Origin of the sequence: Streptomyces sp. NPDC048718 (genome assembly GCF_043198875.1) — a bacterium.
Lineage (GTDB): Bacteria > Actinomycetota > Actinomycetes > Streptomycetales > Streptomycetaceae > Streptomyces.
In genome coordinates this window covers 172445-228324 of sequence record NZ_JBICVG010000011.1, presented here as the reverse complement: position 1 = coordinate 228324, position 55880 = coordinate 172445, and the positions used below count along the sequence as shown (strand labels likewise).

General features: G+C 73.2%; 52 protein-coding genes and 1 tRNA gene (2 of these 53 running past the window's edge). 29 read left to right on the top strand and 24 right to left on the bottom strand.

Translation table 11 applies throughout. The features are described from left to right. Together ACGFRB_RS22190 and ACGFRB_RS22185 are read right to left on the bottom strand one after the other, a co-directional pair. Window positions 1–663, bottom strand: partial view of a hypothetical protein gene (locus tag ACGFRB_RS22190; RefSeq protein WP_393245202.1) — the 5' portion only. It extends 345 nt beyond the left edge of the window; only the first 663 of its 1008 coding nucleotides appear in the window; the start codon lies at window positions 661–663; its stop codon lies beyond the left edge, outside the window. 262 nt (window positions 664–925) lie between these two features. Then, window positions 926–1735, bottom strand: a complete 810-nt coding sequence (locus ACGFRB_RS22185) for a LuxR C-terminal-related transcriptional regulator (protein WP_393245200.1) — start codon at window positions 1733–1735, stop codon at window positions 926–928. A gap of 121 nt (window positions 1736–1856) precedes the next feature. Between ACGFRB_RS22185 and ACGFRB_RS22180 the strand changes: the two genes are divergently transcribed. Further along, on the top strand, window positions 1857–3560 hold the full coding sequence (locus tag ACGFRB_RS22180; protein WP_393245198.1) for an AMP-binding protein: 1704 nt from the start codon (window positions 1857–1859) through the stop codon (window positions 3558–3560). After that, entirely contained in the window at window positions 3557–5182 is a 1626-nt protein-coding gene (locus ACGFRB_RS22175; protein ID WP_393245196.1) for an AMP-binding protein, read from the top strand. The genes ACGFRB_RS22180 and ACGFRB_RS22175 overlap by 4 nt, the downstream gene beginning before the upstream one ends. On the opposite strand, the gene ACGFRB_RS22170 is transcribed toward ACGFRB_RS22175, so the two are convergent. The 4 genes from ACGFRB_RS22170 to ACGFRB_RS22155 form a co-directional block, all read right to left on the bottom strand. After that, complete coding sequence (locus tag ACGFRB_RS22170; protein WP_393245194.1) at window positions 5130–5804, bottom strand: GNAT family N-acetyltransferase; 675 nt, start codon at window positions 5802–5804, stop codon at window positions 5130–5132. The two genes, ACGFRB_RS22175 and ACGFRB_RS22170, sit on opposite strands and share 53 nt — an antisense overlap. Before the next feature lie 31 nt (window positions 5805–5835). Continuing rightward, on the bottom strand, window positions 5836–6636 hold the full coding sequence (locus ACGFRB_RS22165; RefSeq protein ID WP_393245294.1) for a TIGR04222 domain-containing membrane protein: 801 nt from the start codon (window positions 6634–6636) through the stop codon (window positions 5836–5838). Between the two features lie 187 nt (window positions 6637–6823). Next, window positions 6824–7885, bottom strand: coding sequence for a hypothetical protein (locus ACGFRB_RS22160; RefSeq protein WP_393245192.1), 1062 nt, complete (start codon window positions 7883–7885; stop codon window positions 6824–6826). A gap of 362 nt (window positions 7886–8247) precedes the next feature. Next, window positions 8248–9228 (bottom strand): ArsR family transcriptional regulator, encoded by a 981-nt coding sequence (locus tag ACGFRB_RS22155; RefSeq protein ID WP_393245190.1) that lies wholly within the window; start codon window positions 9226–9228, stop codon window positions 8248–8250. 94 nt (window positions 9229–9322) lie between these two features. Between ACGFRB_RS22155 and ACGFRB_RS22150 the strand changes: the two genes are divergently transcribed. From ACGFRB_RS22150 to ACGFRB_RS22115, 8 genes are all read left to right on the top strand, one after another. Continuing rightward, on the top strand, window positions 9323–10528 hold the full coding sequence (locus ACGFRB_RS22150; protein WP_393245188.1) for an MFS transporter: 1206 nt from the start codon (window positions 9323–9325) through the stop codon (window positions 10526–10528). A gap of 318 nt (window positions 10529–10846) precedes the next feature. Further along, complete coding sequence (locus tag ACGFRB_RS22145) at window positions 10847–11143, top strand: thiamine-binding protein (RefSeq protein ID WP_393245292.1); 297 nt, start codon at window positions 10847–10849, stop codon at window positions 11141–11143. Continuing rightward, entirely contained in the window at window positions 11140–11526 is a 387-nt protein-coding gene (locus ACGFRB_RS22140) for a helix-turn-helix domain-containing protein (protein ID WP_361232711.1), read from the top strand. The genes ACGFRB_RS22145 and ACGFRB_RS22140 overlap by 4 nt, the downstream gene beginning before the upstream one ends. 167 nt (window positions 11527–11693) lie before the next feature. Beyond that, window positions 11694–12302, top strand: a complete 609-nt coding sequence (gene uraD / locus ACGFRB_RS22135; protein ID WP_393245186.1) for a 2-oxo-4-hydroxy-4-carboxy-5-ureidoimidazoline decarboxylase — start codon at window positions 11694–11696, stop codon at window positions 12300–12302. Further along, a complete protein-coding gene (gene uraH, locus ACGFRB_RS22130; RefSeq protein ID WP_393245185.1) occupies window positions 12299–12733 on the top strand; it encodes a hydroxyisourate hydrolase in 435 nt (144 codons plus the stop codon). The genes uraD and uraH overlap by 4 nt, the downstream gene beginning before the upstream one ends. Before the next feature lie 6 nt (window positions 12734–12739). Continuing rightward, window positions 12740–13678 carry a factor-independent urate hydroxylase gene (gene pucL, locus ACGFRB_RS22125; protein ID WP_393245183.1) on the top strand — a complete coding sequence of 313 codons (939 nt, stop codon included), beginning with the start codon at window positions 12740–12742 and terminating at the stop codon, window positions 13676–13678. A 214-nt stretch (window positions 13679–13892) separates the two neighbouring features. Beyond that, complete coding sequence (locus ACGFRB_RS22120; protein WP_393245181.1) at window positions 13893–15284, top strand: 8-oxoguanine deaminase; 1392 nt, start codon at window positions 13893–13895, stop codon at window positions 15282–15284. A 364-nt stretch (window positions 15285–15648) separates the two neighbouring features. Then, the gene (locus tag ACGFRB_RS22115) at window positions 15649–17112 is read left to right on the top strand and encodes a nucleobase:cation symporter-2 family protein (protein WP_393245179.1); all 1464 of its coding nucleotides are present in this window, start codon (window positions 15649–15651) and stop codon (window positions 17110–17112) included. 305 nt (window positions 17113–17417) lie between these two features. On the opposite strand, the gene ACGFRB_RS22110 is transcribed toward ACGFRB_RS22115, so the two are convergent. After that, window positions 17418–18047: a hypothetical protein gene (locus ACGFRB_RS22110; protein ID WP_393245177.1), complete on the bottom strand. Its 630-nt coding sequence runs from the start codon at window positions 18045–18047 to the stop codon at window positions 17418–17420. A gap of 222 nt (window positions 18048–18269) precedes the next feature. On the opposite strand from ACGFRB_RS22110, the gene ACGFRB_RS22105 reads away from it, so the two are divergent. Then, window positions 18270–19397 carry a hypothetical protein gene (locus tag ACGFRB_RS22105; RefSeq protein ID WP_393245175.1) on the top strand — a complete coding sequence of 376 codons (1128 nt, stop codon included), beginning with the start codon at window positions 18270–18272 and terminating at the stop codon, window positions 19395–19397. A gap of 114 nt (window positions 19398–19511) precedes the next feature. Continuing rightward, a complete protein-coding gene (locus ACGFRB_RS22100; RefSeq protein WP_393245173.1) occupies window positions 19512–21440 on the top strand; it encodes a hypothetical protein in 1929 nt (642 codons plus the stop codon). 83 nt (window positions 21441–21523) lie between these two features. On the opposite strand, the gene ACGFRB_RS22095 is transcribed toward ACGFRB_RS22100, so the two are convergent. Continuing rightward, window positions 21524–22216: a nitroreductase family protein gene (locus tag ACGFRB_RS22095; protein WP_393245171.1), complete on the bottom strand. Its 693-nt coding sequence runs from the start codon at window positions 22214–22216 to the stop codon at window positions 21524–21526. Window positions 22217–22350: 134 nt separating this feature from the next. After that, window positions 22351–23349: a sigma-70 family RNA polymerase sigma factor gene (locus ACGFRB_RS22090; protein ID WP_393245169.1), complete on the bottom strand. Its 999-nt coding sequence runs from the start codon at window positions 23347–23349 to the stop codon at window positions 22351–22353. Between the two features lie 110 nt (window positions 23350–23459). Here ACGFRB_RS22090 and ACGFRB_RS22085 point away from each other — a divergent pair, with 110 nt between their 5' ends. Beyond that, complete coding sequence (locus ACGFRB_RS22085; RefSeq protein ID WP_363005957.1) at window positions 23460–23837, top strand: hypothetical protein; 378 nt, start codon at window positions 23460–23462, stop codon at window positions 23835–23837. A 148-nt stretch (window positions 23838–23985) separates the two neighbouring features. Here the strand turns inward: ACGFRB_RS22085 and aceB are convergent, their stop codons facing one another. Both aceB and ACGFRB_RS22075 read right to left on the bottom strand, forming a co-directional pair. Continuing rightward, a complete protein-coding gene (aceB, locus tag ACGFRB_RS22080) occupies window positions 23986–25617 on the bottom strand; it encodes a malate synthase A (protein WP_393245167.1) in 1632 nt (543 codons plus the stop codon). 235 nt (window positions 25618–25852) lie between these two features. Continuing rightward, window positions 25853–26482 carry an NTP transferase domain-containing protein gene (locus ACGFRB_RS22075; protein WP_393245165.1) on the bottom strand — a complete coding sequence of 210 codons (630 nt, stop codon included), beginning with the start codon at window positions 26480–26482 and terminating at the stop codon, window positions 25853–25855. Between the two features lie 193 nt (window positions 26483–26675). Here ACGFRB_RS22075 and ACGFRB_RS22070 point away from each other — a divergent pair, with 193 nt between their 5' ends. Further along, window positions 26676–27032 (top strand): DUF5955 family protein, encoded by a 357-nt coding sequence (locus ACGFRB_RS22070; RefSeq protein WP_363005963.1) that lies wholly within the window; start codon window positions 26676–26678, stop codon window positions 27030–27032. A gap of 105 nt (window positions 27033–27137) precedes the next feature. Here ACGFRB_RS22070 and ACGFRB_RS22065 read toward each other — a convergent pair whose 3' ends face one another. Both ACGFRB_RS22065 and ACGFRB_RS22060 read right to left on the bottom strand, forming a co-directional pair. Then, window positions 27138–27764: a response regulator transcription factor gene (locus ACGFRB_RS22065; RefSeq protein WP_361232748.1), complete on the bottom strand. Its 627-nt coding sequence runs from the start codon at window positions 27762–27764 to the stop codon at window positions 27138–27140. A 3-nt stretch (window positions 27765–27767) separates the two neighbouring features. After that, complete coding sequence (locus ACGFRB_RS22060; protein WP_393245163.1) at window positions 27768–29153, bottom strand: sensor histidine kinase; 1386 nt, start codon at window positions 29151–29153, stop codon at window positions 27768–27770. 124 nt (window positions 29154–29277) lie between these two features. On the opposite strand from ACGFRB_RS22060, the gene ACGFRB_RS22055 reads away from it, so the two are divergent. Together ACGFRB_RS22055 and ACGFRB_RS22050 are read left to right on the top strand one after the other, a co-directional pair. Further along, the gene (locus ACGFRB_RS22055) at window positions 29278–30402 is read left to right on the top strand and encodes an ABC transporter permease (protein ID WP_393245161.1); all 1125 of its coding nucleotides are present in this window, start codon (window positions 29278–29280) and stop codon (window positions 30400–30402) included. Then, a complete protein-coding gene (locus ACGFRB_RS22050; RefSeq protein ID WP_363005971.1) occupies window positions 30399–31151 on the top strand; it encodes an ABC transporter ATP-binding protein in 753 nt (250 codons plus the stop codon). The genes ACGFRB_RS22055 and ACGFRB_RS22050 overlap by 4 nt, the downstream gene beginning before the upstream one ends. A gap of 119 nt (window positions 31152–31270) precedes the next feature. On the opposite strand, the gene ACGFRB_RS22045 is transcribed toward ACGFRB_RS22050, so the two are convergent. Further along, window positions 31271–32107 carry an IclR family transcriptional regulator gene (locus ACGFRB_RS22045; protein ID WP_393245159.1) on the bottom strand — a complete coding sequence of 279 codons (837 nt, stop codon included), beginning with the start codon at window positions 32105–32107 and terminating at the stop codon, window positions 31271–31273. A 380-nt stretch (window positions 32108–32487) separates the two neighbouring features. Here ACGFRB_RS22045 and allB point away from each other — a divergent pair, with 380 nt between their 5' ends. Continuing rightward, window positions 32488–33843 carry an allantoinase AllB gene (gene allB, locus ACGFRB_RS22040; protein ID WP_393245157.1) on the top strand — a complete coding sequence of 452 codons (1356 nt, stop codon included), beginning with the start codon at window positions 32488–32490 and terminating at the stop codon, window positions 33841–33843. A gap of 184 nt (window positions 33844–34027) precedes the next feature. On the opposite strand, the gene ACGFRB_RS22035 is transcribed toward allB, so the two are convergent. Next, window positions 34028–34768 (bottom strand): SDR family NAD(P)-dependent oxidoreductase, encoded by a 741-nt coding sequence (locus ACGFRB_RS22035; RefSeq protein WP_393245155.1) that lies wholly within the window; start codon window positions 34766–34768, stop codon window positions 34028–34030. Window positions 34769–34951: 183 nt separating this feature from the next. Between ACGFRB_RS22035 and ACGFRB_RS22030 the strand changes: the two genes are divergently transcribed. From ACGFRB_RS22030 to ACGFRB_RS22020, 3 genes are all read left to right on the top strand, one after another. After that, on the top strand, window positions 34952–35563 hold the full coding sequence (locus ACGFRB_RS22030; RefSeq protein WP_393245153.1) for a dihydrofolate reductase family protein: 612 nt from the start codon (window positions 34952–34954) through the stop codon (window positions 35561–35563). A gap of 122 nt (window positions 35564–35685) precedes the next feature. Further along, the gene (locus ACGFRB_RS22025; RefSeq protein WP_393245151.1) at window positions 35686–36633 is read left to right on the top strand and encodes a DMT family transporter; all 948 of its coding nucleotides are present in this window, start codon (window positions 35686–35688) and stop codon (window positions 36631–36633) included. Window positions 36634–37015: 382 nt separating this feature from the next. Continuing rightward, the gene (locus ACGFRB_RS22020) at window positions 37016–38230 is read left to right on the top strand and encodes a hypothetical protein (RefSeq protein ID WP_363005981.1); all 1215 of its coding nucleotides are present in this window, start codon (window positions 37016–37018) and stop codon (window positions 38228–38230) included. Window positions 38231–38378: 148 nt separating this feature from the next. Here ACGFRB_RS22020 and ACGFRB_RS22015 read toward each other — a convergent pair whose 3' ends face one another. Together ACGFRB_RS22015 and ACGFRB_RS22010 are read right to left on the bottom strand one after the other, a co-directional pair. After that, window positions 38379–39356, bottom strand: coding sequence for a helix-turn-helix transcriptional regulator (locus ACGFRB_RS22015; RefSeq protein ID WP_363005983.1), 978 nt, complete (start codon window positions 39354–39356; stop codon window positions 38379–38381). Between the two features lie 214 nt (window positions 39357–39570). Continuing rightward, complete coding sequence (locus tag ACGFRB_RS22010) at window positions 39571–39789, bottom strand: hypothetical protein (protein WP_393245149.1); 219 nt, start codon at window positions 39787–39789, stop codon at window positions 39571–39573. A gap of 157 nt (window positions 39790–39946) precedes the next feature. Between ACGFRB_RS22010 and ACGFRB_RS22005 the strand changes: the two genes are divergently transcribed. Both ACGFRB_RS22005 and ACGFRB_RS22000 read left to right on the top strand, forming a co-directional pair. Next, complete coding sequence (locus ACGFRB_RS22005; protein WP_393245147.1) at window positions 39947–41185, top strand: sensor histidine kinase; 1239 nt, start codon at window positions 39947–39949, stop codon at window positions 41183–41185. Continuing rightward, window positions 41182–41898, top strand: a complete 717-nt coding sequence (locus tag ACGFRB_RS22000) for a response regulator (protein ID WP_393245145.1) — start codon at window positions 41182–41184, stop codon at window positions 41896–41898. Before ACGFRB_RS22005 ends, ACGFRB_RS22000 begins: the two co-directional genes overlap by 4 nt. An 88-nt stretch (window positions 41899–41986) precedes the next feature. Here ACGFRB_RS22000 and ACGFRB_RS21995 read toward each other — a convergent pair. Next, window positions 41987–42061 (bottom strand) — tRNA-Trp (locus ACGFRB_RS21995). Between the two features lie 441 nt (window positions 42062–42502). Between ACGFRB_RS21995 and ACGFRB_RS21990 the strand changes: the two genes are divergently transcribed. The 3 genes from ACGFRB_RS21990 to ACGFRB_RS21980 all read left to right on the top strand — a co-directional run bounded on the left by ACGFRB_RS21990 (window position 42503) and on the right by ACGFRB_RS21980 (window position 44825). Beyond that, complete coding sequence (locus tag ACGFRB_RS21990; RefSeq protein WP_363005991.1) at window positions 42503–42811, top strand: hypothetical protein; 309 nt, start codon at window positions 42503–42505, stop codon at window positions 42809–42811. Window positions 42812–42867: 56 nt separating this feature from the next. Continuing rightward, entirely contained in the window at window positions 42868–44130 is a 1263-nt protein-coding gene (locus ACGFRB_RS21985; RefSeq protein ID WP_393245143.1) for a nucleotide sugar dehydrogenase, read from the top strand. A 164-nt stretch (window positions 44131–44294) separates the two neighbouring features. Next, a complete protein-coding gene (locus tag ACGFRB_RS21980) occupies window positions 44295–44825 on the top strand; it encodes an EF-hand domain-containing protein (RefSeq protein ID WP_363005995.1) in 531 nt (176 codons plus the stop codon). Window positions 44826–44952: 127 nt separating this feature from the next. Here ACGFRB_RS21980 and ACGFRB_RS21975 read toward each other — a convergent pair whose 3' ends face one another. From ACGFRB_RS21975 to ACGFRB_RS21950, 6 genes are all read right to left on the bottom strand, one after another. Then, window positions 44953–45378, bottom strand: coding sequence for a DUF6917 domain-containing protein (locus ACGFRB_RS21975; protein ID WP_393245141.1), 426 nt, complete (start codon window positions 45376–45378; stop codon window positions 44953–44955). Continuing rightward, the gene (locus ACGFRB_RS21970) at window positions 45375–46319 is read right to left on the bottom strand and encodes a Gfo/Idh/MocA family oxidoreductase (RefSeq protein WP_363005999.1); all 945 of its coding nucleotides are present in this window, start codon (window positions 46317–46319) and stop codon (window positions 45375–45377) included. Before ACGFRB_RS21970 ends, ACGFRB_RS21975 begins: the two co-directional genes overlap by 4 nt. Then, the gene (locus ACGFRB_RS21965) at window positions 46316–47443 is read right to left on the bottom strand and encodes an Ldh family oxidoreductase (RefSeq protein ID WP_393245139.1); all 1128 of its coding nucleotides are present in this window, start codon (window positions 47441–47443) and stop codon (window positions 46316–46318) included. The genes ACGFRB_RS21970 and ACGFRB_RS21965 overlap by 4 nt, the downstream gene beginning before the upstream one ends. Window positions 47444–47507: 64 nt before the next feature. Beyond that, window positions 47508–48794 (bottom strand): M20/M25/M40 family metallo-hydrolase, encoded by a 1287-nt coding sequence (locus ACGFRB_RS21960; RefSeq protein ID WP_393245137.1) that lies wholly within the window; start codon window positions 48792–48794, stop codon window positions 47508–47510. After that, complete coding sequence (locus ACGFRB_RS21955) at window positions 48791–49714, bottom strand: sugar phosphate isomerase/epimerase family protein (protein WP_393245135.1); 924 nt, start codon at window positions 49712–49714, stop codon at window positions 48791–48793. The genes ACGFRB_RS21960 and ACGFRB_RS21955 overlap by 4 nt, the downstream gene beginning before the upstream one ends. 1 nt (window position 49715) lies before the next feature. Beyond that, window positions 49716–50786: a Gfo/Idh/MocA family oxidoreductase gene (locus ACGFRB_RS21950; RefSeq protein WP_393245133.1), complete on the bottom strand. Its 1071-nt coding sequence runs from the start codon at window positions 50784–50786 to the stop codon at window positions 49716–49718. 421 nt (window positions 50787–51207) lie between these two features. On the opposite strand from ACGFRB_RS21950, the gene ACGFRB_RS21945 reads away from it, so the two are divergent. The 4 genes from ACGFRB_RS21945 to ACGFRB_RS21930 all read left to right on the top strand — a co-directional run. After that, window positions 51208–52329 carry a DegT/DnrJ/EryC1/StrS family aminotransferase gene (locus ACGFRB_RS21945; protein WP_393245131.1) on the top strand — a complete coding sequence of 374 codons (1122 nt, stop codon included), beginning with the start codon at window positions 51208–51210 and terminating at the stop codon, window positions 52327–52329. After that, window positions 52326–53570 carry a DegT/DnrJ/EryC1/StrS family aminotransferase gene (locus tag ACGFRB_RS21940; protein ID WP_393245129.1) on the top strand — a complete coding sequence of 415 codons (1245 nt, stop codon included), beginning with the start codon at window positions 52326–52328 and terminating at the stop codon, window positions 53568–53570. Before ACGFRB_RS21945 ends, ACGFRB_RS21940 begins: the two co-directional genes overlap by 4 nt. A gap of 122 nt (window positions 53571–53692) precedes the next feature. Continuing rightward, on the top strand, window positions 53693–54697 hold the full coding sequence (locus ACGFRB_RS21935; protein ID WP_393245127.1) for a UbiA family prenyltransferase: 1005 nt from the start codon (window positions 53693–53695) through the stop codon (window positions 54695–54697). Beyond that, a protein-coding gene (locus tag ACGFRB_RS21930; RefSeq protein WP_393245125.1) for a protoporphyrinogen/coproporphyrinogen oxidase crosses the window boundary here: on the top strand, window positions 54694–55880 show its 5' portion. It continues 229 nt past the right edge of the window; 1187 of the gene's 1416 nt are visible here — the first part of the coding sequence; its start codon is at window positions 54694–54696; its stop codon lies beyond the right edge, outside the window. Before ACGFRB_RS21935 ends, ACGFRB_RS21930 begins: the two co-directional genes overlap by 4 nt.

The following is a 55880-nucleotide window of genomic DNA, read 5'->3' as shown; positions in this document are numbered from 1 at the left end:
TAACGCGACGAGATCGGCCCCGAGCCGGCGCATCCGGTGCAGCACGGGGTCGTGCCAGACGGCCGGGGCGACCTCGGTGCCGCCCCAGTGCTCGCCCAGGTCGTTCTGGCCGAAGGCGCAGGTCGTGGCCGCGCGCAGCGGGAAGTAGGTGTCGAGGTCCACAAGGACGCGGCCGTCGGCGCGGTCGACGGCCTCGGTGAGCTGCGAGGAGAAGTACGCGCTCCAGTGGTAGGCCACCCGGTTGCGCAGCCCGGCGGACATGCCGCGCGTCATCCGGGGCCACAGATCCGCGAACGCCCTTACGGTGGGCGCCGGATGACGTTCCCCGTCGGGGAGGCCGTGCACGATGTCGATGAGCGCGCCGCAGACGGCCGCGACGCGGCGTGGGTCGCGGCCCAGCTCTCCGTCGAGCTGGTCGTCGAAGGGGAGGAAGTACCAGCCCATCATCTGCGCGGCGGTCGCGGCGTCGTCGGCGTCGGCGTGCGGGTAGAAGAAGCCCGCCACCTCCGCGAGCCGCCATGCGACGAAGTCGTCGACCGCGTCCTCGCCCTGGAGCAGTCCGAAGTCCCGCATCCAGTCGATCGCGCGCTCTCGCGCTTGTTCCAGGTGCGGATTGCTCCGCAGCGGCCACGGGGTGGTGAAGACCACGCCCTCGTACGTCACGGCCCGAGCCCTTCATCCGGAGAACACTGCACCGTGAAGACTCTTCAGTCGGAGAGCCCTACCGCAACGCCACGCCGACGAGTCCACCCGATCGGGCGAGATTGAGTGCGTATACATGACGCCGGTCTGCTTTTCGGGTGAACATGCAGGTCGGATATAAAGCGGAACCGGAATCCCCGGATCACGGGCCGGACGCCGCCGTCCAAGGTGACGCGAGGCTCCCGCACCGGGCCGGACCCGGAAGGGCCCGAAAAGTCACAGCTTAGGGCAGCAGACCCGCGCGACGTGCCGAGACCACCGCCTCCAGCCGGGTGCGGGCGCCCAGCTTGCGCATCGCCGAGCGCAGATACCCCTTCACCGTCTCCGGGCTGAGGCCGAGCCGCCCGGCCGCGACCGCGTTCGTCGCCCCCGCGGCGACCATCGCGAGAACATCCGTCTCGCGCGGGGTCAGGGCCACCGCCGGGGCCTCGCCCTCGGGCTCCGGCCGGGTGCCGGAGGCCGATTCGAGCCGGCCGCACACCGCCCACAGCCGCGCCCGCAGCTCCGGATCACTCACCCTGGGTGCCAGCTCGCGCAGTTCGCCGTAGGCCAGCCGCATCTCCTCGCGCTCCGCCACCCGCCGTCGCGCCTCGTCCCGTACCGCCAGCGCCTGCTCCACGTCCCGGGCCGCCGCCACCGCCGCGTCGAAGACCCGCTCGCCGATCGGCAGGGCGTCGCGCAGCGCGCCGTACAGGACCCCGCGCACCTCACGGCGGACGACGAGGGGCACCGCCATCACCGACCGCAGGCCCTCCGCCAGGACCGGACGGTCGTACTCGTGGGTGATGTGCCGGGCGGAGGCGTAGTCCGTGACCGCGCACGGCCGCGACAGCGCCAGACACCTCCCGCCGAGACCGGAACCGGTGGACACGGCCAGACCGCGCAGCGCGGGCGTCACCGCGCCGCTCAGTTCCGCGATCCGGATCACGCGCCCGTCCTGCGACAGCCCTCCGAACACCACCTGGAGGCCCGTGGAACGGCGCAGCCGCAGCAGTGCGGCGCGCACCTCCGCCGATTCGACCTGCTCGGGCACCGTGCGCTCCTTCTCCCCGGCCGGCCGGGGCCGGCCGCCGGACCACCCCCGAACGGGGGTGGTGAGACCTGGGTCACTGATTACACGATGTCCGGGATCGGTCCCGCAACGAGGAGGACACATGACGGCAACGAGCGCGGCGGAGCCCACGGAGGCGACGGAGAGGTTCCGGGCCGCCCGTGACTTCCTGCTGGAGCACCGCGAGGACTACGCGACGGCGTACGCGGGCTTCACCTGGCCCCGCCCCGACCGGTTCAACTGGGCGCTCGAATGGTTCGACGTCATCGCCGCGGGCAACGACCGCACCGCCCTGCACATCGTCGAGGAGGACGGCACCGAGACCAAGGTGTCGTTCGCCGCGATGTCCGAGCGCTCGAACCGGGTCGCGAACTGGCTGCGGGCTCAGGGTGTCCGGGCCGGCGACCGGATGATCGTCATGCTCGGCAACCAGGCCGAACTGTGGGAGACCATGCTCGCCGCGATGAAGCTGCGCGCCGTCGTCATCCCCGCCACACCACTGCTCGGCCCCGTCGATCTGCGCGACCGGGTGGACCGCGGACAGGCCCGGCACGTCCTGGTCCGCGCCGAGGACACCGCCAAGTTCGACGACGTGCCCGGCGGTTACACCCGGATCGCCGTGGGCCTGAAGGACCCGGAGGTGGACTGGCTGCGCTACGAGGAGGCGTACGGCGCGGCCGCGGAGTTCACGCCGGACGGTGTCACCCGCGCGGACGACACGCTGATGCTCTACTTCACCTCCGGCACCACCGCCCGCCCCAAGCTGGTCGAGCACACCCACACCTCGTACCCCGTCGGCCACCTCGCCACCATGTACTGGATCGGCCTGAAGCCCGGCGACGTCCACCTCAACATCTCCTCGCCCGGCTGGGCCAAGCACGCCTGGTCGAACCTCTTCGCCCCCTGGAACGCCGAGGCGACCGTCTTCATCCACAACTACACGCGCTTCGACCCGGCCCGGCTGATGGCCGAGATGTCCCGGCACGGCGTCACCAGCTTCTGCGCCCCGCCGACCGTCTGGCGCATGCTGATCCAGGCCAACCTCGCCCAGCTCGCCACCCCGCCGCGCGAGGTCGTCGCGGCCGGTGAGCCGCTCAACCCCGAGGTCATCGAGACGGTACGGCGCGCCTGGGGCCGCACCATCCGCGACGGCTTCGGCCAGACCGAGACCGCCGTCCAGGTCTCCAACAGCCCCGGCCAGCCGCTCAAGGAGGGCTCGATGGGCCGGCCCAGCCCCGGCTACCGGGTCACCCTGGTCGACCCGGTCAGCGGCCGGGCCGACGTCGGCGAGGGCGAGATCTGCCTCGACCTGTCGGCCGGTCCGGTGGGCCTGATGACCGGCTACCACGGCGACCCGGAGCGTACGGCCGAGGCCATGGCCGGCGGCTACTACCGCACCGGCGACATCGGTGCCCGGGACGCCGACGGCTACATCACGTACATCGGCCGGGCGGACGACGTCTTCAAGGCGAGCGACTACAAGATCAGCCCCTTCGAGCTGGAGAGCGCCCTGCTGGAGCACGAGGCCGTCGTCGAGGCCGCGGTCGTGCCCGCGCCCGACCCGCTGCGGCTCGCCGTACCCAAGGCGTACGTCGTCCTCGCGGCCGGCTGGGAGCCGGGCCCCGAGACGGCGAAGGCGCTCTTCGCGCACTCGCGCGAGGTCCTCGCCCCGTACAAGCGGATCCGCCGGATCGAGTTCGCCGATCTGCCCAAGACGGTCTCCGGCAAGATCCGCCGGGTCGAGCTGCGCAAGCTCACCGCGGACGGGACCACCGGCACCGAGTACGCCGAGGGAGATGTCGCGTGAGCGCCGCGGGAGCGCGGGAAGCCGGGCCGGCGGACCTCTCGTACGCGCACGGGGTGTCCACCACCCCCCTGCTCGGTGACACCATCGGCGCCAACCTCGACCGCGCCGTCGCCGCCTGGCCCGAGCGCGAGGCCCTGGTCGAGGTGGCCTCGGGGCGCCGCTGGACGTACGCGGCCTTCGGCGCCGACGTCGACCGGCTGGCCGGCGCGCTGCTCGGCAGCGGCGTACGGAAGGGCGACCGGGTCGGCATCTGGGCCGTCAACTGCGCCGAGTGGGTCCTGGTGCAGTACGCCACGGCCCGGATCGGCGCCGTGATGGTCACCGTCAACCCCGCCTACCGCGCCCACGAGCTGGAGTTCGTCCTGCGGCAGGCCGGGATCTCGCTGCTGTTCGCCTCACTCACCCACAAGACCAGCGACTACCGGGCGATGGTCGGTGAAGTCGGCCCGGCCTGCCCGGAGTTGCGCGAGACGGTCTACTTCGGCGACCCGACCTGGGACGCGTTCCTCACCCGCCGGGCCCCGGACGGCGTGGAGCCGGAGGGACTTTCCTGCGACGAACCGGTCAACATTCAGTACACCTCGGGGACGACCGGCTTCCCGAAGGGCGCCACCCTCTCCCACCACAACATCCTCAACAACGGTTATTTCGTGGGCGAGATGATCGCCTACACCGAGCAGGACCGGGTCTGTCTCCCGGTGCCCTTCTACCACTGTTTCGGCATGGTGATGGGCAATCTCGCCGTCACCTCGCACGGCGCCTGCATGGTGATCCCCGCCCCGTCCTTCGACCCGGCCGCGACCCTGCGCGCGGTCCAGGACGAGCGCTGCACCTCGCTCTATGGGGTGCCGACGATGTTCATCGCCGAGCTGAACCTGCCCGACTTCGCCTCCTACGACCTGTCCACGCTGCGCACCGGCATCATGGCGGGCTCCCCGTGCCCCGAGGAGGTGATGAAGCGGGTCGTCGCCGAGATGAACATGGCCGAGGTGTCGATCTGTTACGGCATGACGGAGACCTCGCCGGTCTCCACCCAGACCCGCCGGGACGACGACCTGGAACGGCGCACCGGCACCGTCGGCCGGGTCATGCCGCACGTCGAGGTGAAGGTCGTCGACCCGGCCACCGGCCTGACCGTCCCCCGCGGCGCGGCGGGGGAACTGCGCACCCGCGGCTACAGCGTGATGCTCGGCTACTGGGACGAACCGGCGAAGACCGCCGAGGTCGTCGACGAGGGCCGCTGGATGCACACCGGGGACCTCGCGGTGATGCGCGAGGACGGCTATGTGCGGATCGTCGGCCGGATCAAGGACATGATCATCCGGGGCGGCGAGAACGTGTACCCGCGCGAGATCGAGGAGTTCCTCTACGGGCACGCCAAGATCGCCGACGTGCAGGTCGTCGGGGTCGCCGACGACCGGTACGGCGAGGAGATCCTGGCCTGCGTGATCCCGCGCGACCCGGCCGATCCGCCCACGCTCGACGAGATCACGGACTTCTGCCAAGGCCGCCTCGCCCACTACAAGATCCCCAGGCGTCTGGAGGTCCTGCCGGAGTTCCCGATGACGGTCAGCGGGAAGGTGCGGAAGGTGGAACTGCGGGAGCGGTACGCGGCGGGGTGACCCGGGCGGTGACGGCACTGGGGCTTGTGACGGCGCCGGGGCCGGCCGGATTCCCGGTGGCGGTGGCGGTGGTGGAGGCGGTCCCGGGTGCGGTCTTTGTGCGCGGCGCCGTGATCTCGCGGCGCATGCAGACCCGGGGCCAGACGGCCAGCCCGTGCGCGGCCTCGGCCTGGCTGATCGCCCGCAGACCGTCGGTGAGCGCGGGATCGCCCTCGCCGACCCGGCGGAAGCCGAGCCGGGCGTAGTACGGGGCGTTCCACGGGACCTCGGTGAAGGTCGTCAGCGTCAGGGCCGTCAGGCCCTGCTCCCGGGCGGCGCCCGCGAGATGGTCGATCAGCGCTCGGCCGACGCCCCGCCGGGCGGCGTCCGGGTGCACCGACACCTGCTCGATGTGGGCGGCGCCGTCCACGGTGTCCGTGAGCAGATACCCGACGGGCCAGTCGGCTCCGTCCACCGCCACCCAGGCCCGGCCCTCGTCGCGATAGCCCGCGAGGACGTCCAGCGGCAGGGGGTCGTCATCGGCGATGGCGGCCATGCCGAGCGGGCGGAAAGCCTCGCCGGCGGCGCGTTCGATGTCCTGGAGGACGGTCAGTTCGGCCGCTTCGGCCGCTCGGATGCGCATACGTCAGTATGGCGCGCCGCGCGGGCCGCCCTCAGTCCGGCGTGCCGCCCGTACAGGAGGGCCCGTTCTCCGGGTTCCAGCCGAGTCCGCCGGCGTATCCGTCCTCGCCCCCGACCCGGCGCCCCAGGAGCCCGCCGTCGCGGGAGAAATGCGGCAGGAACAGGGTCAGCGCCGGGTCCCCGTACAGCGCCACGTACAGCAGTACGTCCCGGGCGTCCGGCACCTCGCGGCGGTGCTCGGGCAGCGGGTAGCGGTCCCGAAGGCCGCTCAGCAGCCGGCGGGCGGCCCGGGTCGTGGGCGGTACGCAGAGCAGGGCGGCGGCCAGGGCCACCAGCAGGGCGCCGAGCGCGAGCGCCGGCCCCGCCGCGCGGTTCGGCGGCAACGTGACGAGGATGCCCGCTCCCACCGTGACCGGCACGCAGGACAGCAGCACACGGGCCGCGCGCAGCCGTCCCGGCGAGCGCAGCAGACCCGTTCTGCCGAGCTCGGTGCTCAGCGCGTCGAGTGCCTGCCGGGCCTTGGGGCGGGTGGCCAGAACCCGTAGGGCCAGAGCGCGGTGCAGCGAGCGGTGAACCCCGAGCTGAAGCGGGTCGCGGGTGCGGCCGGCCCCGCCGTTGGCGCGAATCGTCCCCCGACGGCCGGCCGCCACCGCGCCCCGCTGGTGCAGGGCGACCAGGGCCACGGTCACGGCCGCGCGTGGTCCGCCGCGCAGCATCGCCAGTGCCTCCGGCGGCAGCTCCGGCCGCTCCGTGCTGCGGGTACGCAAAAGCAGGGCCGCCAGGACCAGTTGAACCAGAGCCGCGCCAAGGAACCACCACATCCCCGTTGTCATGGTGTTCACCCCCCGATGGTGTTGTGCCCGGGGGAGGGCCGGTCGTCACCCGTGAATGGCCGAAATCCTCAGGGAGGTACGGGGGTTCGGGGCGGGTCCGGTGGGGCGGCGGATCAGTCGGGGAACCGGCCGAGGAGCCGGCCGGGGGAGCGGTCGGGGGGACGGTCGGGGCAGGTCATGGGGCAGGTCACGGGGCTCCGGTGGAGACGAGTTCCCCGGCGTGTGTGGTGACGGGCTGCGGGGTGCCCGTGAGGTCGAGGACGAACAGCGGGACGCCGAGGCTCTCGGCGCGTTCGTGTGCCTCGGGGGTGTAGCCGGCCAGCGAGAAGCAGACGCTCACGGCCGAGTTGCTGAGCCCGTTGAGCCACAGGCACTCCACCGCGCGCAGCCCGGTCGGGCGGGTGCTCGGGTCCACCTGCGCGACGAGCCCCGGGCCGCGCAGGTCCACGGCCGTGGTCGCGCGCTCCTCCGGCTGGACGACCTCGCAAAAGCCGAGCCAGCGCAGATATCCGGCGGAGGCGGCGACCGCGTCCCGCGCGGTCCGGATCGTCACCGGCCGGAACGCCGCGCGCGGACCGGCGGCGCCGTCGTCCTCCGCGGCGAAGCCGTCGAGCTCCGGCGCGTCCGGGCCGGCCGCCCCGGAGCCGCCGGCGCCCGGACCGGTCGCCGACGCGCGCTCGGCGTCGGCGTGGGCATCGGTTTCGGCCGCGGACTCGGGGGCCTGGTCCTCTGCGCCGGTCGCCTGCCCGGAGGGCCCGCTCTCGCGCGCGTCGGGTCCGTACGCGCAGGACCCGGACATCCCCGGCGCGAATGCCTCCGGGAAGGCCCGGGGCCGCGCCGCTCCCGGCGCGTACCCGTCCGGCGCGTACCCGTCCGGTTCGTATCCGTCGGGCGGGTACGCGCCCGGGGTGCAGGTGTCCGGCGGGTGCGTCTCGGCCGGATACGCGCCGGGGGCACGGAGGCCCGGCGCGTCCGCGCCCGGTCCGTACGCCCCGGGATCCGGCGGTCCGCCCTCGCGCGCGCCCGGCTCCGCTACTCCCCGGACCGGCACCCGCAGGACCGCCCCGCACGGGCAGCCCACTTCCGGGTGCGGCCAGTCGGAGGCACGTGAGCAGAGCGCGCAGCGCACGGTGACCCATTCGTCCGACCAGGTGCGGTGGGTGATCACCGGGGCCGTGACGCCTCCGATCAGCGCGGGCGCGACCGGCGCGCCGCACGCGCAGGGGAAGGCGACAGCCGTGTACACCACCGTGCGAAGGCATTCCGGACAGTGCACCTGGACCGATTCACCCACACCAAACCCCCTTCGCGACGTGCGTTCCCATCGTCCACCAATCCGGGCCCGCGAGGGGGCGAGTTCGGCCATCACGCGGCACCGGGTGCGGCCCGGACGGGGCCGGGGGCGCCGGGTGTAGGGGGCTTCGCGGGTTCACCCGCCCGCCGAGGCCGTCTCTTGACGCCTTTTCGGCGCTCCGCCGCCGGTGCTTCCGTATCACGGAATGAAGCTTCCTCATGGCGGATTCGCTGGATCGGCGACATACCGAGCCCCGGCCGCATGACCACCGCGATCCGGCCGCTCCGGGCCGCCCGTACCCGGGTGCGGGCGGGGTGTCAGAAGTCGCCCGACGCGGCCCGGACGAGCACGGTGCCCGCCTCGGTCCGGTCGTACAGGACCGAGCGGCCCGCCCGGCGCCGCCGTACCAGACCGGCGTCGAGCAGCACCTTCAGATGCCGTCCCACCGACCCGAGCCCCTGCCCGGTCAGGGCCACCAGCTGACTGGTGGAGGCCGGGGATTCCAGCCGTACGAGCACCCCGGCCCGCGCCCGGCCGAGCAGCGTCGCCAGTGCCTCGGGCGCCCCCGCCGAGGACACGTCCGCGAGAGCACCCGCGCACGGGTACACCACCGCGAACCGCTCGGTGCCCTCCCAGGACACCCAGCCCGTGGCGAACGTCACCGGGACGAAGAGAAGCCGGCCGTCGGCCACCGAACGCGGTGGAAGATCGCGGGAGTTGACCTGGAGCCGGCCGTCGCCGAGCCAGCGCGTGCGGCCGGGGCTCAGCTCGTCGAGCGCCGCCGCCCAGCCGCCCCGGCCGAGCAGCGCGGTCCGCGCCGTGATGTCGGCCTCCAGTACGCGGCGCCGGCGTGCCCAGTCGGGCTGTACGGTCTCCTGCCACACCCACTCCAGGACCGTCGCCATCCGGTGCGGAAGGTCGGGCACCGTGCGCAGCGGCCCGGGTACGGGACCGCCGACCGCGACCTCCAACTGAGGCACGGCGTCGGCTGGTTCGGCGCTCCGGACGGCCACGACCTCCTCCTCGAAGGGCTGCTCACGCTCGCCCAGCGGGGGCGGGGTCAGGAAGTCCGCGTTCCAGGTGGGGCCGATCGCCGCCCGCACCAGAGCCGCGTCCAGCGGCTCGCCGGTCATCCGCCGCCGGTACGCGGGCAGATGGGCGCCCAGCCAGGACCGCTCGCCCGGATGGGAACCGGCCCCCGCGTGCAGGGTCTTCAGAGCCGCGACGGTCTCCGCGAGCGGCGAGATCACGAAACGGCTCCCCGCCAGGGAATCCGTACCGATCCGCCACCAGCCCATGACCGCATCGCCTCCCGCCCGTCCGGGGCTATGACCTTTCGCCGACGCGCGAAACAGTACCGACCGAACCGGCCGCTCACCCAGACTCCGGCGCATGCCCCGCTACCGTGATCTCTTCCGGGTCCCCGAATTCACCCCGCTCTTCCTCGGCGGAACCGCGCACGTCGCCGCCCAGACCGTCAGCGGACTCGGCCTCGCCACCCTCGTCTACCGCGCCACGGACTCGGCCCTGCTGTCGGCCCTCGCGATGTTCGGCCCGGCCCTCGCCCAACTCGTCGGCGCCACCACGCTCCTCTCGGCCGCAGACCGGCTGCCGCCGCGCGCCGTGCTCACCGGCGTTTCCCTGGTCTTCGCCGCCGGGACCGCGGCCCAGGCCATTTCCGGACTGCCCGTCGCCGCCGCCTTCGTGATCCTCTTCCTCCAAGGGCTCGTCGGCTCGGTCGGCGGGGGAGCACGGTACGGGCTGCTGGGCGAGATCCTGCCGCGCGAGCGCTACCTCATCGGCCGGTCCGCCCTCAACATGGCCACCGGTGTCAGCCAGATCGCCGGCTTCGCGGCCGGCGGCGGTCTGATCGCCCTGCTCTCGCCGCGCGGCACCCTGCTCACCGGCGCGGCGCTCTACCTCCTTGGCGCGCTGATCAGCCGGGGCGGCCTGTCGGCGCGCCCGCCGCGCGCCGCCGGGCGGCCCTCGGTCGCCGAGACGTGGCGGACCAACGCCCGGCTGTGGTCCGCCAGGCCGCGCCGGCTCGCCTATCTCGCCCTGTGGGTGCCCAACGGCCTGATCGTCGGCTGCGAATCGCTCTTCGTCCCGTACGCCGCCGACCGCGCCGGGCTGCTCTTCGCCTGCGCCGCGTGCGGCATGCTGGCGGGCGACATCGCCGTCGGACGCCTTCTCCCGGCCGGCCTGCGAGCCCGGCTCGCCGCACCTCTCCAGGCCCTGCTCGCCGCCCCGTTCCTGCTCTTCGCGTTCCGCCCCGGGCTGCCGCTCGCCCTCGTGGCGGTCACCGTGTCCGCCGTCGGCTACAGCGCCGGCCTGCTCTACCAGGAACGGCTCATCGCTCTCGTCCCTGACGACCTCGGCGGCCAGGCGCTCGGTCTGCACACCTCCGGCATGCTCACACTCCAGGGGCTGAGCGCGGCGCTCGCGGGCGGCATCGCCCAACTCGCCTCGCCCGCCACGGCGATGACCGTGATGGCAGCGGCCTCTCTGTTGGTCACGCTGGCGCTCGGGTACGCGGGCCGCCCGGGACGGCCGGCGGGCGCCGAAGAACGGGACCCGGTCCCGGCGAAGGCTCCGTGATCCGGGAGGAGACGCGCCGGTACGGCGAGAAATGCGGGAGCGCGGAACCGTATCCCAGGATCCGTGCTTCTCGCTGTGGTGAAGCCGGCCGTCGTGGCGGCCGCCGGGCGCTCCAGGGGGGAGTTCGGTGAAGGAGACCGAGAGGTTCGCAGCGAAGTGCCGGTCCGCGAGTCCCACGAGGGTCGGCGCTCATTTCGCCTGGCGGACAGGTATGTCCGGCTTACGGAGCGATCTCGGCGGGCTGTCGCGCTTGTCGAGAGATTCCCGCAGGTCGGGGGCTCCCGCCGGGCCGGGGGAGGGCCGTAGCGTGGGGGCATGGTGCGTTTGAGAGTGGAGTTCACGACCGAGCCGTTCGACCTCGACGAGGCGCCGGCGCACGCGGTCGTGGCTCGAGAGGTCATCCAGTCCGCGACGCTGGACGCGGTGGATGTGGGCCCCTTCGGCAACACGGTGGAAGGCGGCGCCGACGCGGTGCTGACGGCGGTCGACGCGCTGCTGCGCAAATCCCTGGAGGCCGGGGCCACCCGGGTCTCGCTCCAGGTCAATGTGATCGGCGAGCGCGCCGGTCAGGACCCGGCCGCCGCCGGTGCGCTCCCCGACGGGGGCGGGAGATGACCGAGCATCCGCTGATCGCGGCGGTGAAGCCGCTGGTCGACGCCGTCGGCGCCGAACTCCTCGGTCCCGAGCAGGCCGAGGGTGACGACGTCGTCCTCGCTTGGGAGGGCGAGGACGTGCTCGCCATACGGCTGCCGCGGCTGTCCGAGTCCCTGGACCACATCCTCGCGGCGATGGAGCGCGGGCACGGGATGCCGCTGGCCGCCCTCGATCGCAGGGCGAAGCAGGAAGTCGTGCGGACGCTGGAGGCGCGCGGCGCGTTCTCCATGCGTCATGGAGTGGAGACGGTGGCCGGTGCCCTCGGCGTCTCCCGCTTCACCATCTACAACTACCTCAATCGCGAGACCGCCCTGACCAGGGAAAACGCTGCCAAGGAGGTCTAGTTGGGGCCCTTCTCGGCTCTCGACGACCATAAGCCGTCGCCCGTGTTCCGGGGTGGCGGCTTTCCTGTCACCGGGTTTTCAACAAACTGTTGACGTGATGTTGCGGAGGGCGTTAGCTGTCCGCAGCCCTTCCGACGCACAGTGAAAAACGGCCACGGAGGCATCCCGTGACTCCAGGTACGACACCGGGCCTCACCCGGTTCAACACCTCGGCGGAGGGTGACGCCATCGCCGCGCTCCACGAGGTGTGCGCCGGCTCGGCGTGGGGGCGCGCGATCCTCGCCCGGCGCCCGTACGCCTCCGTCGAAGCCCTGCTCCTCGCCAGTGACGTCGCCACGGCCGGACTGACCGCCGAGGACCTGGCCGAGGCGATGGCGGGCCACCCGCCGATCGGGCGTCCCAAGGAAGGGGATCCGGCCTCCTCGCGCGAGCAGCGCGGGATGGCCGGTGCCTCCCCGGAGCTGAGAGCCGAGATGCTCGAACTCAACCTGGCCTACCAGGACCGCTTCGGCCATGTCTTCCTCATCTGCGCCACCGGAAGAACCGGCGAACAGATGCGCGACGCGCTCCGGGAACGGATCGGCAACGCGCCCGAGCGGGAGCGGGAGATCGCCCGCGCCGAACTGGGCAGGATCAATCGCATCCGGCTGAGCCGTCTCGTGGGAGCCACGGATCCCGGGGAGACCACGGAATCCGTGGAATCCGTGGAATCCGTTGAATCCGTGGAAACCGAGAAGGTCGTGGAATCCGTGGAGACAGAGGAGACGCACCGATGAGTTCCGGCACCACCGCCTCCGTGTCCACCCACGTCCTGGACACCAGCCTCGGCCGCCCGGCCGGGGGCGTCGCGGTCGCGCTCGCCGCCCGTGCCGGTTCCGGCGGGGACTGGACCGATCTGGGCGGCTCCGCCACCGACGCCGACGGGCGCTGCAAGGACCTCCCGGCCCTGCCGGCGGGCACGACCCATGTACGCCTCGACTTCGGGACCGAGGCGTATTTCCTGAGCGACTTGAGCAACCTGAGCGACCAGAGCAGGCAGAACAGGCAAGCCGAGGTGCGGCAGGACGCCCCCGCGAATCGGGACAGCGGTACGGCCGGTGTCTTCTTCCCGGAAGTGGCGATCACCTTCGCCGTCGTCCCGGGCGAGCACTACCACGTACCGCTGCTGCTCAATCCGTTCGGCTACTCCGTTTACCGAGGGAGCTAGCAGACCATGACAGCCCCATCCGACCCGGTGGTCCTCGGCCAGAACCAGTACGGCAAGGCGGAGAACCGCGTCGTCAGGATCACCCGCGACGGCGCCACCCATCACATCAAGGACCTGAACGTCTCCGTCGCCCTCTCCGGCGACCTGTCCGACGTCCACCTCACCGGCTCCAACGCCCACTGCCTCCCCACCGACACGACGAAGAACACCGTCTTCGCGTTCGCCAAGCAGTACGGCATCGAATCCGCCGAGCAGTTCGGTATCCACCTCGCCCGCCACTTCGTCTCCAGCCAGGAGCCGATCCACCGGGCCCGGATCCGGATCGAGGAGTACGCCTGGGAGCGCATAGCGGGCTCCGACGCCGACTCCCGTCCCACCGGCGCGAACCGGGCCGACCACTCCTTCGTCCGCAAGGGCCAGGAGACCCGCGTCACCCAGATCACCTACGACGGCGAGCGGTGGGAGGTGATCTCCGGCCTCAAGGACCTCGTCGTCATGAACTCCACCGATTCGGAGTTCTGGGGCTACATCAAGGACCGGTACACCACCCTCCAGGAGGCGTACGACCGCATCCTCGCCACCACGGTCTCCGGCCGCTGGCGGTTCAACTGGACCGACGACGAGCAGCGGATGCCGGACTGGGAGCGGTCCTACGAGCAGACGAGGAAGCACCTGCTCGAAGCCTTCGCCGAGACGTACTCGTACTCGCTCCAGCAGACCCTCTACCAGATGGCCTCGCGGATCATCACCCACCGCGCGGAGATCGACGAGGTCCGCTTCTCGCTCCCCAACAAGCACCACTTCCTGGTCGACCTCGAACCCTTCGGCCTCAAGAACGACAACGAGGTCTACTACGCCGCCGACCGCATGTACGGCCTTATCGAGGCCACGGTCCTGAGGGACGGCGCCACGGCGCGCATCCCGGTCGACATGACCAACCTCTAGGGCCCCGGCCCACCCCCACCCGTCCCGGGGGCCGGGCGGGGGTCCGCCGGGCCGGAGGGAACAGCCCGTGGCACGGCCCGCACCAAGGCCGGCAACCGCCGAAGGCCCGCGTTCCCGATCTCGGTGCGACCGGCGTGACCGGCGTGACCGGCGGGGCGCGCCGCAGGGTCCCCTCGTGCCCGACCGTCCCTCCCGCAGCGAAGGAAGAACAGTGATGGCAGCACCTTCGGTACCACCCCGGCGGATCGTCATCGAGAACGCGGCGATCGCGACCATCGACGCGGACGACACCGAGTACGCCACCGGGCATCTCGTGATCGCGGGCGAGCGGATCGAGTCCCTGGGCGCCGGCCCGGCCCCCGGGGGACTGGCGGACGTGGACCGGCGGATCGACGCCACCGGCCATCTGCTGACGCCGGGCCTGGTCAACACCCACCACCACTTCTACCAGTGGCTCACCCGGGGCCTCGCCACCGACCACAACCTCTTCGACTGGCTGGTCGCGCTCTATCCGACCTGGGCGCGGATCGACGAGCCCATGGTCAGGACGGCCGCCGAGGCATCCCTGGCCATGATGGCCCGAGGCGGTGTCACCACCGCCATGGACCACCACTACATCCACCCACGCGGCACCGGCGATCTGTCCGGCGCCATCATCGCGGCCGCCCGCGACCTGGGCGTCCGCTTCACTCTCGCGCGCGGTTCGATGGACCGCGGCGAGCGGGACGGCGGGCTGCCGCCGGACTTCGCCGTCGAGACCACCGAGGGCGCGCTCGCCGCGACCGAGGAGACCGTCCGGCGCCACCACGACGCCTCCTTCGGCGCGATGACCCAGGTCGCCGTCGCTCCCTGCTCGCCCTTCTCCATCTCCACCGAACTGCTGCGCGAGGGCGCGGCGCTCGGCCGCCGGCTCGGCGTACGGATGCACACCCACGGCTCGGAGACGGTGGAGGAGGAGAAGTTCTGCCACGAGCTGTTCGGCATGGGCCCGACCGACTACTTCGAGTCCACCGGATTCCTCGGCGCGGACGTGTGGATGGCGCACTGCGTGCATATGAACGACACCGACCTCGCGGTCTTCGCCCGCACCGGCACCGGCGTCGCCCACTGCCCTTCGTCCAACGCGCGCCTCGCCGCCGGAATCGCCCGCGTCCCCGACATGCTCGAGGCGGGTGTACCGGTCGGCCTCGGCGTCGACGGCACCGCCTCCAACGAGTCGGGCGAACTGCACACCGAACTGCGCAACGCGCTGCTCGTGGGCCGGCTCGGCCCGCGCCGCGAGGCCGCGCTCACCGTCCGGCAGGCGCTGCGCCTCGGCACCCACGGCGGGGCCCGGGTCCTCGGCCGCGCCGACGCCCTCGGCTCCCTGGAACCCGGCAAGCTCGCCGATCTGGTGCTCTGGAAGCTCGACGGCCTCGGTCACTCCTCGATCGCGGACCCGGTGGCCGCCCTGGTACTCGGCCCGCCGGCCCCGGTCACCGCGTCCTTCGTCCATGGCCGGCAGATCGTCGAGAACGGCCGGTTGCTCACCGCCGACGAGGACCGCATCGCGCGCGACGCCCGTACAGAGGCCCGGCGCCTGGCCCGTATCGCCGGCCGGGACTGAGTCTTCGGGCCTTCGGGTCTTCGGGCAGTGTCCGGCCGGGAGGGACGGCTCCCGGCCGGCCGGGAGCCGCGCATCCGGGAGAGCCTCCCCGGCGGTGCGGCCGGGAACCGCCGTACGCCACGGGCGGACGGCACCCCGGCCACCCCAACCCCGGCACGGCCGCATGTGTGCCCGCACCGCCAGCAGGCACCCGGCCGGTCCACCGGGCGCGCCACCACGTCCTTCCCGCGCCACCCCCGTACCGTCCGCGCGACGAGCCGCACCTCCCGCACCTCCCGCACCTCCCGCACCTCCCGTACCTTCCACACCGCGCACCGCATCGCACCACCTCCCCGACCCCCGCGTCACCGACCGGAGGACCGCCGTGGCCGCCGCCCCCCAGACCCCCCTCACACCCGACGCGGATCCCGACGCGGATTCCGTCCCCGAGGGCGACCGGACCAGGCATCCGGTCGACGAGACCCTGCCCCCGGTGAAGATGCTGACCAGCGGCCTCCAGCACGTGGCCGCCATGTACGCGGGGGTCGTCGCCCCGCCGCTGATCGTCGGGGCGGCCGTCGGCCTCTCCGCCACCGAACTGACCTTTCTCACCGGCGCCAGCCTCTTCACCGCCGGACTCGCCACCTTCCTCCAGACCCTCGGCGTCTGGCGGATCGGCGCCCGGCTGCCCTTCGTCAACGGCGTCACCTTCGCCGGCGTCGCCCCGATGCTGGCGATCGTCGACACCACGAGGGACAGGGCCGACGCCCTCCCCGTCATCTTCGGCGCGATCATCGTCGCCGGACTCCTCGGCTTCCTCGCCGCGCCCTGGTTCTCCCGGCTGGTGCGCTTCTTCCCGCCGGTCGTCACCGGCACCGTCATCACCCTCATCGGCGTCTCGCTGCTGCCGGTCGCCTTCGGCTGGGCCCAGGGCCCCGACCCGAAGGCCGGCGACTACGGCTCGGCCGCGTACCTCTCGCTCGCCGGCCTCACCCTCGTCGTCGTCCTGCTGCTGCGCCGCTTCACCCGGGGCTTCCTCAAGCAGATCGCCGTCCTGGTCGGCCTGGTGATCGGCACCCTCCTCGCCCTCCCGTTCGGCGCCGCCGACTTCGGCCCGGTGCGCGAGGCCGGACTGGTGGGCTTCCCGAACCCCTTCCACTTCGGTGCCCCGCAGTTCGCCGCCGCCGCGATCGTCTCCATGTGCGTGGTCATGCTGGTCTCCATGACCGAGTCGACCGCCGACATGCTGGCGCTCGGCGAGATCGTCGACCGGCCCGCCGACGAGCGGACCATCGCGGCCGGGCTGCGCGCCGACACTCTCGGCTCCGCGCTCAGCCCGCTGTTCAACGGCTTCATGTGCAGCGCCTTCGCCCAGAACATCGGCCTGGTCGCGATGACCCGTATCCGCAGCCGCTTCGTGGTGGCCTGCGGCGGCGGCTTCCTGGTCCTGATGGGCCTCTCGCCGGTGGCGGCCTCGCTGATCTCGGTCGTCCCCCGGCCGGTGCTCGGCGGCGCGGGCATCGTCCTCTTCGGCTCGGTCGCCGCCAGCGGCATCCAGACCCTGGTCAAGGCCGGCCTGGAGAAGGACAACAACGTCCTGATCGTCGCGGTCTCGCTGGCCGTCGGCATCATCCCGATCACCAAGCCGGATTTTTACCACGCCTTCCCTTCGACGGCGCAGATCATCCTGGACTCCGGCATCTCCACCGGCTGTGTCGCCGCCGTCGTGCTCAACCTGGTCTTCAACCACATCGGCGGGAACCGGGACGACGACACGGTCACGGCACCGATGGAACCCGTCGGCGAGATCTCCGGGACCCGCGCGGCGAAGGCCGCCCGCCCCCGCTGAACCGCCCGGCCGCCCCCTGGTTTTGGGTTTCGCGGGGCACGCGGAGCCCGGGACCACCAGGGACGGGCGCCCGCGCGCCCCTGGTGCCACGACGGTCACCCGGACGGGGGCGGCCAGGACGGTCGGTAGGGCAGCCGGTTCGGCCGGACCAGCCGGTACGGCCAGGACCGGTGCGACCCCTGCGGCCCCGGCGAGCGCGACGACCCCGACGAGCGTGACGAGCGCGGCGGCCACCGGCCACGCCCGGCCCGCCCCCGCCCGCCGAGGGGCGCCACGCCTCCCCGGTGGCGGGCCGTGACGGGGGCTCACCGCGCGTCCCCCATGAGCCGCCGGCATTCGCGCGCCAGATGCGGATACGCCGCCGCGATCGCCTCGTACACACGCCGCCGCAGCAGTTGTTCGGCCTCGGCGCGGCCGGTGTCCCCGTACAGCCCGTCGAGCAGGCAGTCGTAGCGCGTGAGCGCGTACCGCAGATAGCCCACCTGCCAGCGGATCATCGCGCTCGGCACCATGCCCCGCCCCGCGCCCCGGCCCTTGCCGCCCGGCCTCGTGCCCTGCCCCGAGCCGCCCGGCCCGCGCGCCGCTTCCAGCCGATGCCGGTGCCGGAACGCGCGCCGTTCCAGCTCCGCCACCTCGATGCGCGGGACCTCGATGGGCGCCGCGCCGACGGCCGCGAGCACCGCCCTGCGCCGGCGCTCGGCCGCGGCCAGCGAGGCGGCCCAGGCCCGGCTCGCCACGGCCGACGAGGCGAACTCCGGAGTGCGCTCCACGGCCTCGACCCGCGCGAGGAGGTAGAGCCGCACCGGCGCGAGCGACCAGCGGCGCGGATCCCGGCCTTGTACGTCGGCCTGCCCAAGCAGCGAGTCGATCATCTCGTCGCTCCAGCCGCGCTCGCGCACCCCGGCCAGGGACACATACGTCGTACGGTCCGTCACGATTCCCCCAATATCGATTACGGAGAGTGATGGAACCAGTGAAGCGCATCCCACTGACAACGCACTCGCCACAGCCGTCCTGCGGCCTCCCCGGGGACCCGTGAGGCCCTCCCGCCCCCTTCGCCGCGCGGCCGATCATGGCCGGAACGGCACCCTTTCCCGGCCCGGCCCCATGGCCTCACCCTGCGAACGGGGCACCTGCCGAGGGCGCTGGGGGAGCCGATGGCCGAGCCGACGTACATACCCGTCCTGCCCACAGGGAGAAGCGCGCTGACGGCGTACCGGGACCTCGCGCCGTCCGCACGCGCGGCCATCGCGCCGCTGTGGACCGTCCCGCCACCCGACCCGGCCCGGCCCCGCCGCCCGCTGCGCGACCTCCTCGCCACCGTCGCCCACCACCAGGGCGCCGGACCGGCCTGGTGGGACGCCGCCGGCCGGGAGACCGGCCGCGAGGCCGGTGGCGGGACCGGTGGCGACGATCCGCCGGTCGTCGTGTCGGCGCTGCGCGACGTACTGCCCGGCACCCCGCTGCGCCCCGTCACCGGAGTGGAGCGGCCCGTGTGGCAGCAGACGGCCTGCGTCGAAGCCGCCCTGACCTGCGGGGACGGACGGGGCATGGGGATCCGGGTCGTCCCGGCTCCGCCCGGCCACGGGCACCTCGCCGACCGCCTCCAGGACCTGCTCGCACGGATCGGTCATCTCGCCCGGAGCGCACCGACGGGCCTCCCGCTCGACCTGCTGATCGACCTCGACGCCGTCCAGGACGACCACGCGTTCCGCCTCGCGGAGAAGCGGGCCCTGGACGCCCTCGCCCGGCTCGGTCCGCTCCACCCCTGGCGGACCGTGAGCGTCCTCGCCGGCTCCTGCCCCGGGACGGAAGGGGCACCCGACGGCTACGGGGCGCCGTTCGCCGAGGCCGAGCGGTACGACTGGGACCTGTGGCACCTGGCGGCCCGCTCGCCCGACGGACGCCGCCTGCCCCTCGTCCACGGCGACTACGCGGCCGCCCACCCGCGCGGCGTCCGGCGGCCGCGCGTCATCCCCGACGGCCCGCCCTGGGGTCTGCTCCGGCTCACCGGCGAGCGTACGTACCTGCTCGGCCGCGCTCCGGCGTGCGGGGCGGACCACCATACGGCCGTACGGGCCATGGCCAGGGAACTCGTCGCCACCGAGGACTTCGACGCGGCCCCCGACAGCGAGCCGAAACGCTGGCTGCGGGCCTGCGCCGAGGGGCAGGGCCCCCGAGGCGCGGGCGGCCCGGAGGCGTGGGCCCGTGCCGCCCACGGCCAGCACCTCGCGTATGTCGTCCGCCGGCTGCGCGGGTGGCCACCGGACGACTGGGCGGTATGACCCGCCCGCCGCGCCGGGGCGCATGACCCGTCCGGCGCTGCGGAATGACCCACCCGGCCGCACCGCCCCCCGCCCGCGCCGCGCGCCGCCGCGCCCCGAATTACGCTGGGAAGCGTGGCCGAGATCGTGCTCACCAACACCGGTCGTGACGCGTTCCTGGAGGCGAACCCGGAGTTCCGGGGGCCGGGAGCGGTCAGGGCGGTGGACGCCGTGCTCGGACTGCTGGCGCTGCACGGGGCGGACCGGGCGAGCGGAGTCCCCGAGCCGACCCCCGATCTGGCGCGGCGGCTGCTCGTGGAAGACCTGCCCTCCTTCGTCTGGGCGGACCCGGCGGAACTGACCGTGTATCCGGCGGTCCTGCGGGCGCTCGCCCGGCGGTTCGACGGGGCCGACCGGACCGGGGTCGAGGAAGCCGTCGACCAGTCCACCGCCGACTTCGAACGGGCCATGACGGACCCCGGCAACCTGACCTGGCCCCGCTGGTACGCCCGACTGCTGCGGACCGAGGGCGTCGACGCCGACGACCCCGGCGCGGTACGGGCCTGGCTGGCCCGGCTGAGCCGGGTACCGGTGCCCGACGGAGCGCGGCGGGCCGACCTCGCGGGACGGACCGCCGTCGCCGACGTCCTCCTCGCCGAGGTGCTGACCAGGGCGTACGTCCGGGACGCCGAGGCCTCCCCGGCCGCGGGGCCGCTCCTCGCCGACCACGACGTCGCGCGGGGCATCGGGGCCGTCGCCCACGCGCTCCTCGGCCGGTGGACCGCGGCCGGACTGCCCGAGGGGCTCGCGGGACCGTACGCGTACCTCGCGCCCGGACCGGAGGATCTTCCGCATCTCGCCCTCGCCGACGCGCTGCTCGGCGAACACCTGGACTATTACGGGGACGTCGCCGTACCGCTCCCGCCCCCCGCCCTCTGCTTCACGGATTCAGAGGGACCAGAGAGACCAGAGGAACCGGAAGGTGAACCGGGGGAAGCGGGAAACGCGGGAGGTACGAGGGCTGTGGCCGAAGGGGCCGCCGACCCGTCCGCACCCGCGGTCCCCGGCGCGGACGCGCGGACGGAACGGGACGCCGATCTGCTCGCGACCGCCGTCGACGCCCTCACCGGGACGGACCCGGCCCCCGACGCCGGCCCCTACGGGGGTGAGGCCGCCCATCTCGTCTACACGCTCTACCAGCGCGGCTGCTCGGCGGAGTCGGTGGCCCGCCGCGCCGCCGAGTTCGAGGACTGGACGGTCGACCCCGCTCTGGAGGACGCACCGGTACGGGTACCGCTGCCCGGCTCGCCCGCGTACACCACCCCCACCGCCGGTGAACTCGCCCGGTTGCTCGGCACCCCCGGCGTCGGCGACGCCGACCGCGCCCGTCTCGACGGTCCGGCCCGCGCGCTGGCCACCGTGGTCGACCGGCTCGCCGCGACCGGCCTCGTCTTCCGGCGCGGGGACGCCTTCGGGCTCGGCCCGCGCGGCTGCGCGGCGGTCCGTCACATGCTCGCGATCCGCGGCGTCGTGGTCCCCGGACCGGGGGAGACGGACGGCTGGGACGCGGCCCCGCTGGTGGCCGCCGCCGCGGTCTGGCCCCCGGCCGCCGCCCGGCGGGTCCTGCGCGACTGGCTGCGGGCCCACGGTGACGGCGACGTGGCCTGGTCCGCGCTGCTCGGCGCCATCGGCTCCGTCAACCGGGGTACCTCCGACGCCGCGGCCACCCGTGGCCTGCTCGACGTCCTCGATCTGTCCGCCGCCCCCGCCGGGGTGCTGCGCGGCCTCCTCGCGCACCCCGTCGTCGGCGCCCGGGCGGAGGAGACACTGCGCCGGAGCGGCGAGCCGGTGGCGCCCGGGGAGGTCCCGGCAGAGGCCCGGGCCCTGCGGGTGCTCGACGCGCTGCCCGGCAAGAAGGGGCCCCTGGAGTCGCGCCGTACCGCCTTCGACACGGCGGCCGCCGCCTGGCCCGGCGGAGCGGCGGCCCTCGTCGCCGCCATGAACGCCGCCGACCCGCACGAGACCGCCCGCGTCCTCACCCCTCTCGGCGTCAGCGTGTCCTGAGCCGCGCCGCATTCCTCCCCTTGGCGGATCCGGCCGATCTCCTTCCTTGCGCGGGTACGCGCGCGTGGGGAGTCGTGGCCGGATCACAGCCGCACCATCACCTCGTCCAGGGTCTTGCGGCGGAGGTCGGGTACGCGCGCGTCCTCGGCCGGATAACCGACCGGGATGACATAGGCGGCACGCTCCTCCGGCGGACGGTCGCAGACCTCGTTCAGGAAACGCATCGGGCTCGGCGTGTGGGTGAGGGTCGCCAGACCCGCCTGATGGAGCGTGGCAAGCAGCAGGCCGACGGCGATGCCGACCGACTCCTTGGTGTAGTAGGGGCGGGGCGTGTCGGGCCCCTTGTGGACCTCGAAGACCACGATCACGGCGGGCGCGGTCTCCAGGAACGGCTTGCTCCAGTCGGTGCCCAGCGGCGCCAGGGCCTCCAGCCACTCGGCGGACGCGCGGCGGCCGTAGAACTCCCGCTCCTCCGCCTCGGCGGCCTCGCGCAGTCGCCGCTTGCGCTCCGGGTCGGTGAGCACGACGAAACGCCACGGCTGGACGTGCGCCCCGCTGGGCGCGGTGGCGGCGGTACGGATCGCCCACTCCAGCACGCCCTCGGGCAGCGGGCGGCCGCAGAAGTCGCGCACGGTACGCCGGCGGGCCATCACCTGGTGGAAGGCACGGGCCCGTTTCTCCGCCTCCCCGATCGGTACGGCCAACGGCCGGTGCGGCACGGTGGGGTGGGCGAGGGTGGCGATCGGTGTCCCGGTCGGCTCATGGGGCTGGTCCATGCGGGCAGCACAGCACGAGGGGAGGCCCGGGGTAAATGCCCGAACCGGCTGAATCCCCGAGTGGTCCGAATCGGGGCAGGCCCTGGTTCGGTGCCGGAGCCGGCCCTCGCGTCATCCGAAGAGCCGGACAGCCCCTACGCCTCTTCGGGCCGCACCCACGCTCCCAGCTTCTCCGGGTTGCGGCACCCCCAGATCCGAGTGGCGCGCCCGTCGGAGACGTCGAACGCGGCCACGGTCACGACGACCCCGCCGAGCAGGGCCACCAGGCCCGGCATGCCGTTGACCGAACGCTCCCGGATGTCGAGCCCCGGGGCCTTGTCGGCGAGGGCCACCAGATACTGGGCGATGCGCGCACCGCCCTCGACCGGGCGCAGGGCGGCGCCGGCCAGCCCGCCTCCGTCGACGGTCATCACGGCGGCCGGGTCGAGGAGTCCGACGAGGGCGGGGATGTCCTTCGTCTCCCACGCCTCCTTGACGTGCCGCACCACATCGGCCCGGTCGGCCCGGTCGGTCCGATTGGTCCGGCCGGTCCGGTCGGCCACCGCGACCGGCGCGCGCACCGGCCCTGCGGGGCGCGCGGGGCCCGGGAGGCCCGTGGCGGCGCCGACCCTCCGCCGGGCGGAGGCCGCCAGTTGCTTGCAGGCCGCGGGGGTACGGTCGAGTACACCCCCGATCTCGGCGAACGGGTACCGGAAGACGTCGTGCAGGACGAACGCCACCCGCTCGGCGGGCGTCATCGATTCCAGGACGACGAGGAAGGCCATGTCCACCGACTCGTCCAGCACGATCTGGTCGGCGGGGTCCGCGGCGCCGGCCGGGCCGGCACAGGCCGGCCGGTCCTCCTCGGTGCGGTCGGGCAGCGGCTCGGGCAGCCACGCGCCGACATAGCGTTCCCGGCGGGCCCGCGCCGAGCCCAGCAGGTCCAGACAGATCCGGCCGGTCACCGTCGTCAGCCAGGCGCCGGGGGAGCGGATCTCCGCGCGCCGGGCGCGCGGCATCGCGTACCAGCGCGCGTAGGCGTCCTGGACGGCGTCCTCGGCCTCGGTGAGCGAGCCGAGCAAACGGTAGGCGACATTGAAGAGTTGAGGTCGCTCGCCCGCGACTTCGTCGGCGCCGGCTGCCCCGTTCGTCATTCCCCGCACCCTCGCCTTACCTTTCGCGGCCCTGTTTCGTCGGACGGGTGAGACCTTATCGATCCACTGCCCGAAGACGATGTCTCCAGGGCGGAAAAGAGGACTGTGACATGGCCACCGAGGTGACGGCGCGGGCACGGCGCGGCTCTTCGTTCCTGCGGATCGCGATCGCCCTGCAGACGCTGACCATCTTTCTCCAGGCGGTCTCCGCAGGGCTGTTGCTGACCGCCTCCTACGGGGAGACGATCCACGGTGTGGGAGCCCGGGTGATGTACGCGGCGTCGATGCTGTACGTCCTCGCGGCGGTCCTGGCGTGGAAGCCGGGCGGTGGATCGCCTCGGCCCATCTGGTACGCGTCGGGCTTCCTGGTCCTCGCCTCGGTCCAGGTCGTGCTCGGCATCGCGCACGTTCCGTCGGTTCATCTCCCCCTGGGGGTCCTGATGTTCGGCCTGAGCGTGCTGGCGCTGGCCGCGGTCTCCCGCCGCTGAGCCCCGTCCGGCCCCCCTCCGACCCGGCCCTCTTCGATCCGGATCGCTTCGGTCCCGGTGCCCGGACCGACCGTGACCGCGGGTCCCGCCCCCATGGCGTACGGGGGTGGGGCGGGGCCCGCAGCGGGGTCCGGGCGCCGGAGGGTGGTCAGCCGACGAGCTGTTCGTACGCGGGCAGGGTCAGGAAGTCCGCGTAGTCCGCGTCCAGCGAGACACGCAACAGCAGGTCGTGAGCCTGCTGCCAGGTACCGGCCGCGAACGCCTCCTCGCCGATCTCCGCGCGGATCGCGGCCAGTTCGCGTGCGGCGACCTCGCGGGCCAGCTCCGGTGTCACCTTCACGGTCGCACCGTCGTGCTCGACCTCCACGCCCGCGTTGATCCACTGCCAGATCTGCGAGCGCGAGATCTCCGCCGTGGCGGCGTCCTCCATCAGGTTGAAGATGGCGACGGCGCCGATGCCGCGCAGCCACGCCTCGATGTAACGGATCCCGACCTGAACGGCGTTGCGCAGCCCCTCGAAGGTGGGCCGGGCGTCGAGCGAGGCGATGTCGACGAGTTCCGGGGCCGTGACGTGGACGTCCTCGCGCAGCCGGTCCTTCTGGTTCGGCTTGTCGCCCAGCACCGCGTCGAAGGAGGCCATGGCGATCGGCACCAGGTCCGGGTGGGCGACCCAGGATCCGTCGAAACCGTCGCCCGCCTCCCGGTCCTTGTCGGCCCGGACCTTCTCGAAGGCGACCTTGTTGACCTCGGCGTCCTTGCGGGACGGAATGAAGGCCGCCATGCCGCCGATCGCGTGCGCGCCGCGCTTGTGGCAGGTGCGGACGAGGAGTTCGGTGTACGCGCGCATGAACGGGGCCGTCATCGTCACCGCGTTGCGGTCCGGCAGCACGAAACGCTCGCCCGCGTCACGGAAGTTCTTGACGAGGGAGAACAGATAGTCCCAGCGGCCCGCGTTCAACCCGGAGGCGTGATCGCGCAGTTCGTAGAGGATCTCCTCCATCTCGTACGCGGCGGTGATGGTCTCGATGAGCACCGTGGCACGGACGGTGCCCTGCGGGATGCCGACGTAGTCCTGGGCGAAGACGAAGACGTCGTTCCAGAGGCGGGCCTCCAGATGCGACTCGGTCTTCGGGAGGTAGAAGTACGGCCCCTTGCCGAGGTCGGTCAGCCGCCGTGCGTTGTGGAAGAAGTACAGGCCGAAGTCGACGAGCGCGCCGGGGACCGGGCGGCCCGCGACGGTCAGATGGCGCTCGTCCAGATGCCAGCCGCGCGGCCGCATGACGACCGTGGCGAGTTCCTCGGCCGGCTTCAGGGCGTACGACTTGCCGGACCGCGGATCCGTGAAGTCGATGTTCCGGGTGTACGCGTCGATCAGATTGACCTGACCGAGGATCACGTTCTCCCAGGTGGGGGCCGACGCGTCCTCGAAGTCCGCGAGCCAGACCCGGGCGCCCGAGTTCAGCGCGTTGATCGTCATCTTGCGGTCGGTCGGGCCGGTGATCTCGACCCGCCGGTCGTTCAGGGCGGCCGGCGCGGGCGCCACCCGCCAGGAGTCGTCGGCGCGGATCGCCGCGGTCCCGGGCAGGAAGTCCAGGGTGGACGTACGGGCGATCTCGGCACGCCGCTCGGCGCGGCGGGCGAGCAACTCGTCACGGCGCGGGGTGAACCGGCGGTGCAGCTCGGCCAGGAACGCGAGCGCCTCGCCGGTGAGCACCTCCTCCTGGCGCGGCAGGGACTCGGCTTCGACGACGACCGGGGAGGACGGCGCTGGTGCGGACATGAACGGTCACTTCCTTCAGCGGACTTCGCGGGCTTCGTGGATCTCGCGGACTTCGAGGGCGGTGGCGGGCGGCCGCCAGGGAGGGGCGCGGGCGACGAGTCGGGGCCAGGCGGTTCTGGGAAATGGATACTAGTTTTCTCATTGTGGAAGTTCAACGGTTGTCGATTTCCGGAAGTCTTCAGGTCGACACCACGTGGCGGGGCTTCGGCGTGGCCTTCGAAAGGCCCCGGTCCGCTCACTCCAGGCGCGCCAGATCCGCCGCGGTGTCGATGTCGTACGGCTCGGCCACCTCCGAGCAGTCCACAAGGGTGATCGCGTCCCGATGGGCCGCCAGATACCCGCGCGCCCCCTGGTCCCCGACCGCCCCCGCCGCGACCCCGGCCCAGTGCGCCGCGCCGAACAGCACCGGATGCCCGCGCCGCCCCCGGTACGAGGCCGCCGCCAGGGTGTCGCGCCCTTGGTATGCCGCCCGTACCCGCGCCACGGCCGCCGCACCGATCCCCGGCTGGTCCACCAGGGACACGAGGACCGCGTCGAACCCGTCGGGGCGCGCGCTCAGCGCGTCCAGCCCCGCCCGCAGCGACGACCCCATGCCCTCGGCCCACCCGGCGTTGTCCACCAGGACGCACGCGGGCAGCCGCGCCTCCTGCCGCACCCGCTCCGCCGCCGCGCCGAGTACCACGTACACCGCCCCGCAACCGCCGTCCCACAGAGCCCGCGCCGCGTGCTCGACGAGCGGGCGGCCCCGGTGGGGGAGCAACGCCTTGGGGTGCCCGCCGAGCCGCCGGCCGCCGCCGGCCGCGAGCAGCAGCCCGGCGATCCGGGGCGCCGTCGTCACGTGAGGTCCTGCCGTCTCATCCGTCATAGGGGAGTGCATACCGCATCAGGGGCGGACCACTCGGATGCCTGAAAGTCGGGACGCGTGCTGGCGCGCCGGGCGAACAAGGGAGTTAACTGGCCCGCAACCCGGACGACCGGCCATCGCCCGACCGCCGGCCGAACGGGACCGGCACAGGAGCGTGCACGAAGGGGGTGGGGCACCCCCTGGGGGGAGAGTCGTGTTGCGAAGTGTGGGGCAGCGGCCGCAGGCCGCCGATGACCTGGATCCGCGGGTGGCCGAACTACGCGCCGCCGTGACCCGGCTCAGGCGTGAACTCGCCGGGAACCGGCAGGAGTTCGCCGACCGGGTGATCGCGGAGGACGAACTGGCCGCACTCGACGCGATGGCGTCGAGCGGCATCCCGGAGGTGTGGCGGTTGCGCCGCTCGCTGCTGCTGATCGCGGGCGCGGTCGGCTCCGTCAGCGCGCTCGCCGAGGGGCTCACGGCCGTCCGGTGCGCCGTCGAACTCTTCGGCCCGTCGAACCAGGCACCGGCCCAGCCTCCGGTGGCACACCCGGGACGGTCCGTGACCTAGCGGCTGTCCGGGTAGCCGGGTGGCCGGGTGTCCGGCTGTCCGGTGGGGCGGCGTGGGTCAGGCGGGATGGTGCGAGTCAGGCGGTGCGGGGTCAGGAGCCCCGGGTCAGCGCCTGATCAGCCGGCGTGCCGTCGCCGCCGCGACCGCCGCCGTCCGGGAGTCCACGCCCAGCTTGGCGAAGACATGCACCAGATGGGACTTCACCGTCGCCTGGCTGAGGAACAGGGCCTTGCTGATCTGCTGGTTGGACAGGCCCTCGCCGACCAGCTGGAGGACCTCCAGCTCGCGTTTGGTCAGCGCCTCCGCCGGGGTGCGCATCCGGTCCATCAGCCGGTGCGCCACCGCGGGGGCGAGCGCCGACTGCCCGGCGGCGGCCGTCCGTACCGCCGCCGCCAGCTCCTCCGGCGGGGCGTCCTTCAGCAGGTAACCGGAGGCCCCGGCCTCCACCGCCGCGAGGATGTCGGCGTCCGTGTCGTACGTGGTGAGGACGAGCACCCTCGGCCCGCCCGGTACGGCGGTGATCGCGGCGGTCGCCTCCGAGCCGTGCATCCCGGCGCCGAACTGGAGATCCATCAGGACCACGTCCACACCCCCGGCGGCGGCCAGCTCGACCGCCCGCTCGGCCGTCGCGGCCTCCGCCGCCACCGTGAAGTCGGGCTCGGTGTCGAGGACGGCCCGCAGCCCGGCCCGTACCACCGGATGGTCGTCGGCGAGCAGGAGTCGGAGGGGCATGCGTCAGGCTCCGGTCGGCAGGGCGGTGGGGGACGAAGGCGAAGGCGAGGGGGCGCCGGACATGGATGCGGGTACGGCTCCGGTTCCGGTGGCGGTGGTCGGGTCCGGGAGGGGCAGGGTGACGGCCACGGCGGTGCCTTGCCCTGGCGCGGACTCGACCGTGAACACGCCGCCGAGGGACTCCGCCCGCGACCGCATCGCGGGCAGCCCGAAGCCGCCCTCCGCGGACGGCCGCGCGGGGCGCGGCGCGGCCGGGTCGAAACCCGTACCGTCGTCCACCACGTCCAGCGTCACCGACCCGGCCATGAACGACAGCGTGATCTCCGCGCGCGAGGCCGCGGCGTGCCGCACCGTGTTCGCCAGTGCGGACTGGGCGATCCGCAGCAACGCCACCTCGTACGGGGTGGGCAGCTCGACAGGGGTCCCGCTCACCGAGAACCGCACCCGGGGCCCGGTCGTACCGTCCGCACCGGCCGACCCGCCGCCCGCCTCCGTACCGACCGGCCCACCTGTACCGGCAGGCTCGCCCGCACCGTCCGGCCCACCGGCACCCTCCGCCTCGCCCGAACCCTCCGGCCCACTCGTCCCGTGCGTCGCGCACAGTCGTTCCAGCGCCCCGGCGAGCGAGCCGTGCTCCAGGCCGGGCGGGGCGAGCGCCCGTACGAAGCGCCGCGCCTCCGCCAGGTTGTCCTGGGCGGCCCGCCGCGCGCGGTCGATGTGCCCGGCGGCCGGGGATCCCGCCGGCAGCGTCCGCTCGGCGGCCCGCAGCAGCAATTGGATCGAGGACAGTCCCTGGGCCAGCGTGTCGTGGATCTCCCGGGCCAGCCGCTCCCGCTCCGCGAGCGTGCCCGCGTGCCGCTCGGCCGCCGCCAGCTCGGCCCGGGTCGAGATCAGTTCGTCGATCAGCCGGCGCCGTCGCTCGCTCTCCCGGTACAGCGCCTGGAAGCCGAGCACGGTCGCCACCGCGACCGCCGCCCCGAGCAGCGGCCCGATGAAGACCCCCGGGCTGAGCGCGGCCCCGTGCCGTACGTACGACAGGATCGCGGCGCCCGCCGTGAGGGCCACCGCCGGCAGCGACCAGCGCCCCGGCAGAAGATGCAGCTGGAGGAAGTAGAGGGGGAAGGCGAGCCACAGTCCTTCCGGGGTCAGCCACAGCAGGGCCAGCCAGGACAGGAACAGGGCGAGGAGCCAGACCGCCGCGGCCCGCTGTGACGACCGTACGGCGGGCAGCAGCGCTCCGGCCGCGTAGACCGCACCCGTCACGGCCGCCGCGGTGACCCCGGCGGCCGTCTCCGTGCGCAGGGCCGCGAGGACCAGCAGCGCCGCCATCAGCAGATGTAGACAGAGGCGCAGCGCGCGCAGGGCGGGGGTCGGTGAGCGGGGATCCATGGTTCTTCCAGGGTAGGCGGGGTGGAATAGTGAACCGGACAATCCGGACTCAATCGAAAGTTTGATTACGGAGCCACCCGTGGCGCGATGCCCTGGGCGGCCCCGTCCGAGCAGGCTTGGCCCCATGTTCGTGGCATGGAGAGACCTGCGCTTCGCCAAGGGGCGATTCACCTTGATGGGCACCGTGATCGTCCTGATCACCCTGCTCGTCGGACTGTTGTCGGGACTGACCGCCGGGCTCGCCCGCGAGAACATCTCGGCGATCACCGGGCTGCCCGCCGACCGGCTGGCCTTCGCCGCGCCGCCCGACGGCCAGTCGGTCTCCTTCACCAACTCGACCGTCACCGCCTCCCAGTGGCGGGCCTGGGCCGGGCGCCCCGGCGTGGCGAGCGCCGCGCCGCTCGGCATCCGCACCCTCAACGGCGTCGCGGGCGACCGGACCGCCGCCCTCTCCGCCTTCGGTACGGAGCCGGGCGCGGGCCTCGCCCCCGAGGGCGGGCGGCTCGGGCCGGGCCGGGCGGTGCTCTCGGCGTCGGCGGCGCGGGAGCTGCGGGTCACGGAAGGGGAGCGGGTCCGGCTCGGCTCCGTGGACGTCACCGTCGTGGCGATCGCCGGGGACGCCTCGTACAGCCATACCCCCGTCGTGTGGACCTCGCTCGACGACTGGCAGCGGCTCGGCCGGGGCGAGGGCGCCAAGGAGGCCCAGGCCACCGTGATCGCGCTCACCGGTTCGGGCTCCGGATCCGATTCCGGCTCCGGTTCGGGCTCGGGCTCCGGGGTCGACTGGACGGCCGGGGACCGGGCCGCGGGCACGGCGGCGCGGACCGTCGACGAGGCCCTTGGCGCCATAGGGTCGTACCAGGCCGAGAACGGCTCGCTCCAGCTGATGCGCGGCTTCCTCTTCGTCATCTCCGCGCTGGTCATGGGTGCCTTCTTCACCGTCTGGACCATTCAGCGCAGTGCCGACGTCGCCGTTCTCAAGGCGCTCGGCGCCTCCACCCCGTATCTGCTGAAGGACGCCCTCGGTCAGGCCGTGGTGATGCTCGGCGCGGGCACCCTGCTCGGCACCGGGTTCGCCGTCGGCATCGGCGCGCTGATCAGCGGCGGCGACGTGCCGTTCGTCCTGCGGCCGTCGACCGTGCTCGGCCCGGCCGCCGTGATGATCGTGCTCGGAGTCCTCGGCTCGGCCCTGTCCATCCGGCGGATCACCGCCGTCGACCCCCTGACCGCGCTCGGGAGCGCCCGATGAGCCTGCTGCTCGACGATGTGACCCTCACCTACCCGGACGGCGACGGCCGGCTCACCGCACTCGACGCGGTGTCCCTCACCGTGCCCGCCGGCACCCTCACCGCCGTCGTCGGGCCGTCCGGCTCCGGCAAGTCCAGCCTGCTCGCGGTGGCCGCGACCCTGGTCACCCCGGACCGGGGTCGGGTCGTGGTGGCCGGCACCGACACCGGACCGCTCGGCCCGGCCGCCAAGGCGGAGCTGCGGCGGGACCGGATCGGCATCGTCTTCCAGCAGCCGAACCTGCTGCCCTCGCTCAGCGCGCTCGAACAGCTCCAGGTGATGGCCCATCTCTCCGGGCGCCGGCCGCGCGCCGTACGGGACCGGGCCCTGGAACTCCTGGACGCGGTGGACCTCGCCGGCCAGGCCCACCGCCGGCCCCACCAGCTCTCCGGCGGCCAGCGCCAGCGCGTCAACATCGCGCGGGCCCTGATGAACGAACCGGCCGTCCTTCTCGTCGACGAGCCGACGAGCGCCCTGGACCACGAGCGGGGAGCGGCCGTCATGGCGCTCCTCGCCCGGCTGACCGAGGAGCGGGGGACGGCGACGGTGCTGGTCACGCACGACCGCACGCACCTGGGGCGGGCTGACCGCACGGTGACGGTACGGGACGGACGGCTGACCGAGGAGGCCGATCCGGGGCCGGGTCCGGGGCCAAGCCCCGAGACGGTGACCAGGCCGGTTGTCGGCGGGGCGGCGGACCTGACGGTCTGAGCGCCGCGAGGGTCGTACGAACGAGGGGCCCGGAACCGGTCAGCGGTTCCAGGGCCCTTTCCGCCCCGTTTTCTACGGTGTACGAGCGGGGTTGTACGGCGTACGAGTGCGATGCTCGTTCAGTTCCGGCCGCCGCCCAGGGAGCCCGAGGTACCCAGGGCGCCCGAGGTGCTCGCCAGCGCCGCCGACAGTTCCCGCGCGACCTGCTGGAGGACCGGGACGATCCGCTCGATCGCCGCCTCCGTGACCCGGCCGGCCGGGCCCGAGATGGAGATGGCCGCCGCCGTGGGGGAGTCGGGCACCGGGACGGCGAGGCAGCGGACGCCGATCTCCTGCTCGTTGTCGTCGACCGCGTAGCCGCTCTCGCGCACCACCGTCAGGGCGTCGAGGAATCCCTCGGGCGTGGTGATCGTCCGGTCGGTGGCGGCGGGCATGCCGGTGCGGGCGAGCAGCGCGCGCACCTCGTCGGCGGGGGTGTGCGCGAGCAGCGCCTTGCCGACCCCGGTGGAGTGCGGCAGTACCCGGCGGCCGACCTCCGTGAACATGCGCATCGAGTGCTTGGACGGCACCTGGGCGACGTACACGACCTCGTCGCCGTCGAGCAGAGCCATGTTCGCCGTCTCACCGGTCTCCTCGACGAGCCGCGCCAGATACGGGCGGGCCCAGGTGCCGAGCAGCCGGGAGGCGGACTCGCCGAGCCGGATGAGACGGGGGCCGAGGGCGTACCGGCGGTTGGGCTGCTGGCGGACGTAACCGCAGGCCACGAGGGTGCGCATCAGCCGGTGGATCGTCGGCAGCGGCAGCCCGCTGCCGGCGGAGAGCTCGCTCAGTCCGACCTCGCCGCCCGCGTCGGCCATCCGCTCCAGGAGGTCGAAGGCACGCTCGAGGGACTGGACGCCGCCGCTCGCGGCGGCGGGCTTGGCGGCGTCGGTGGCGCGGGCGCTGGACGTCGGCACGGCAATGGTCCTTTCGGGGCAGGCGGGCGAGGCAGCAGCCTACCGGGCGCCCGGGCCGCGCTCACGGCCCAGGTCCCGGCATCCGGGCCGGTCAGCGGGGCTTTCGCCGCCCGCCGACGGCTGCCCGCGAGGGGGCCTGGGCCACCCCTCCGCAGGACCCCCGGCGACGGAGGAGATTTCTCCTGTACGGAATCACCCTTCCGCTTCACGGAACGACGGCGCTCGCGGATATCGCTCCGCGGCCCCGCCGGACGTCCGCCGGATGAACCCTTGACGGCCGGTGGCCGGGTGCGCAGACTCCTTCAACAGTTCGTTTTCAACAGTTCGTTGAATCCCGTTTCGGGAAGAAGCGAGCCGATGGAGAAGGGGAAGGGGTATGGGTGGACGTCGACCTGGTCCTGCGCTCGACACGCGTCATCGCCCCCGACGGAACCCGCCCGGCGTCGATCGCCGTCTCCGGCGGGACGATCGCGGCCGTCCTGCCCCACGACGCCCCCGTTCCGGCGGGCGCACGCCTGGAGGACGTCGGCGACCACGCCGTCCTGCCCGGCCTCGTCGACACCCACGTCCATGTGAACGACCCCGGCCGCACCAGCTGGGAGGGCTTTTGGACGGCGACCCGCGCCGCGGCCGCCGGCGGCATCACCACCCTGCTCGACATGCCGCTCAACTCGCTGCCGCCCACCACCACCGTCGGCCACCTGCGCGTCAAACAGGACGTCGCCCGCGCCAAGGCGCACATCGACGTCGGCTTCTGGGGCGGCGCCGTCCCCGACAACGTCAAGGATCTGCGCCCCCTGCACGACGCCGGTGTCTTCGGCTTCAAGTGCTTCCTGTCGCCCTCCGGCGTCGACGAGTTCCCGCGACTGGACCAGGAGCAGCTGGCCGTCGCGCTCGCCGAACTCGCCGCGTTCGACGGACTGATGATCGTGCACGCCGAGGATCCGAGCGAGCTGGCCTCCGCTCCCCAGAAGGCGGGTGCCGCGTACGCCGACTTCCTCGCCTCCCGGCCGCGAGCCGCCGAGAACGCCGCCATCCGGAACCTGATCGACCAGGCCCGCCGGCTGCGCGCCCGCGTCCACGTCCTCCATCTGTCCTCGGCGGACGCGCTGCCGCTCCTCGCCGCCGCCAAGGCCGAGGGCGTACGGATCACCGTCGAGTCCTGTCCCCACTTCCTCACCCTCACGGCCGAGGAGATCCCGGACGCCGCCACCGAGTTCAAGTGCTGCCCGCCCATCCGCGAGGCCGCCAACCAGGATCTGCTCTGGCAGGGCCTCGCCGACGGCACCATCGACTGTGTGGTCTCCGACCACTCGCCGTCCACCGCCGACCTGAAGACCGGCGACTTCGCCACCGCCTGGGGCGGCATCTCCTCCCTCCAGCTCGGGCTCCCCGCGATCTGGACCGAGGCCCGCCGCCGCGGCCACACCCTGGGGGACGTCGCCCGCTGGATGTCCACCGGCCCCGCCCGGCTCGCCGGACTCGACCGGAAGGGCGCCATCGAGGCGGGGCGCGACGCCGACTTCGCCGTCCTCGCCCCGGACGCCACCTTCACCGTCGACCCCGCCGGCCTCCAGCACAAAAACCGCGTCACCGCCTACGCCGGCCGGACGCTGCACGGCGTGGTGACGGCCACCTGGCTGCGCGGCGAGCGGATCCACGACCGAGGGGCGCTGAGCGAGCCGGGCGGGCGGCTGCTGACGCGGGGGGACCGGGTGCACGCCCCCGGCTGCTGACGCGGGGGGACCGGGTGCACGCCCTCGGCCGCTGACGCGGGGCGACCGACCAGGCGGTGGGCGACGTACGAGAGGAAGCCGGTTCCCTCTCCCCGGCCCGACCCCCTTCCGTGCGGGGCCCTCGCGCCGTACGTTTTCCTCCCCCGCGTTCTCCTGCCGCGCGGTCAGCCCTCGCCGCGATGCGTTACGCCGCGTGGCCGCCGTCCACCGCGAACTCCGCACCCGTCACATAGGTGGCGCCCGGGCCCGCGAGGAAGGCGATCATCGCGGCCACCTCCTCCGGGGTCCCGAAGCGGCCGAGGGCCGTCATGGCGGCCTGGCCCTCCGCGTAGGGGCCGTCGGCCGGGTTCATGTCGGTGTCGATCGGACCCGGGTGGACGATGTTCGCGGTAATGCCGCGCCCGCCCAGCTCCCGGGCCAGCGCCTTCGTCAGTCCGACCAGCGCGGACTTGCTCGTCGCGTACAGCGTGCCGCCCGGCCCGGGGACCCGCTGGACCATGCAGCTGCCGACCGTGATGATCCTGCCGCCCCGCTCCATGCGCGCGGCGGCCGCCTGCGCGGCCAGGAAGGCACCGCGGACGTTCACCGCGAGCACCCGGTCGGCCTCTGCCAGGGTCAGCGACTCCAGCGGGCCGAGGACACCGGCCCCGACGTTGTTCACGAGCACGTCGAGCCGGCCGAGGGCGTCGGTAGCCCAGGCCACGGCCCCGGCCGCGTCGCCCGCGTCGGCGGCGTCGGCCCGCAGGGCCAGGGCCTTGCCGCCGGCCGCCTCGATCCTGGCCGTGACCTCGCGCGCCCGCTCCTCACCCTGGACGTAGGTGAAGGCGACATGCGCGCCCTCCTCGGCGAGCCGGACGGCCGTCGCCGCGCCGATACCCCGGCTGCCGCCGGTGACCAGGACCGCTTTGCCGCTCATCGTGTACATGCGAACTCCTCGTGATTTCCTGATTTCCTGTGCAGCGCTTGTCGTTGCGGGTTCAATGAAACGCGGGGTGCGGCCCCCTCACCGGCGCCAATCGGACGCCGAGGCGGACCGCCGACGAGCGCCGCCGGGAAGCGCGTTCGGCACGGGTGGGACACGATGGTCGGCAACGGAAAGGGCACCCCCATGGCCACCCTGAGCCTCACCCAGTTCGTCACCCTCGACGGTGTCCAGCAGGGCCCCGGCGGGCCCGACGAGGACACCAGGGGCGGCTTCGACCTCGGCGGCTGGTCCATGCCGTACGGCGACGAGGACTTCGGCCGCTTCATCACCGAGGTGTTCGAGCGGCCCGCCGCGTTCCTCCTCGGCCGCCGCACCTACGACATCTTCGCCGGCTACTGGCCGCAGCGGACCGACCCCGAAGACCTCATCGCGCGCCGGCTCAACACCCTCCCCAAGTTCGTCGCCTCCACCACCCTCACCGAGGCGGACTGGCCCACCACCATCGTCCTGCGGGGCGATGTCGCCCTGGAGGTCGCGGCACTCAAGCGGCGGCTCGACGGCGAGATCCAGACGCACGGCAGCGCCGTGCTCGCCCGAACCCTCCTCGACCACGCACTGATCGACACACTGCGCCTCTGCGTCTTCCCGGTCGTCCTGGGCAAGGGCCGCCGCCTCTTCGAGGCCGGTGCCACCCCGGCCGCCTTCCGGCTCACCGATCTGCGCCGCACCGCGTCGGGCCTCGCCCTCCACACGTACGAGCAGGCGGGCCGGCCCGCCTACGGGACCGTGGGATAGCCGGGGAGGCGGGGCAGCCGGGCCCGGGACGGCCGGTGCGGTCCGGCCCCGGTACCGTGATCATCCCCGTGTGAGAGCCGTCGAAGTCTCCACCACGTACGCCCTGTTGGAGACACACGCCCATGACCGCGTCCCCGGCCTTCGCCGCACCCGCGCCCCTCGGCGCCCCGCGCCGCGCCTGGCTCACCGATCTGCCCGTCCTGCTGGTCGCGGTGGTGTGGGGCGGCAGTTACCTGGCCGCCAAGGGCATCACCACCGCCTCCACCGTCCTCGCCGTCCTGACCCTGCGGTTCGCGGTGGTCCTGCCCGTCCTCGTCGTCGCCGGACGGCGCGGACTGCGGGCGCTGACGGCGGCCCAGTGGCGCGGCGCGACCCTCCTCGGACTGATCCTCGCCGGGGTGTTCCTGCTGGAGACGTACGGAGTCGTCCACACCTCCGCCACCAACGCGGGCCTGATCATCAGCCTCACCATGATCCTCACCCCGCTCGCCGAGGCGGCCGTGACCCGCACCCGGCCGCCCCGCGCCTTTCTGGCCGCCGCCGCGCTGTCCGTCACGGGCGTGCTCCTGCTCACCCAGGGCGGCGGCTTCACCGCGCCCTCGTCCGGCGACCTGCTCATGCTGCTCGCGGCGCTCGCCCGCACCGCGCACGTCCTCGTGATGTCCCGCATCAGGTCCGTTGAGTCCGCAGGGTCACTCTCCCTCACCACCGTCCAACTCGGCTCGGCCGTCGGTGTCTTCGCCCTCCTCGCCGCACTTCAGGGGATCGGGGGCGGCGCGGGTGCGGCCCCGTGGGACGTGGCGCGAGCCTTCGGTCCGCGCGAGTGGGCAGGGCTCCTGTTCCTCTCCGTCTTCTGTACGCTCTTCGCCTTCTTCGTGCAGATGTGGGCCGTCCGTCGCACCTCTCCGTCCCGGGTCGGCCTGCTGCTCGGCACCGAGCCGCTGTGGGCCGCTGCCGCCGGTATCGCCCTGGCGGGCGACCGGCCCGGCGTTCTCGGTCTGGCCGGCGCCATCCTCGTGCTCGCGGGCACCGGTTGGGGACGTCGCGCCGCCGACGAGGGCGCGCGATAGGTTGGCGGGTCGAGAGCCGGGTCCCGCCGCATGTCACGACTGCCCGTCGGCGGCGCCGGTGCCCGGGGCTGTCCGACCTCTGATCCGCCACACAGCCCCTAAGGGCAGCCCGTCATGCCACGGGTCGAGAGGCCGTCAAGCCGAACCGGGACACTGGCGGTCCGGCGACACTATTCGCGCACGGGGGCCGTCCGCGCTCCCGCCTACGCCTCTGACCTGCGGTCTTCGCTTCTTTCGCGTCGCGTCGCGCCACCAGGGGGATTGTCAGGTTCCAGACATGCCGGTTTCGGACAGTGAACGACCGTACTGGAATCGGTAGTTGGCCTTACAGACTGGGCGGCGCCCGCGGATGCCCTCTTGGGCACCTCGAAAGGAGTCCCCCGTGAAGAAGACCCTGACCGTGGCGGCGAGCCTGGTGCTCGCCGCGACCTGTGGCCTTGGCATGTCGCTTCCCGCACAGGCCGCAGACATGAACGACGCGACCACGGCGAGCCAGTCGGCGCAGGCCGGCTTCGACATGTCCAACCTGACGCCGCAGCAGCAGGCGATCGTCGACCGGATCGAGGCCAAGCTCCCCGCCGACTGGCAGTCCCGCCTCCAGGCGGCCCGCGCGAAGCACGGCCTGGGCGACCAGGAGTGGACGTCCATCCGCGACAGCGCCATCAACCCGGGCGACTACCAGTGCAAGACGACCGCCCTGTCGACGTACGCCGACTCCCTTCTCGACGGCGTGGACCCGTTCGTCGTCTTCATTCTCGCCATCTACGGCGGCTTCGACATGCCGACCTACGACGCGCTGCTCTTCGGCGAGGAGTCGTCGAGCAACACCTTCGGCGTCAAGGGTGAGTACACCCAGAAGCTCAACTCCGAGATGAAGAACCTCAAGCGCTTCTGGGACATCGACTCGGGCAAGATCGAGATGATGCCCATGCACGGCGCGGACGTCTTCGCCGACCGTGACCGGCTCTCCCGCACGCTCGCCGTCCTGTACGGCGGCACGCCGGCGGAGAACCTGGACCTGGCGGACATGTTCATCGAGCTGGTCGACTCGGAGCCGGCCCTCCAGCAGGGCGCCAACCCGATCTTCACCTTCAACGCCTTCGCCTACAGCGAGAAGGACGACCCGGCGCCGATGGGCATCAGCGACCGGATCATCATGGGAGACGGCATCCTGCAGGCCATGTCCGCGATCGGCCTCGGCGACGTGGCCCCGCGCGGCATCCTGGGCCACGAGTTCGGCCACCACGTGCAGTACCAGAAGGACCTCTTCGAGAGCGACCTGAAGGGCCCGGAGGCCACCCGCCGCACCGAGCTGATGGCGGACGCGTTCGGCACGTACTACCTGACCCACTCCCGTGGCGAGTCGCTGAACGCCGCCCGCGTCCTGAGCGCCCAGAAGTCGTTCTACGAGGTCGGCGACTGCGGCTTTACCAGCTCGGGCCACCACGGCACCCCCAACCAGCGCTTCAACTCCTCCAGCTGGGGCGCGAGCGTGGCCAACGACGCGCCGAACCAGGGTCACATCCTGCCGGCCCTCACCCTCGACAAGATGTTCGAGGTCAAGCTGCCGGACCTGGTCAAGCCGGACGCCAACTGACGGCTGCCGAATGACGCCATGCCGCGGGCTGTCCGGGATCCGGACGGCTGAGCGGACGGGCGGCTGAAGACCCGCGCGGGGCGGGCCGGGGATCACACACCGGCCCGGCCCGCGCGTCCACGTGCGCGCGGGCCGGGTCCGCATGCGCTCACAGCCAGCCGTGGCGGTTGGCCTGGACGCCGAGCTGGAAACGGGTCTTGGCGCCCAGCATCTCCTGGAGCCGGGCGATGCGCCGGGCCACGGTCCGCTCGCTCACGCCGAGTTCACGGGCGATCGACTCGTCGGTCAGCCCCGCGCTCAGATAGCTGAGCAACTGCCGTCCCTCGGGCGTTGCTTCACTCCCGACGGCCTCACCGGCAGGCGGCAGCGGCACGGCGATCCGCCAGTACGACTCGAAGACGCCGATCACCCCGTCCAGCAGCCCCGACGGCTGGACGACGACACTGTGATGCCCCATGCCGTCCGGAGCGGCGACGGACACGACGGCGAAACGGTCGTCGCAGACCAGCACGTTCAGTGCGACATCGGGGAAGACCCGCGCCTGCTCCCCGTGCGCGACACAGTCCCGTGCCACCTCCAACGCGTGCGGATTCTGCAGGATGTTGGCGCTGTACACCACCCGGTAGGAGACACCCCGGTCGAGCGCGTCCAGCGTTCCCGGCCCGACCTCCGGCACCCGCTCGCCACCGCCCACCGGACCGATCGACAGCGCCCGCACCTGCTCCACGGCCTCGCCGTGCACCCGCAGTTGCACCGCCTTGGGTCGGCCGGAGGTGTCGACGACCTCGACGTAACTGGATCCGGCGGTGTGATCGAGCCAGAACCGGGACAGGGCCGTGGCGCTCTCGTACGCGATCCTGGCCTGGCGTGCCCGCCGCTCGGCGACGGCCTCCAGAACGGCCCGGGGCGGCTGAGCCGCCAGTCTGCCGTTCCTGCGCGCGACCAGACCGATGTCGCTCAACTCGTCGACCGCGTCCGTCAGTTCGCCTGGCGGAGGACCGGCGGGCGGCGCCGGCCGGTCGGTCAGCTCGGCCAGGGTCCGCGGACCCCGCTCCACGAGCGAGAGATAGACGGCCTCCGCTGTCGCGGAGAGCCCGAGAGCCTGCAACGGACGCCCTGCGCGCATGTTCCCCCGACCTGGCGGCGCCGCTCGGCGGCGGCCCCTCGGCCCCGAGTCTCCATCCCCGGTGGCCGTCACTCCGTTGAAAATTGAAGGGCGCCAGAGTAACACCACATGATCATGCGCACGGCGGGGATCCTTCCTGCCCTGACCCACGCCCCGGCTCACGCCCCGGCTCACGCCTCGGCTCGTGTCCCGGCCCGCGCCCCGGTGCGGCCCCTCACGCCCGTACCCGGTCCGAGACGATCATGATCACCAGCCCCAGCGCCGCGATCACGATGTTCGCGAACAGCTCCCGCCCTTCCAGGAACCACACATGATCCGTCAGCAGCCGGGTCGCCCCAATCAGCCTGAACCAGCCCCCGGTCAGCTCGCGGAGCACCCCGCAGACGCCGAAGACCATCACCACAAAGCCCGTGACCTCGAGAATCCTCTTCATGCCGCCGATCATGGTCCGGCTCCGCCGCGCCCCGCGTCGGCCACCGGTATCCGGTCCGGCCCCCGGCCGTACGACCGAAGTATCCGTCCCCGCGACTTTGGTATCGCCCCGCCGCCGCACGTCCCCGCAGCCGCCCTCACCTGCGTACATTTCGGGTATGACACGCACGGCACGCCCGGACCGCCACACCTGGCTGTTCCCCTCCCACCTGGTCGAGGCCGCCCGCCACGGGGGCCCCGGGCCGGAGCAGGGGCGGCCGCGGCGCACCGTACGGGACTGGGTGGTCGACACCACGATCTTCCTGCTCGCCGCGCTCGTCGGCGTGCTCGCCGCCGACAGCAGCGCCCCGTACAACAGCGAGGTCGTCAACCTCCTCGACCAGATCGCCGGCGGGCTCGCGTGCTGCGCTCTGTGGTTGCGCCGCCGCCGGCCCACCGGGCTCGCCGTCGCCCTGAGCGCCGTCGCTGTCTTCGCGCCCACCGCGGGCGGCGCGATGCTCGCCGCCCTGTTCAGCGTGGCCGTACGGCGCCCCTTCCGCGAGGTCGCCTGGATCGGGCTGTTCGCGATCGCCACCTCCACCGTGCAGGCCTTCGTCCGCCCCGAGCCCGGCACCAGCAACCTCCTGGTCATCGGTATCGGGGTCGTCCTCGTCCTCCTCGTCACCGCCTGGGGCATGCTGGTCCGCTCCCGCCGCCAGCTCGTCGAGGCGCTGCGCGACCGTGCCGTACGCGCCGAGGCCGAGTCCGAACTGCGCGCCGAACAGGCCCAGCGGCAGGCCCGGGAGGCCATCGCCCGCGAGATGCACGACGTCCTCGCCCACCGGCTCACCCTGCTCAGCGTGCACGCGGGCGCCCTGGAGTTCCGCCCCGACGCCCCGCCCGAACAGATCGCCCGGGCCGCCGGCGTCATCCGCGACAGCGCACACGAAGCCCTCCAGGACCTGCGGGAGGTCATCGGCGTGCTGCGCGCCCCCGACGAGGAGGGTGGCGCCGCCAACCGGCCCCAGCCCACCCTCGCCACTCTCGACAGCCTGGTCACCGAGGTCCGCGAGGCCGGGATGAAGATCGTCCTCGACTCCGCCGTCACCGACCCCGGCGCCGTCCCCACCGCCACCGGCCGCACCGTCTACCGGATCGTCCAGGAAGCCCTGACCAACGCCCGCAAACACGCGCCGGGCGCCGAAGTCACCCTCACCCTGCGCGGCCGCCCCGGCGAAGGACTCTTCGTCGACGTCCGCAACCCCGCCCCCGACGGGCCCGTCCCGCCCGTCCCCGGCTCCGGGCAGGGCCTCATCGGCCTCACCGAACGCGCCACGCTCGCCGGCGGCCGGCTCACCCACGGACCCGCCCCCGACGGCGGCTTCGCCGTGCACGCCTGGCTACCGTGGCCCGTATGACCATCCGGCTGCTCATCGTCGACGACGACCCCCTGGTCCGCGCGGGCCTCGCCCTCATGCTCGGCGGCGCCGAGGACATCGAGATCGTCGGCGAGGGCGCCGACGGCGACGAGGTCCCCGGCCTCGTCGGCCGGCTCGCCCCCGACGTCGTCCTCATGGACATCCGCATGCCTCGGACCGACGGCCTCACCGCCACCGAACGGCTCCGCGCCCTGCCCGGCGCCCCCGAGGTCATCGTGCTCACCACCTTCCACGCCGACGAACAGGTGCTGCGCGCCCTGCGTGCCGGGGCCGCCGGCTTCGTCCTCAAGGACACCCCGCCCGCCGACATCGTCGGTGCCGTACGGCGGGTGGCCGCGGGCGAGCCCGTCCTCTCCCCGGCCGTGACCCGCCGGCTCATGACCCATGTCGCCCAGCGGCCGGCCGCCGCCTTTGGCGCGGACGGAACCGAGGCGGCCCCGCCGCGCCGGGCCGCCGCCCGCCGCCGCCTCGACTCCCTCGCGGCACGCGAGCGCGATGTCGCCCTCGCCGTCGGCCAGGGCCGCACCAACGCCGAGATCGCCGCCGCCCTCTATATGAGCGTCCCCACGGTCAAGACGCACGTCTCGCGTGTACTGGCGAAGCTCGGCCTCAACAACCGGGTCCAGATCGCCCTGATCGTCCACGACGCGGGCCTGGCCGACCTCCCCGAAGACGAGCCGGACAGCCTCTGATCCAGGCCGACTTGGCTACCAGGGACCGGGTGTGATCGCGCCGGTCCCCGCCAAGTCCGGAGCCGGCGACCGGCGTTCGCCGAGAGGGCGGAGCCGGCCGGAGTCGAACCGGCGTCCTCGCGATTTTGGAGACCGCGCGCGTCGACCACTGCGCTACGGCCCCGCCCTGAGGTGATCGTACGGGGCCGGAGCGTGGCGGCGCGAGGTGCCCCCTTCGGCAACTCTCCTTGAACATACGGAAGTTCTGCCTCCCCGGCGCGGATCCGGGGCCGGACCCCACGACGCCCCGGCGGCCACCGGCGGGGAGGCTCGCGCGCGGCTCGCCCCTCCCCGCCGTCGCGCCTCGGGGCCGGCGTCCCCGCGGGCCGCCTGTTCGCATCGGGCCGCCGGGTCCGTGCGGGCGCCCGGACGCCCTGAGCGGGATCCGTCCGACCTGCGGAAATCGAAGGGGGGGCGGACGGCGCGCAGCCCCCGTGTCACCGGCCTTCACGGCAACTTCAATTGACCATATCCCTCGTTCGGGTGTATGGGCATTCTTTTGTGCTTAATCCTCGTATCCGTCGCAGAGAATGGGTTCAACGCCGCTTTTCTGAAGGGGAAATACATGCGTCATACCCGGAATGTTCTGCTCGCCGCGATCGGTGCGCTGCTCGCCGCGAGTGCTGCTTCCGGTACGGCGGTGGCGGCGGGGAGTGGTGACGTCGTGGTGTTCCGGACGGAACTCTCGCCGCTCACCGTGTACGACGCCCCGCGCGGCTGCCAGAAGCTCCCGGGTGACGCTCATGTGCTGACGAACCGCATGGACCGGCCGGTCACGGTGTACGGCGACCCGTTCTGCCTGACGCCCGGCCTGGTCGTCCCGCCCGGACACGGTTCGCACGTGGCCCCCGGCAGCGGCAGCTTCTCCGCCTGAGCCGCGCCGTCCCGTCCCCACTCTCGTCCGCCCCGCACTCTGGAGCACTGCTGCACATGGCCCTCGATCTCGTCGTCATCGGGCTGGGACACGTCGGGCTTCCGCTCGCCCGGGCCGCGGTGTCCGCCGGCCTGGCGACCGCCGGATACGACGTCTCCGGTGCGGTGGTGTCCAGCCTCGCCGCCGGGCGCTCCCCGGTGGGCGGGGTCCTGGACGCGGAGGTCAGGGCCATGCTGGACGCGGGCTTTCACGCAACGGCCGACCCGGGGATCCTGGAGGGCGCGCAGACCGTCGTGATCTGCGTGCCGACCGGACTCACCCCCGAGGGCCTGCCCGACCTGTCGGCGGTCGAGGATGCCACCGCGGCCGTCGCCGCCCGGCTGCGCCCCGGCACGCTCGTCGTCCTGGAGTCCGCCGGCTATCCGGGCACCACGGAAGAGGTCGTGCGGCCGCTCCTCGAACGCGGCAGCGGGCTGCGGGCGGGGGAGGATTTCCCCCTCGCGTATTCACCGCAGCGTATCGATCCGGGCAATGGGACATGGAATGTCCGTAACACTCCGAAAATTGTCAGCGGCTGCACGTCTTTGTGCGCGAAATACGCCGTCGCTTTCTACGGACGATTCGTCGACGACCTCGTCGTCGCCCGCGGTACGCGGGAGGCGGAGATGGTCAAACTCATGGAGAACAGCTACCGCTACATCAATATCGCGCTGGTCGACGAGGTGGCGCTGTTCCGCCACCGAACCGGGATCGACGTCTGGGGCGTGCTGCACTGCGCGGCGTCGAAACCGTTCGGCTTCGCACCCTTCCAGCCCGGCCCCGGGGTCGGCGGGCACCGCATCCCCGTCGACCCCCGCTATCCGGCGGCCCGGGCCGAGTCCCAGGGCTTCCCGTTCCGCATGCCGGCCGCGGCGCACGACGTCCTCGGCCGGATGCCGGGGCATGTCGTCGACCGCGCGCTGACCCTGCTCGCCGAGGCACGCGGCCGGACCGAGGGCGGCCGGGTCCTGCTGCTGGGAGTCACCTACGAGGCCGACGTGGCCGACGTACGCGAGACACCGGCGCGGCCCATCGCCGCCGGGCTGCTCGACGCCGGGGTCGCGGTCTCGTACCACGACCCGTACGCGGACGAGTTCACCGTGGACGACGGCCGCGCACTGCCCCGCGCGACGGATCTCCAAGAGGCCCTGAACCAAACGGATGTGGCGATCCTGCTCCAGGACCACTCCTGCTATGCGAGGGAGGCGCTGGGCAGAGCCCGCTGCGCCCTGCTGGACACCCGCGGCAAGGTCGCGGACAGCAGGGTCACGCTCCTCTGACCCCCTTCCACGACTCCGGCGGCCCCGACCCGCCGCCGGACCACCGACCCCCGTGCGGGGTGTGACCACCCCGCACGGTCGCGGCCCTGTCCAGGTGCCGCGGTCCAAGTCCCCTGGGGACGACACCACATGTCCCTCGGGGACGATGCGAAAAGGAGAATGTGATGAGCACTGCTGTCGCCAACGACCGTCTGGTGAAGCGCTTCGAGAAGTGGGACACCGACGGCAACGGCGTGCTCGAGGCCGGCGACTTCCAGGCCGAGGCGGCCCGGATCGCCAAGAACCTGGGCAAGGCCGGCTCGCCGGAGGGCGAGCAGCTGGTCAACGCGTTCCAGGCGCTGTTCGAGGGCCTGGCCGAGCGCGTGGGCGTCTCCGCCGACGGCTCCATCAGCCAGGACCAGTTCCTCGCCACCACCAAGGAGATGCTGTTCGAGGAGGGCGAGGCCAGCTTCAACCGTGCCCTCGGCCCGGTCGTCAACGCCCTCGTCAACGTGTGCGACGAGGACAAGGACGGCCACATCAACCCGGTGGAGTTCTCCTCCTGGCTGACCGCCGTCGGCGTCTCGGACGAGAACATCGGCCAGAAGTTCGCGGAGGTCGACGCCGACGGTGACGGCCGTCTGTCCGAGGACGAGCTGCTGCGCGTGATGCGCGAGTTCCACTTCGGCACCCTGGACGTCGAGCTGCTCGGCTGAGACCGGCCGCACTCGGCCGACCGCCGAAACGACCGCGCCTTACGGCGTGCCCCCGACAGGGCATGCCGTAAGGCGCGGCTTTCTTTCGTGGTACACGGCCGGTCGCGACCGCGGCGGGTCGCGTACGTTACGTGCCGACCGCCACCGCCTCGCCCTGGGTGAAGACGACCGGGGCCTCGGGCCGCAGCTCCAGGTCCCCGCCGCTGAGCGGCTGAGGGGTGTGGATCAGGATGTTGTAGTGGTTCGGCAGGTGGCAGGCGTCGAAGCCGAGGACCGTGCCCACCGGGGTGTCCCCGATGCTCACCACATCGCCCCGGTCGATCACCCCACCGCACTCCAGCTCCGCGAAGCCCAGGAAGCCCACCCGGTCGATCCGGGCGCCCGGGTGCGGGTCCCACTGATCGGTGGTGACCAGCTCGTGTACCTCGCCCCGCCGTACACAGCGGGCCGCGTGCTCCTCGATCCGCATGCCCCGGTCCGTACGCCGATGCGTCAGGACCTTGACCAGTGCCCCGCGCACCATCCGCTTCGGGCCGTCCTCCAGCGGGTTCACCGGACCGCTCCGGTCGTCGCGGTCGCACAGGCGTAGGCCGCCTCCACCAGCTGGAGTGCCGCGAGGCCGCCGTGGCCGCCCGGGCCGGCCGCCGCCGTGCCGCCCACGACGGCCGCGAACTCGCCGAGGATCGCCTCGTATTCGTGCCACAGCGAGGTCTTGAAGCCGGAGTGGCCGGCCAGCATGTCGGCGTACAGGACCTCGCCGTCGGCGAGTTCGACCTCGATGTCCTTGAGTTCGCCCGGGTACGACCAGTCCAGATCCACGGTCGCGGTCGCGCCGGGGCTGTCCAGGCCGTCGAGACGGATCACCGCCTGCCGGTCGAGTCCGGCGGCGTCGCGCTGGATCTCGCAGCCGGAGACGATGACCTCGCCGAGCAACAGCCGTACGAGATCGAGGGCGTTCGGCCCGTTGTCGGCGACGCAGCCGCCGCCGCACAGGGCCGGGTCCAAGTACCAGTCCTCGCCGCCGAGATGCTCCTCGATACGTTCCAGATAGCGCACCCGCACGGCGCGGATGTCCCGGCCCGCGACCTCGCGCGCCAGCGCGACGACCGCGGAGTTGTAGCGACGGTGGAAGGCCGTCACCAGCGGGACGTCGTGGCGCAGGGCCAGATCGGTGAGCAGGCGCCCCTCGACGGCGGTGAGGGCGAGCGGCTTCTCGACGCACACCGGGACGCCGGCGGCGAGCGCGTCCTGGCACACCGCGAGGTGGGCATGGTTGGGGACGGCGACGACCAGGGCGTCCGGGCGGGCCTCGGCCAGCAGCGTCCGGTGGTCGCGGTAGCGGGCCGCCGGGCCCTCGAACCGTTCCAGGGGCTCGGCGCGCGCGTCGCACACCGCCGCGGGTTCCCAGCCGGGCAGGCGCTCGGCGGCGGCGAGGTAGTACGGGGCGATGGCGCCGAGTCCGACGACGCCCAGGCGCAGGGGTCGGGTCATCATGCGGCCTCCATGTCTTTCAGCAGGCCCAGTTCGGCCAGCTCCGTGTACAGATGGGCGGGCAGCGGGATGCCCTCGCGGCGCCGCCGCGCGGCCAGTTCCGCCTCCCGCCAGCCGGGGTAGCGCACCGGTGTGCCGCCGGGCGTCGCCGGCGGGCAGTCGGCGAGCGTGCCGAAGAGGGAGCGGGTCGTCGCCGGGACGTCCGCGCCGGGGCGCAGCACCTCCGGCGCGATCGCGAGAAGGAAGAAGCCGATGTCGTCGTCCCGCCCGTGCGGCCGGCCGTCGCCCGCCAGGGCGGATGGCGACGGCCCGAACGCCGAACCGGAGACCACGGCGGACAGCAGTTCGACCGCGATGCCGAGCCCGAAGCCCTTGTGTACCCCGGTCTCGGCCGTTCCGCCGAGCCAGCGCAAAAACGCCTCGCCCCGGTCGAAGGCGGCCGGATCGGTCACCGGCTCGCCGTCGTGGTCCTCCAGCCAGCCGGCGGGCACCGGCTCGCCGCGGCGCTCCGCGACCCGCACCTTGCCGGTCGGGGCGACGGTGGTGCTCATGTCGAGGAGGAAGGGGTGGCCGTCGAGCGCGGGCGCGGCGACACTCAGCGGATTGGTGCCGAGCATCGTCAGTGCCCCGCCCGGGGGACGCGCGATGCGCTGGCCGCCGCAGTTGCTCGCGGCGATGCCGATCATCCCCGCGTGCGCGGCGCGCACGGCGTGGAATCCGGCGCATCCGAAGTGGGTCGCGCCGCGTACGGACACCATGCCGATGCCGTGCCGCCGGGCGCGGGAGACGGCGTCGTCCATCGCCTCGGCCGCGGCCCACAGACCCAGCGCGCGCCGGGCGTCGACCACCGCGCAGGCGCCGAGATCGGTGAGGGTCAGCGGTGCGGCGTGCGGGTCGCAGCGGCCGGATTCGAGGAGGGGCACATAGGTCCGGGCGAGGTTGAACACGCCGTGCGAGTCGAGGCCGGTGAGGTCGCCGTGACAGAGGGCGTCGGCGGCGAGACGGGCCCGGTCGTCCGGGATGCCGTAGCCGGCGAAGAGCCCGGTCAGGGCGGTGAGCAGGGTGGCGTGATCGACGAGGACGGGCGGGGGAGCGGTCACCGCCGGGGTGGTGGTGGACCCGGTCATCCAGCGCTCCTTTCAAGGAGGTCGGGGCAAGGGGGCAAGGGGGGCAGGGGGGAATCGGGAGGCGTCAGGGGAGGCGGAAGGGCTGCCGCTCTTCGGCGAAGCGGGTGACGAGGCGGTGGACGACGCCGGCGAAGTCCGCCAGATCGGCCAGGTCGACGAACTCCCCGGGCGCGTGAGCGCGGTTGGCGGCGAGATCGCCCGGGCCGAGGACCACGGTGAAGGCGTCGGCGAGGCCGGCGGCCCAGACCGCGTCGCAGGTGAAGCCGGGAGCGTCGGCCCCAGGCAGGGCCCCGGCGCGCTCCAGCAGCCGCTCGGCCCACGGGTCGCGATTGTCCAGCGCGGGCAGGCCGTGCTTGTCCCAGGAGAGCCGGACGACGTGGTCCGCCTCGTGTGCCGTGCGGCCGAACTCGCGTGTCGCGCCGAAGAGTTCACGGAAGCGGCGCAGGCCGTCCGCGAGGTGGCGGGGCACCGCTTCCCGGAGTCTGCGGCCGGCCTGCGTGGTGCCGTACGACAGATTCATCAGCAGGGTGCCGGTGCCGAACACCCGGTTGTGGGTGTGGCCGGTGTGCAGTCCGGCGAGGCACACCCGGGTGCCGGGGACGGCTCCGTCCAGGCGGGCGGCGAGGTGCTGCGCGAGGAAGCCGAGCAGCACGGTGGCGTTGTGCCCGGCGTCGGGGTGGTCGTCGACGGCGTCCTCGCCCGTGACGGTGAACCGGGCGGTCATGGAGGCGGTGGCCCGGGGCAGCGCGCGCAGCCCGGTCGGTTCGCAGAACACGTTCAGCCGGCCGTGGTGCCCGGCTTCGAGCAGCGGACGGGTGCCGTACGTGCCGAGCGCGCCGCCCTCCTCCCCGGCGACGGCCTGGACCAAAATGCCGATGTCCCGCCCGACGGCGGGGTGGGCCGCCGCGGCCCGCAGCCCGGCGAGGAGGGCGACGGCGGGTCCCTTGGCGTCGACCGCGCCGCGGCCGGTGAACCGGGTGCCGTCGAAGGCGGGCGGGGTGTGGCCGGCGACGGTGTCCAGATGGACGTTGAACATCAGGGTCGCGGCGCGCGGGAGCCGGGGGCCGAGCCGCAGCAGCAGGCTGGGCTGGTCCGCCAGGAAACGCGGATCACGGGCGGCGGCGGCGCGGACCGTGGCCGGTACGCCGGGCCGGTCCAGGCAGGCGGCGGGCGGCGACGCGAGCCGTACGGTGCGCAGTCCCGCTCCGGTGGCCGCCGCCGCGTACCGCCGGAGGACCTCGGGCAGCCGGGAGGGCGGATCGTCCGGTCCGGCCTCCAGCGGGTTGACGCTCGGCAGCCGCAGCAGGGCGAGGAGCAGATCCTGGTCCGGTCCGGTGAACAGACCGCTCACGCCGGGCCGCCCAGGGGGGCCGCCACGGAGGCGGGGGTGGGTGCCGGGGCCCGGTCCGGGGCCTCGTCCAGGGAGCGCAGCAGTCCGGTGAGTGCCCGCCCCGCCCGTACGAACAGGTCGGCGGCGTCCTCGCCGGCCCGGGTCAGCCCCTCGTGGGGGCGGAGCGCGAGATGGGGTTCGAGGGAGAGTGCCCCGGTGTAGCCGTGCGCGGCCAGGATCCGCAGACACGCGGCCACTTCGGCGTCGCCCTCGCCGGGCAGGGTGTAGGCGGTCTCGCCGTCCGGGGTGCGGACCGCGTCCTTGACGTGGACGTGGGCGACGTACGGGGCGAGCGGGCGGAGCAGTTCGGGCGCGCTGTAGCCGTACGGGACACCGTTGCCGATGTCGAACAGCAGCCGCAGGGCCGGGCTGTCGACGGCGCTCAGCAGACGTAGCGCGCGGTCGGCCCGCTCCCCGGCCCAGCCCGCGCAGTTCTCGTGCAGCAGGACCAGCCCCGCGCGTGCGGCGCGGTCGGTGAGGACGGCGGTGCGGGCGAGGACCCGGTCGGCCCAATCTGGCTCCGGAAGACCGTCGTTGGGGTACGACATGATCCGCACGAAGCGGCAGTCGAGCGCGGCGCAGCGCTCGGCGAGGATGTCCAGTTCGGTGAGGTCCAAGGCGAGGTCGCCGGTGATCGGACGGGCCCAGTTGCCGATCCGGGAGGCCACCGCGACGACGCGGACGCCCGCGTCGGCCAGCCGCCGGGTCAGTCCGGCGAAGGCGGCCGGGGTGAGGTCGGCGAGGGCGATGCCGTCGACCGACCGCAACTCGACGCTGTCCCAGCCCAGCCGCGCGAGGGACGCGAGCTGGCCGTCGGTGTCGGATGCCGCCTCGTCGCCGATCCCGGTCAGGGTCCAACGGTCGTACGGGAAGGGGGGCATGTCAGCGGCTCCCGGCGCAGGCCGCGAGCGCGGCGTGTTCCCGGGCCGCGCACAGCAGCCGGGTGGTCTCGCGGGCGAGCGGGAAGTTCCCGGCGTCCGCCGTGCCGGAGGCGAAGCCCCGGTAGGCGTCCTCCAGGAAGTCCGTCAGAGCGTCGTCCCGGAAGACATGGTGGCCGGCTTCCTCGGGAGCGCCGGCCGGTCCGGGCGCGCCGCCGGCGAAGGGGGCGACGACGAGCTGGGCGTGGTCGTCGTCCTCGCTGAGCGGGAAGTGGGCGGTGACCGTTCCATTCTCGAACTCGCAGACGACACTGCGCTGCCGGACGGGCGCGCCGAGGTCGGAGCGCAGCAGGGTCGACACCCCGGAGTGGTGGTCCAGTTCGACATGCGCGCCGCCCATGCCGGGCAACTCGCCCTCCTCGCACCGCAGATCCCAGCAGTGTGCGGTCCGCAGCGTCGCGGGGCCGGCCAAGTCGAGGGCGAGGGCGAGGGAATGGGGGATCTCGACATCGAGCGCGGTGCGGTGCCCCCGGGTGACCAGGGAGCGGTGGAAGCGCGGCTTGTGCTGGTCGACGGTGATCCGGCGGAGCGCGCCGAGCCGTCCGCCGCGCACCAGCCGGCGCAGCCGGGCGGCGAGCCGCGAGCCGGTCCAGTGCGACACGGTCACGAGGTCGAGCCCCGCCTGGTCGCGGAGCCGGATCAGGGCGTCGAGTTCGTCCAGGGAGGCCGCGAGCGGCTTCTCCACGATCATCCGGCGAAAGCCGTGTCCGGCGAGTTCCGCGACCACGGCGTGACGGAGCGCGGGTGGGGTGCACACATGGGCCACCGTGTGAGCGGGATCCACGTGCGCCAGGGCCTGTTCGAGGGAGGCGACGACGGTGGCGCCGGTCCCGGCGGGAGAGTGCGGGCCTTGCCCCGCGGCGCGCAGGGCGCCCGCGCGCGGGTCGCAGCCGACGGCGGGCAGGGAGACGAGCGGGGCGCCCGCGGCGGCGGTGCGTCCGGCCAGCCGGGAGAGCGTTCGCAGATGGAGTCCGGATCCGGACCGGCCGAGCCCGACCACGAGGGGCTTCAGCACAGAGCCTCCTGGGAGAGTGAGGGAATTCCCCTGGAGAGGGGTGTCCCTCCAAAGAGGGATTTTCATGAGGGGGATGTCCATGAGAGGGGGCATCCATGCTCATGTTCGTTGCGCCGCACGACTATCGCCGTCGTGCGCGGAGGCGGTCAAGCGATCCGGAAGGCCGTTACCCATAAGTGTGAAGATGATCCTTTCGCTTTCACCGCCGCCATCGGGCCCGACTAGCCTGGAGACACCGGAGACTTCAGTGATTTCCGAGGCTCCAGAGACTCCATAGAGACGCGATGAGGCGGGGACGGGATTGCCTTCCGATGGACACGTTCCAGTGAAGCCCGAGAGTGTATTGACGGGTGCGGCGGTCGTCGCGGGAGAAGAAGAAGCGATTCCCTTCTTCACCCAAGCCGCCACGTTCGAACAATTGTTGCCCTCGATCGAAAAGATGATGGACGAGGTCTTCCGCAGCGGAAAATTCTCCCACGGAAAACAGGTCGGACAGCTCGAAGCGGAACTCGCCCGCTACACCGGCGCACGCCATGTGATCGGCGTCAACAGTGGTACCGACGCGCTCGTCCTGCTGCTCCGGGCCGCGGGACTGCGCCCCGGCGACGGTGTGCTGGTGCCCGCGTACTCCTTCTTCGCCACCGCCTCGGCGGTCGTCCTGGCGGGCGGGGTACCGGAGTTCGTCGACATCGACCCGGAGACCTACGCGATGGACCCGGCGGCGCTGGACGCGGCCGTCGGCCCGCGCAGCCGGTTCGTCATGCCGGTCCACCTGTTCCACACGATGGCCGATCTGACGGCCATCGGCGCCATCGCCCGGCGCCGCGGTCTGACCGTCGTCGAGGACAGCGCCGAGGCGATCGGCATGCGCCGCGCCGGCGTCCACGCGGGTCTGCACGGCGCGGGCGGCGTGCTCTCCTTCTTCCCCACCAAGACGCTCGGCGCGATCGGCGACGCGGGCGCCGTCCTCACCGACGACCCGGAGGTGGCGGACACCGTCCGCGCCCTGCGCCACCACGGCCGCGCGGGCAGCACCCTGAACGACTTCCGGGCCATCTCCACCGAGACCACCCTGCCGGGCGTCAACAGCAAGATGGACGACCTCCAGGCCGCCGTCCTGCTCGCCAAACTCCCGCTCCTGGAACGGCAGATCGTCCGCCGTGCCGAGCTGGCCGAGGCGTACACCGCCCGCCTGGCCGACGTTCCCGGGATCCTGCGCCTGCCGCGTACCACCGCCAAGGGGCCGGACGCACTCGAACGCGACGTGTACTACGTCTACTTGATCGAGACCGAGCGCCGCGACGAACTCGTCGCCCACCTCGAACGGCTCGGCATCGGCACCGAGGTCTACTACCCGGTGCCGCTCGCCCACCAGCCCGCCTTCGCGCGTCCGGGCCACGAGCCCGGCGGCTTCCCGCACGCCGAGCGGGCGGCCCGGCACGCCGTGGCCCTGCCGTTCCACCCCGACCTCGGCCTCGGCGAACTGGACCGGGTGTGCGACGCCGTCCGCTCCTTCCACACGAAGACGAGGACGGCCGCATGACCGACCACCGTACGATCGACCACCCCGCGTCCGGTCGGCCCATGTCCGGCCGGCCCGCGTCCGACCACTCCGCGTCCGACCACCCCGTGGACGGAGCCCCGGAGGCCGCGCCGGCTCCCGCCGTCCCGTTCTTCCCGCCCGACCTCTTCGAAGCCGACCGACCCGTCCTCATGGACCTGGTCCGCGAGGTGGGACTCGACCCCGAACAGCGCTTCATCCTGGGCCGGCGCACCGCCGCCTTCGAGGAACTGCTGCGCGCGGACCTCGAAGCCGCCGACGTCGTCGCCTGCTCCAGCGGCACCTCCGCGCTGTGGCTGGTGCTGCGGGCCATGGACATCGGCCCCGGCGACGAGGTGATCGTGCCCGCGTTCGGCTGCGCGCCGCTCGCCGCGTCGGTGATCGGCGTCGGCGCCACCCCCGTCTTCGCCGACATCCGGCCGGACACCCTCACCATGGACCCGGACGCCGCCGAACGGCTCGTCACCGAGCGGACCAGGGCGGTGATGCCCGCACACATGTTCTCCGTGATGGCCGACATGCCGAGGTTCGCCGCACTGGCCCGGCGGCACGGCCTTCGCCTGCTCGAAGACTCGGCGGTCGCCCAGGGCGGCGTCCTGGACGGTGTTCCGGCTGGACTGTGGGGCGACGCCGGCGTCTACTCGTTCGTCCAGGTCAAGACCTGCGGCATGCCCGGCGAGGGCGGCGCGGTGCTCACCCGGGACGCGGCCCTCGGCGAGCGGGTGCGGATGCTCCGCAACCACGGCCAGCGCCCCGGCACCCGCTTCGTGCACCACACCGTAGGGATCAACAGCCGCTTCGACGAGATCCAGGCCGCCTTCCAGAGCCACCGCTACGCCGGATTCCCGGCCCGGCTGGCCCGCCGGGCCGAGATCGCCGCGTACTACACCGAACGTTTCACCCCGCTCGCCGAGCGCGGCGTCCTGCCGCCCCCGCCCGACCGGGACGGCCGGTGCTTCTACGTGTACACGGTCCTCGCCGACGACCGGAGCGCCCTCGGCGCGCACCTGGCCGGGGCCGGGATCGCCGGCCACGTCTACTACCCGCGCCCGCTGCCCGCGCACCGCGCCTTCGCCGCGTACGCCCCGCCCGGCGCCCGCTGGCCGCACGCCGAGGACGCCGCCCGCCGCCATCTGTCGCTGCCGGTGCACCACCTGCTGACCGACGCACAGGTCGAGCATGTCGCCGACCGGGTGTGCGCCTTCGCCGCCGGCCGCCCCTGAGCCGGCCCCGGGCCGCCCCCTGCGCGTCGCCAGGTATCCGCCCGTACCCCTTCTTCTCCCGTAGCCCTTCCGCTCGGCACCCCTTTTCCGTTCTTCACCGCAGAGATCCCAAGAGGACAACCATGACGGACAGCATCGCGGCCGGCCGGGCCGCGCCCGCCGCCCCCGCCGAGAGCCTGACCCGGCTCTACGCACGGCTCGGCAAGCTGGACGTGTACGACTACTACCTGGGCATCTTCCTCGCCCTGTCCGCGAGCCTGTTCCCGCTCGGCGCGTTCACCGTCCGGCAGGGACTGGTGCTGCTGCTCTTCCTGGCCGGGGAGATCGCCGTGCTCATGGCGATGGTCGCCCTGGACGACGTCACCGGCTTCCGGGACGGCAGCGACATCGCCAACTACGGCCCGGACAACCCGCTGCGCAGCAAGGCCCGCAAGCCGCTGGTCGCCGGAACCCTGACGGTCCCCCAGGCCCTGCGCTTCGCCTGGATCTGCGCCGCCGCCGGCGTGCTGCTGTGGGCGGGCGCCGCCGCGCTCGCCCCGCACCGCCCGCTGTGGGCGCTGCTCGCGGCGGGCGGGCTGTGGGCGGTGTCGCTCCAGTACTCGTACGGACTGAAGATCAGCTACCACGGCTTCCAGGAGGTGTTCCTGGTCGCCCTCGGCGCGGTCCTCGTGATCGCCCCGTACGGTCTGGTGACCGGCGGCTTCTCCGGGTTCCTGATGGTGCAGGCGGTGCTCTTCGGCTTCGGCCCGCTGATGTTCGGCGTCTACTCCAACACCAACGACGTCGAGGGCGACCGGTCCGTCGGCCGCCCGACGGTCGCCGCGCTGGTCTCCGAGCGCGGCAACGCCGTGTTCATCGGCGCGCTGTCGGCCACCGAGTTCCTCATCGGCCTCGTCGCCTCCGTCACCGGGGTGGCCCCCTGGTGGTTCACGCTCCTGATGCTGCCCGCGACCGCGCTGCGCACCCGCCAGTACCTGACCGGCTTCGTCCGGGGCGACATCATGACCGCCCGGCGCACCGGCTTCGCCGTACACCGGCTCAGCGTCGTGCTGATGACCATCGCCGACGTACTGGCCGCCGGCGTCCTCGGCACCAGTGCCCTGACCTCGACGGGAGCCGCCGGATGACCCCCGATCTGGATGTCGCGGTGATCGGCGCCGGCATCGCCGGACTGACCGCCGCCCACGAACTGCGCCGCGCCGGTCTCACCGTCCGCGTTTACGAGGAACTGCCCGCGGTCGGCGGCCGGATGCGCAGTGTGCGCCACGAGGGCTGGACCGTGGACACCGGCGCCGAACAGGTCGCCCCGCGTGGCTACCGCGCCACCTGGGAACTGCTGCGCCGCCTCGGCGCCACCCCGTACGACGTCCCCCGGGTCGGCGGCGGCGTCGCGGTCTGGCGGGGCGGGCGCGCGTATCCCGGTGTCGGCGAGAACAGCTCCGTCCTCACCGGCGCCGGTCTGTCCGCCCGTGCCCGGCTCGACCTGGCCGCCTTCCAGGCCTGGTCCGGCCGCCGCCGCGGCGGCTTCGACGGCGATCACCCGGAACGCACCCCGCTGGGCGCCGCGACCGTACGGGAGACCGCCTCCCGCTACCACCGCGAGCTGCACGACTATCTCCTCCAGCCGGTCGCGGGCTGCTTCTTCGGCTGGGACACCGCCCGCAGCGCCGCCGCCCCGCTGGTCAGCCTGCTGCTCGAAGCGGGCGCGCCGTCGGCCTGGCGGACGTACCGCGACGGCATGGACTTCCTGGCCCGCCGGCTGGCCGAGACCACCGACGTCGTCACCGGCCGCGCCGTACGGGAGGTCACCACGGCGGGCGAGGGCAGTGGCGGGGGAAGCGGTGGGGCAAGCGGCGGGGGCGGACACGCCGTCCTGCGCTTCGAGGACGGCGAGACGGTACGGGCCCGGGCGGCCGTACTCGCCGTACCGGCGCCGGTCGCGGCCCGGCTCCGCCCGGACGCGCCCGCCGACGAACGGTCCTTCCTCGACGCCTGCTCCTTCACCTCCATGCTGAAGGTCAGCTATCTCCTGGACCGTCCGCTCGCCCCGGCCGCCCGCCGGCCGGTGCACATCCTGCTCACCCCGGCCGTCGAGGAGGAGCTGATCTCCGGCGTCGTCGTCGACCACGCGAAACACCCCGGCCGGGCCCCCGCCGGACACGGCCTGGTCACCGTCGTGGCCGGCCCGCACCGGGTCCGCGAACTCCTCGACCGCGCCCCCGACGAGACCGCCGATCTGCTGCTGCACGCGGCCGAACGGTACGTCCCCGGCATCACCGCGGCCCGCCGCCACCACCTCGTCCACGCCTT

What these genes read in the sequence shown, in the direction of transcription:
- ACGFRB_RS22180 (WP_393245198.1), top strand. Translation starts at nt 1,857, where the DNA reads ATGACGGCAACGAGCGCGGCGGAGCCCACGGAGGCGACGGAGAGGTTC.
- ACGFRB_RS22170 (WP_393245194.1), bottom strand. Translation starts at nt 5,804, where the DNA reads ATGCGCATCCGAGCGGCCGAAGCGGCCGAACTGACCGTCCTCCAGGAC.
- ACGFRB_RS22165 (WP_393245294.1), bottom strand. Translation starts at nt 6,636, where the DNA reads ATGACAACGGGGATGTGGTGGTTCCTTGGCGCGGCTCTGGTTCAACTG.
- ACGFRB_RS22155 (WP_393245190.1), bottom strand. Translation starts at nt 9,228, where the DNA reads ATGGGCTGGTGGCGGATCGGTACGGATTCCCTGGCGGGGAGCCGTTTC.
- ACGFRB_RS22150 (WP_393245188.1), top strand. Translation starts at nt 9,323, where the DNA reads ATGCCCCGCTACCGTGATCTCTTCCGGGTCCCCGAATTCACCCCGCTC.
- ACGFRB_RS22140 (WP_361232711.1), top strand. Translation starts at nt 11,140, where the DNA reads ATGACCGAGCATCCGCTGATCGCGGCGGTGAAGCCGCTGGTCGACGCC.
- uraH (WP_393245185.1), top strand. Translation starts at nt 12,299, where the DNA reads ATGAGTTCCGGCACCACCGCCTCCGTGTCCACCCACGTCCTGGACACC.
- pucL (WP_393245183.1), top strand. Translation starts at nt 12,740, where the DNA reads ATGACAGCCCCATCCGACCCGGTGGTCCTCGGCCAGAACCAGTACGGC.
- ACGFRB_RS22120 (WP_393245181.1), top strand. Translation starts at nt 13,893, where the DNA reads ATGGCAGCACCTTCGGTACCACCCCGGCGGATCGTCATCGAGAACGCG.
- ACGFRB_RS22105 (WP_393245175.1), top strand. Translation starts at nt 18,270, where the DNA reads ATGGCCGAGCCGACGTACATACCCGTCCTGCCCACAGGGAGAAGCGCG.
- ACGFRB_RS22095 (WP_393245171.1), bottom strand. Translation starts at nt 22,216, where the DNA reads ATGGACCAGCCCCATGAGCCGACCGGGACACCGATCGCCACCCTCGCC.
- ACGFRB_RS22090 (WP_393245169.1), bottom strand. Translation starts at nt 23,349, where the DNA reads ATGACGAACGGGGCAGCCGGCGCCGACGAAGTCGCGGGCGAGCGACCT.
- ACGFRB_RS22085 (WP_363005957.1), top strand. Translation starts at nt 23,460, where the DNA reads ATGGCCACCGAGGTGACGGCGCGGGCACGGCGCGGCTCTTCGTTCCTG.
- aceB (WP_393245167.1), bottom strand. Translation starts at nt 25,617, where the DNA reads ATGTCCGCACCAGCGCCGTCCTCCCCGGTCGTCGTCGAAGCCGAGTCC.
- ACGFRB_RS22075 (WP_393245165.1), bottom strand. Translation starts at nt 26,482, where the DNA reads ATGACGGATGAGACGGCAGGACCTCACGTGACGACGGCGCCCCGGATC.
- ACGFRB_RS22065 (WP_361232748.1), bottom strand. Translation starts at nt 27,764, where the DNA reads ATGCCCCTCCGACTCCTGCTCGCCGACGACCATCCGGTGGTACGGGCC.
- ACGFRB_RS22060 (WP_393245163.1), bottom strand. Translation starts at nt 29,153, where the DNA reads ATGGATCCCCGCTCACCGACCCCCGCCCTGCGCGCGCTGCGCCTCTGT.
- ACGFRB_RS22055 (WP_393245161.1), top strand. Translation starts at nt 29,278, where the DNA reads ATGTTCGTGGCATGGAGAGACCTGCGCTTCGCCAAGGGGCGATTCACC.
- ACGFRB_RS22050 (WP_363005971.1), top strand. Translation starts at nt 30,399, where the DNA reads ATGAGCCTGCTGCTCGACGATGTGACCCTCACCTACCCGGACGGCGAC.
- ACGFRB_RS22035 (WP_393245155.1), bottom strand. Translation starts at nt 34,768, where the DNA reads ATGTACACGATGAGCGGCAAAGCGGTCCTGGTCACCGGCGGCAGCCGG.
- ACGFRB_RS22030 (WP_393245153.1), top strand. Translation starts at nt 34,952, where the DNA reads ATGGCCACCCTGAGCCTCACCCAGTTCGTCACCCTCGACGGTGTCCAG.
- ACGFRB_RS22025 (WP_393245151.1), top strand. Translation starts at nt 35,686, where the DNA reads ATGACCGCGTCCCCGGCCTTCGCCGCACCCGCGCCCCTCGGCGCCCCG.
- ACGFRB_RS22015 (WP_363005983.1), bottom strand. Translation starts at nt 39,356, where the DNA reads ATGCGCGCAGGGCGTCCGTTGCAGGCTCTCGGGCTCTCCGCGACAGCG.
- ACGFRB_RS22010 (WP_393245149.1), bottom strand. Translation starts at nt 39,789, where the DNA reads ATGAAGAGGATTCTCGAGGTCACGGGCTTTGTGGTGATGGTCTTCGGC.
- ACGFRB_RS22005 (WP_393245147.1), top strand. Translation starts at nt 39,947, where the DNA reads ATGACACGCACGGCACGCCCGGACCGCCACACCTGGCTGTTCCCCTCC.
- ACGFRB_RS22000 (WP_393245145.1), top strand. Translation starts at nt 41,182, where the DNA reads ATGACCATCCGGCTGCTCATCGTCGACGACGACCCCCTGGTCCGCGCG.
- ACGFRB_RS21990 (WP_363005991.1), top strand. Translation starts at nt 42,503, where the DNA reads ATGCGTCATACCCGGAATGTTCTGCTCGCCGCGATCGGTGCGCTGCTC.
- ACGFRB_RS21985 (WP_393245143.1), top strand. Translation starts at nt 42,868, where the DNA reads ATGGCCCTCGATCTCGTCGTCATCGGGCTGGGACACGTCGGGCTTCCG.
- ACGFRB_RS21980 (WP_363005995.1), top strand. Translation starts at nt 44,295, where the DNA reads ATGAGCACTGCTGTCGCCAACGACCGTCTGGTGAAGCGCTTCGAGAAG.
- ACGFRB_RS21970 (WP_363005999.1), bottom strand. Translation starts at nt 46,319, where the DNA reads ATGATGACCCGACCCCTGCGCCTGGGCGTCGTCGGACTCGGCGCCATC.
- ACGFRB_RS21965 (WP_393245139.1), bottom strand. Translation starts at nt 47,443, where the DNA reads ATGACCGGGTCCACCACCACCCCGGCGGTGACCGCTCCCCCGCCCGTC.
- ACGFRB_RS21955 (WP_393245135.1), bottom strand. Translation starts at nt 49,714, where the DNA reads ATGCCCCCCTTCCCGTACGACCGTTGGACCCTGACCGGGATCGGCGAC.
- ACGFRB_RS21940 (WP_393245129.1), top strand. Translation starts at nt 52,326, where the DNA reads ATGACCGACCACCGTACGATCGACCACCCCGCGTCCGGTCGGCCCATG.
- ACGFRB_RS21935 (WP_393245127.1), top strand. Translation starts at nt 53,693, where the DNA reads ATGACGGACAGCATCGCGGCCGGCCGGGCCGCGCCCGCCGCCCCCGCC.